At 73.4% G+C, this 55,762-nt stretch carries 54 protein-coding genes, 2 pseudogenes and 1 riboswitch (2 of these 57 running past the window's edge); of the genes and pseudogenes, 21 read left to right on the forward strand and 35 right to left on the reverse strand.

Annotated elements, in window-relative coordinates:
* Positions 1–971, reverse strand: the 5' portion of a protein-coding gene (locus ACTEI_RS30180; RefSeq protein ID WP_122980742.1) for an MBL fold metallo-hydrolase. The gene continues 130 nt to the left of window position 1, outside the view; only the first 971 of its 1,101 coding nucleotides appear in the window; its start codon is at positions 969–971; its stop codon lies off the left edge, out of view.
* Between the two features lie 148 nt (positions 972–1,119).
* Between ACTEI_RS30180 and ACTEI_RS30185 the strand changes: the two genes are divergently transcribed.
* Both ACTEI_RS30185 and ACTEI_RS30190 read left to right on the forward strand, forming a co-directional pair.
* Positions 1,120–1,638, forward strand: coding sequence for an LURP-one-related family protein (locus ACTEI_RS30185; protein ID WP_372443179.1), 519 nt, complete (start codon positions 1,120–1,122; stop codon positions 1,636–1,638).
* Positions 1,639–1,647: 9 nt separating this feature from the next.
* The gene (locus tag ACTEI_RS30190) at positions 1,648–3,114 is read left to right on the forward strand and encodes a deoxyguanosinetriphosphate triphosphohydrolase family protein (RefSeq protein WP_122980744.1); all 1,467 of its coding nucleotides are present in this window, start codon (positions 1,648–1,650) and stop codon (positions 3,112–3,114) included.
* 16 nt (positions 3,115–3,130) lie between these two features.
* Here the strand turns inward: ACTEI_RS30190 and ACTEI_RS30195 are convergent, their stop codons facing one another.
* From ACTEI_RS30195 to ACTEI_RS30205, 3 genes and pseudogenes are all read right to left on the reverse strand, one after another.
* The gene (locus tag ACTEI_RS30195; protein ID WP_307837867.1) at positions 3,131–3,739 is read right to left on the reverse strand and encodes a TetR family transcriptional regulator; all 609 of its coding nucleotides are present in this window, start codon (positions 3,737–3,739) and stop codon (positions 3,131–3,133) included.
* A pseudogene (locus ACTEI_RS30200) lies at positions 3,697–5,184 on the reverse strand (methyltransferase family protein). Before ACTEI_RS30200 ends, ACTEI_RS30195 begins: the two are co-directional and overlap by 43 nt.
* 76 nt (positions 5,185–5,260) lie before the next feature.
* Positions 5,261–6,143: pseudogene (locus ACTEI_RS30205) on the reverse strand (hypothetical protein).
* A gap of 622 nt (positions 6,144–6,765) precedes the next feature.
* On the opposite strand from ACTEI_RS30205, the gene ACTEI_RS30215 reads away from it, so the two are divergent.
* The gene (locus ACTEI_RS30215; RefSeq protein ID WP_122980748.1) at positions 6,766–7,488 is read left to right on the forward strand and encodes a HipA family kinase; all 723 of its coding nucleotides are present in this window, start codon (positions 6,766–6,768) and stop codon (positions 7,486–7,488) included.
* A complete protein-coding gene (locus tag ACTEI_RS30220; protein ID WP_122980749.1) occupies positions 7,485–7,853 on the forward strand; it encodes a DUF3037 domain-containing protein in 369 nt (122 codons plus the stop codon). Before ACTEI_RS30215 ends, ACTEI_RS30220 begins: the two co-directional genes overlap by 4 nt.
* Before the next feature lie 59 nt (positions 7,854–7,912).
* Here ACTEI_RS30220 and ACTEI_RS30225 read toward each other — a convergent pair whose 3' ends face one another.
* Together ACTEI_RS30225 and ACTEI_RS30230 are read right to left on the reverse strand one after the other, a co-directional pair.
* Positions 7,913–8,806, reverse strand: a complete 894-nt coding sequence (locus ACTEI_RS30225) for a transglutaminase domain-containing protein (protein ID WP_122980750.1) — start codon at positions 8,804–8,806, stop codon at positions 7,913–7,915.
* 4 nt (positions 8,807–8,810) lie between these two features.
* The gene (locus ACTEI_RS30230; RefSeq protein ID WP_170206144.1) at positions 8,811–9,659 is read right to left on the reverse strand and encodes a MerR family transcriptional regulator; all 849 of its coding nucleotides are present in this window, start codon (positions 9,657–9,659) and stop codon (positions 8,811–8,813) included.
* Between the two features lie 76 nt (positions 9,660–9,735).
* On the opposite strand from ACTEI_RS30230, the gene ACTEI_RS30235 reads away from it, so the two are divergent.
* Both ACTEI_RS30235 and ACTEI_RS30240 read left to right on the forward strand, forming a co-directional pair.
* On the forward strand, positions 9,736–10,803 hold the full coding sequence (locus ACTEI_RS30235; protein WP_122980751.1) for an ATP-dependent DNA ligase: 1,068 nt from the start codon (positions 9,736–9,738) through the stop codon (positions 10,801–10,803).
* Positions 10,804–10,911: 108 nt separating this feature from the next.
* The gene (locus tag ACTEI_RS30240) at positions 10,912–12,441 is read left to right on the forward strand and encodes an alpha/beta hydrolase (RefSeq protein ID WP_239082101.1); all 1,530 of its coding nucleotides are present in this window, start codon (positions 10,912–10,914) and stop codon (positions 12,439–12,441) included.
* On the opposite strand, the gene ACTEI_RS30245 is transcribed toward ACTEI_RS30240, so the two are convergent.
* Positions 12,401–13,000 (reverse strand): potassium channel family protein, encoded by a 600-nt coding sequence (locus ACTEI_RS30245; RefSeq protein ID WP_122980753.1) that lies wholly within the window; start codon positions 12,998–13,000, stop codon positions 12,401–12,403. The two genes, ACTEI_RS30240 and ACTEI_RS30245, sit on opposite strands and share 41 nt — an antisense overlap.
* 79 nt (positions 13,001–13,079) lie before the next feature.
* Between ACTEI_RS30245 and ACTEI_RS30250 the strand changes: the two genes are divergently transcribed.
* Positions 13,080–13,535, forward strand: a complete 456-nt coding sequence (locus ACTEI_RS30250) for a GNAT family N-acetyltransferase (RefSeq protein WP_187645844.1) — start codon at positions 13,080–13,082, stop codon at positions 13,533–13,535.
* A 157-nt stretch (positions 13,536–13,692) separates the two neighbouring features.
* On the opposite strand, the gene ligD is transcribed toward ACTEI_RS30250, so the two are convergent.
* The 3 genes from ligD to ACTEI_RS30265 form a co-directional block, all read right to left on the reverse strand.
* The gene (gene ligD / locus ACTEI_RS30255; protein ID WP_122980754.1) at positions 13,693–14,718 is read right to left on the reverse strand and encodes a non-homologous end-joining DNA ligase; all 1,026 of its coding nucleotides are present in this window, start codon (positions 14,716–14,718) and stop codon (positions 13,693–13,695) included.
* A 96-nt stretch (positions 14,719–14,814) separates the two neighbouring features.
* Positions 14,815–15,333: an LPXTG cell wall anchor domain-containing protein gene (locus ACTEI_RS30260; protein WP_122980755.1), complete on the reverse strand. Its 519-nt coding sequence runs from the start codon at positions 15,331–15,333 to the stop codon at positions 14,815–14,817.
* Between the two features lie 100 nt (positions 15,334–15,433).
* Positions 15,434–15,919, reverse strand: a complete 486-nt coding sequence (locus tag ACTEI_RS30265; RefSeq protein ID WP_122980756.1) for a hypothetical protein — start codon at positions 15,917–15,919, stop codon at positions 15,434–15,436.
* Between the two features lie 73 nt (positions 15,920–15,992).
* On the opposite strand from ACTEI_RS30265, the gene msrB reads away from it, so the two are divergent.
* Positions 15,993–16,397 (forward strand): peptide-methionine (R)-S-oxide reductase MsrB, encoded by a 405-nt coding sequence (gene msrB, locus ACTEI_RS30270; protein WP_122980757.1) that lies wholly within the window; start codon positions 15,993–15,995, stop codon positions 16,395–16,397.
* A gap of 145 nt (positions 16,398–16,542) precedes the next feature.
* On the opposite strand, the gene ACTEI_RS30275 is transcribed toward msrB, so the two are convergent.
* From ACTEI_RS30275 to ACTEI_RS30290, 4 genes are all read right to left on the reverse strand, one after another.
* Positions 16,543–17,034 (reverse strand): dihydrofolate reductase, encoded by a 492-nt coding sequence (locus tag ACTEI_RS30275; protein WP_122980758.1) that lies wholly within the window; start codon positions 17,032–17,034, stop codon positions 16,543–16,545.
* Positions 17,031–17,831, reverse strand: coding sequence for a thymidylate synthase (locus ACTEI_RS30280; protein WP_122980759.1), 801 nt, complete (start codon positions 17,829–17,831; stop codon positions 17,031–17,033). Before ACTEI_RS30280 ends, ACTEI_RS30275 begins: the two co-directional genes overlap by 4 nt.
* 149 nt (positions 17,832–17,980) lie before the next feature.
* The gene (gene wrbA, locus ACTEI_RS30285) at positions 17,981–18,589 is read right to left on the reverse strand and encodes an NAD(P)H:quinone oxidoreductase (RefSeq protein WP_372443182.1); all 609 of its coding nucleotides are present in this window, start codon (positions 18,587–18,589) and stop codon (positions 17,981–17,983) included.
* Between the two features lie 63 nt (positions 18,590–18,652).
* Entirely contained in the window at positions 18,653–18,907 is a 255-nt protein-coding gene (locus ACTEI_RS30290) for an isoamylase early set domain-containing protein (RefSeq protein WP_122982503.1), read from the reverse strand.
* 83 nt (positions 18,908–18,990) lie between these two features.
* Between ACTEI_RS30290 and ACTEI_RS30295 the strand changes: the two genes are divergently transcribed.
* Positions 18,991–19,431 carry a GNAT family N-acetyltransferase gene (locus tag ACTEI_RS30295; RefSeq protein WP_122982504.1) on the forward strand — a complete coding sequence of 147 codons (441 nt, stop codon included), beginning with the start codon at positions 18,991–18,993 and terminating at the stop codon, positions 19,429–19,431.
* Between the two features lie 30 nt (positions 19,432–19,461).
* On the opposite strand, the gene hemQ is transcribed toward ACTEI_RS30295, so the two are convergent.
* From hemQ to hemE, 3 genes are all read right to left on the reverse strand, one after another.
* Positions 19,462–20,163, reverse strand: a complete 702-nt coding sequence (gene hemQ / locus ACTEI_RS30300) for a hydrogen peroxide-dependent heme synthase (protein ID WP_122980761.1) — start codon at positions 20,161–20,163, stop codon at positions 19,462–19,464.
* Positions 20,160–21,551: a protoporphyrinogen oxidase gene (gene hemG / locus ACTEI_RS30305; RefSeq protein WP_122982505.1), complete on the reverse strand. Its 1,392-nt coding sequence runs from the start codon at positions 21,549–21,551 to the stop codon at positions 20,160–20,162. Before hemG ends, hemQ begins: the two co-directional genes overlap by 4 nt.
* 213 nt (positions 21,552–21,764) lie before the next feature.
* Positions 21,765–22,799: a uroporphyrinogen decarboxylase gene (hemE, locus tag ACTEI_RS30310; protein WP_239082096.1), complete on the reverse strand. Its 1,035-nt coding sequence runs from the start codon at positions 22,797–22,799 to the stop codon at positions 21,765–21,767.
* Positions 22,800–22,881: 82 nt separating this feature from the next.
* Here hemE and ACTEI_RS30315 point away from each other — a divergent pair, with 82 nt between their 5' ends.
* Entirely contained in the window at positions 22,882–23,454 is a 573-nt protein-coding gene (locus ACTEI_RS30315) for a DUF3000 domain-containing protein (RefSeq protein WP_122980763.1), read from the forward strand.
* Positions 23,455–23,557: 103 nt separating this feature from the next.
* Here the strand turns inward: ACTEI_RS30315 and ACTEI_RS30320 are convergent, their stop codons facing one another.
* Positions 23,558–24,697 (reverse strand): S1C family serine protease, encoded by a 1,140-nt coding sequence (locus ACTEI_RS30320; RefSeq protein WP_122980764.1) that lies wholly within the window; start codon positions 24,695–24,697, stop codon positions 23,558–23,560.
* Between the two features lie 146 nt (positions 24,698–24,843).
* On the opposite strand from ACTEI_RS30320, the gene ACTEI_RS30325 reads away from it, so the two are divergent.
* From ACTEI_RS30325 to ACTEI_RS30335, 3 genes are all read left to right on the forward strand, one after another.
* Complete coding sequence (locus ACTEI_RS30325) at positions 24,844–26,151, forward strand: ribonuclease D (RefSeq protein ID WP_372443180.1); 1,308 nt, start codon at positions 24,844–24,846, stop codon at positions 26,149–26,151.
* A gap of 108 nt (positions 26,152–26,259) precedes the next feature.
* Positions 26,260–27,468: a thiolase family protein gene (locus ACTEI_RS30330; protein ID WP_122980766.1), complete on the forward strand. Its 1,209-nt coding sequence runs from the start codon at positions 26,260–26,262 to the stop codon at positions 27,466–27,468.
* A complete protein-coding gene (locus ACTEI_RS30335; RefSeq protein ID WP_122980767.1) occupies positions 27,465–29,525 on the forward strand; it encodes a 3-hydroxyacyl-CoA dehydrogenase NAD-binding domain-containing protein in 2,061 nt (686 codons plus the stop codon). Before ACTEI_RS30330 ends, ACTEI_RS30335 begins: the two co-directional genes overlap by 4 nt.
* A gap of 54 nt (positions 29,526–29,579) precedes the next feature.
* Here ACTEI_RS30335 and ACTEI_RS30340 read toward each other — a convergent pair whose 3' ends face one another.
* From ACTEI_RS30340 to dxs, 5 genes are all read right to left on the reverse strand, one after another.
* A complete protein-coding gene (locus tag ACTEI_RS30340) occupies positions 29,580–30,803 on the reverse strand; it encodes a sensor histidine kinase (RefSeq protein ID WP_372443181.1) in 1,224 nt (407 codons plus the stop codon).
* Positions 30,800–31,474, reverse strand: coding sequence for a response regulator transcription factor (locus ACTEI_RS30345; RefSeq protein WP_122980768.1), 675 nt, complete (start codon positions 31,472–31,474; stop codon positions 30,800–30,802). Before ACTEI_RS30345 ends, ACTEI_RS30340 begins: the two co-directional genes overlap by 4 nt.
* 79 nt (positions 31,475–31,553) lie before the next feature.
* A complete protein-coding gene (locus tag ACTEI_RS30350; RefSeq protein WP_164466187.1) occupies positions 31,554–32,900 on the reverse strand; it encodes an outer membrane protein assembly factor BamB family protein in 1,347 nt (448 codons plus the stop codon).
* 22 nt (positions 32,901–32,922) lie between these two features.
* Positions 32,923–34,248, reverse strand: a complete 1,326-nt coding sequence (locus ACTEI_RS30355; protein WP_122980770.1) for an outer membrane protein assembly factor BamB family protein — start codon at positions 34,246–34,248, stop codon at positions 32,923–32,925.
* 48 nt (positions 34,249–34,296) lie between these two features.
* Positions 34,297–36,243: a 1-deoxy-D-xylulose-5-phosphate synthase gene (gene dxs, locus ACTEI_RS30360; protein WP_122980771.1), complete on the reverse strand. Its 1,947-nt coding sequence runs from the start codon at positions 36,241–36,243 to the stop codon at positions 34,297–34,299.
* Positions 36,244–36,469: 226 nt separating this feature from the next.
* Positions 36,470–36,552, forward strand: a riboswitch (ZMP/ZTP riboswitch).
* 16 nt (positions 36,553–36,568) lie between these two features.
* On the opposite strand from dxs, the gene ACTEI_RS30365 reads away from it, so the two are divergent.
* Complete coding sequence (locus ACTEI_RS30365; protein ID WP_122980772.1) at positions 36,569–37,441, forward strand: bifunctional 5,10-methylenetetrahydrofolate dehydrogenase/5,10-methenyltetrahydrofolate cyclohydrolase; 873 nt, start codon at positions 36,569–36,571, stop codon at positions 37,439–37,441.
* A 49-nt stretch (positions 37,442–37,490) separates the two neighbouring features.
* On the opposite strand, the gene ACTEI_RS30370 is transcribed toward ACTEI_RS30365, so the two are convergent.
* On the reverse strand, positions 37,491–38,564 hold the full coding sequence (locus ACTEI_RS30370) for an alkene reductase (RefSeq protein ID WP_122980773.1): 1,074 nt from the start codon (positions 38,562–38,564) through the stop codon (positions 37,491–37,493).
* 99 nt (positions 38,565–38,663) lie between these two features.
* On the opposite strand from ACTEI_RS30370, the gene ACTEI_RS30375 reads away from it, so the two are divergent.
* Positions 38,664–39,122 (forward strand): MerR family transcriptional regulator, encoded by a 459-nt coding sequence (locus ACTEI_RS30375; RefSeq protein WP_122980774.1) that lies wholly within the window; start codon positions 38,664–38,666, stop codon positions 39,120–39,122.
* Here ACTEI_RS30375 and ACTEI_RS30380 read toward each other — a convergent pair.
* Together ACTEI_RS30380 and ACTEI_RS30385 are read right to left on the reverse strand one after the other, a co-directional pair.
* A complete protein-coding gene (locus ACTEI_RS30380; RefSeq protein ID WP_122980775.1) occupies positions 39,030–40,334 on the reverse strand; it encodes a class I SAM-dependent RNA methyltransferase in 1,305 nt (434 codons plus the stop codon). The two genes, ACTEI_RS30375 and ACTEI_RS30380, sit on opposite strands and share 93 nt — an antisense overlap.
* The gene (locus ACTEI_RS30385) at positions 40,331–42,376 is read right to left on the reverse strand and encodes an APC family permease (protein WP_122980776.1); all 2,046 of its coding nucleotides are present in this window, start codon (positions 42,374–42,376) and stop codon (positions 40,331–40,333) included. The genes ACTEI_RS30380 and ACTEI_RS30385 overlap by 4 nt, the downstream gene beginning before the upstream one ends.
* A 113-nt stretch (positions 42,377–42,489) precedes the next feature.
* Between ACTEI_RS30385 and ACTEI_RS30390 the strand changes: the two genes are divergently transcribed.
* Positions 42,490–43,155, forward strand: a complete 666-nt coding sequence (locus ACTEI_RS30390; protein WP_122982507.1) for a potassium channel family protein — start codon at positions 42,490–42,492, stop codon at positions 43,153–43,155.
* 1 nt (position 43,156) lies between these two features.
* Positions 43,157–43,822: a potassium channel family protein gene (locus ACTEI_RS30395; RefSeq protein WP_122980777.1), complete on the forward strand. Its 666-nt coding sequence runs from the start codon at positions 43,157–43,159 to the stop codon at positions 43,820–43,822.
* On the opposite strand, the gene ACTEI_RS30400 is transcribed toward ACTEI_RS30395, so the two are convergent.
* Genes ACTEI_RS30400 through dut form a run of 4 tightly spaced genes read right to left on the reverse strand, consistent with a single transcriptional unit; the run spans position 43,819 to position 46,164 of the window.
* Positions 43,819–44,610 carry a DUF3159 domain-containing protein gene (locus ACTEI_RS30400; RefSeq protein WP_122980778.1) on the reverse strand — a complete coding sequence of 264 codons (792 nt, stop codon included), beginning with the start codon at positions 44,608–44,610 and terminating at the stop codon, positions 43,819–43,821. The two genes, ACTEI_RS30395 and ACTEI_RS30400, sit on opposite strands and share 4 nt — an antisense overlap.
* Positions 44,607–44,984, reverse strand: a complete 378-nt coding sequence (locus ACTEI_RS30405; protein WP_187645875.1) for an OB-fold nucleic acid binding domain-containing protein — start codon at positions 44,982–44,984, stop codon at positions 44,607–44,609. Before ACTEI_RS30405 ends, ACTEI_RS30400 begins: the two co-directional genes overlap by 4 nt.
* 59 nt (positions 44,985–45,043) lie before the next feature.
* Complete coding sequence (locus tag ACTEI_RS30410; protein WP_122980780.1) at positions 45,044–45,691, reverse strand: DUF3710 domain-containing protein; 648 nt, start codon at positions 45,689–45,691, stop codon at positions 45,044–45,046.
* Between the two features lie 20 nt (positions 45,692–45,711).
* Positions 45,712–46,164, reverse strand: a complete 453-nt coding sequence (dut, locus tag ACTEI_RS30415; RefSeq protein ID WP_122980781.1) for a dUTP diphosphatase — start codon at positions 46,162–46,164, stop codon at positions 45,712–45,714.
* 93 nt (positions 46,165–46,257) lie between these two features.
* Between dut and ACTEI_RS30420 the strand changes: the two genes are divergently transcribed.
* Entirely contained in the window at positions 46,258–46,770 is a 513-nt protein-coding gene (locus ACTEI_RS30420) for a DUF3093 domain-containing protein (RefSeq protein ID WP_122980782.1), read from the forward strand.
* On the opposite strand, the gene ACTEI_RS30425 is transcribed toward ACTEI_RS30420, so the two are convergent.
* Both ACTEI_RS30425 and ACTEI_RS30430 read right to left on the reverse strand, forming a co-directional pair.
* The gene (locus tag ACTEI_RS30425) at positions 46,736–47,587 is read right to left on the reverse strand and encodes a hypothetical protein (RefSeq protein ID WP_239082098.1); all 852 of its coding nucleotides are present in this window, start codon (positions 47,585–47,587) and stop codon (positions 46,736–46,738) included. The two genes, ACTEI_RS30420 and ACTEI_RS30425, sit on opposite strands and share 35 nt — an antisense overlap.
* A gap of 126 nt (positions 47,588–47,713) precedes the next feature.
* Positions 47,714–48,010, reverse strand: coding sequence for a DUF4193 domain-containing protein (locus ACTEI_RS30430; protein WP_014694055.1), 297 nt, complete (start codon positions 48,008–48,010; stop codon positions 47,714–47,716).
* Positions 48,011–48,357: 347 nt separating this feature from the next.
* On the opposite strand from ACTEI_RS30430, the gene ACTEI_RS30435 reads away from it, so the two are divergent.
* Entirely contained in the window at positions 48,358–48,906 is a 549-nt protein-coding gene (locus ACTEI_RS30435; RefSeq protein WP_122980783.1) for a LytR C-terminal domain-containing protein, read from the forward strand.
* A gap of 22 nt (positions 48,907–48,928) precedes the next feature.
* Here ACTEI_RS30435 and ACTEI_RS30440 read toward each other — a convergent pair whose 3' ends face one another.
* The gene (locus ACTEI_RS30440; RefSeq protein ID WP_122980784.1) at positions 48,929–49,750 is read right to left on the reverse strand and encodes an inositol monophosphatase family protein; all 822 of its coding nucleotides are present in this window, start codon (positions 49,748–49,750) and stop codon (positions 48,929–48,931) included.
* A gap of 273 nt (positions 49,751–50,023) precedes the next feature.
* Between ACTEI_RS30440 and ACTEI_RS30445 the strand changes: the two genes are divergently transcribed.
* The gene (locus ACTEI_RS30445) at positions 50,024–51,595 is read left to right on the forward strand and encodes an RNA polymerase sigma factor (RefSeq protein ID WP_122982509.1); all 1,572 of its coding nucleotides are present in this window, start codon (positions 50,024–50,026) and stop codon (positions 51,593–51,595) included.
* Between the two features lie 244 nt (positions 51,596–51,839).
* Positions 51,840–52,082 (forward strand): DUF7455 domain-containing protein, encoded by a 243-nt coding sequence (locus tag ACTEI_RS30450; protein ID WP_122980785.1) that lies wholly within the window; start codon positions 51,840–51,842, stop codon positions 52,080–52,082.
* Positions 52,083–52,376: 294 nt separating this feature from the next.
* On the opposite strand, the gene ACTEI_RS30455 is transcribed toward ACTEI_RS30450, so the two are convergent.
* Positions 52,377–53,972 carry a GGDEF domain-containing protein gene (locus tag ACTEI_RS30455; RefSeq protein WP_122980786.1) on the reverse strand — a complete coding sequence of 532 codons (1,596 nt, stop codon included), beginning with the start codon at positions 53,970–53,972 and terminating at the stop codon, positions 52,377–52,379.
* A 232-nt stretch (positions 53,973–54,204) separates the two neighbouring features.
* Positions 54,205–55,762, reverse strand: the 3' portion of a protein-coding gene (locus ACTEI_RS30460) for a DEAD/DEAH box helicase (protein ID WP_425321059.1). It continues 113 nt past the right edge of the window; the window shows 1,558 of its 1,671 coding nt (coding positions 114–1,671); the start codon falls outside the window, past its right edge — the gene reads right to left on this strand; the stop codon is at positions 54,205–54,207.

Genomic DNA, 55,762 nt, shown 5'->3' on the forward strand with positions numbered 1-55,762 from the left:
GACCACTCGTGCAGGGCCAGATTGAACGTCGCCCAGTGCACCGGGATCATCAGGCCGCCACGGACGTCGACGTGGACCGAGACGCCGTCCTCCGGGACCATGTGGATGTCCGGCCAGGCGTCGCCGTACGCCCCGACCTGCACCAGCGTGACGTCGAACGGGCCGTGCTGCTCGCCGATCGCGGCGAAGCCCGGGAAGTACCCCGTGTCGCCGGAGTAGAACGCGCGCCGGGTCGGCCCCTTGATCACCCAGCTGGCCCAGAGGGTCTCGTCGCGGTCGAGGCCGCGGCCGGAGAAGTGCCGCGCCGGGGTGGCGACCAGCTCCAGGGCGCCGATCCGGTGCGACTCGTGCCAGTCCAGCTCGATGATCCGGGTCTCCGGCACACCCCAGCGCTCCAGGTGCGCGCCCACCCCGAGCGGCACCACGAACGGCGCGGCCTGCAGGTCGACCAGGGTCTGGACGCTGGCCATGTCGAGGTGGTCGTAGTGGTCGTGGGAGATCAGGATCGCGTCCAGCGGGGGCAGCTCGCGCAGCGGCGCCGGCGGCTCGTGCAGGCGGCGCGGGCCGGTCAGGCGGGACGGGGAGCAGCGCTCGCTCCAGACCGGGTCCAGCAGCACCCGGCGGCCCTCGATCTCGACCAGGGCGGAGGAGTGGCCGTACCACGTGACGTGCAGGCCGTCGGCGGGCGCCGGGCCGGGGTCGACCACCGGGACCGGCAGGTGCGGCCGGCGCGCCTCGCGGCCGGTGGCCGCGGCGACGAGCAGCCGGGGCATCGACGCGGCGGGCACCTCGGTGGCCGGCACGGTGTTGCGGAACTTTCCACCGGAGAACTGCGGGGATGCCTCGATCCGGGCCCGCCGCGCTCCGCGCGCCTTCGCACCGAGCTGCGCGGGCAGGTCGCGAACGGCCCAGACCGCCGCGGCGCCGAGCGCCAGAGCCATCACCGTACGGGTACGCACACGCTTCGCCATGCGCTTAGTCTGACCCGATGGGGCCCGTCACGCCCACCGCCGCCCTGAGACTGCGCTCAGCAAGTGACGCGTATGACACACTGCCGCCGTGACGATCGATATTCTCCAGGCACAACACCAGCTCATCGTGCGTCAGCGCGTCCGTTTGATGGTCAATCAGTACGAGGTGCACGGGGTCACCCCGGACGGCCAGGAGGCCGGTGTCCTCGCCTTCGCCCAGCAGAAGCGGCTGGCGTTCAAGGAACAGGTCACCCTCTACACCGATGACACCAAGCAGGTGCCGGTGCTGGGCTTCAAGGCCCGCCAGGTGATCGACCTGGGCGCCACCTACGACGTGTTCGACGCGGCCGGCAACCCGATCGGCCTGTTCCGCAAGAAGTTCGGCGCCTCGCTGCTGCGGTCCACCTGGGTGCTCGAACAGCCCGGCTACTACGAGGCCGTCGGCCAGGAGCGCAACCTGTTCGTGGCCCTGCTGCGGCGGTTCGTGGACTACCTGTCGTGGCTGCCGTACCACTTCGACTTCGAGGTCAACGGCCACGTGGTCTTCTCGGTGGAACGCAAGTGGGGGCTGCGCGACCGCTACACCGTCACCATCCAGGACCCCAACCTGGACCGCCGGCTGGTCGTGGCGATGGCCGTGGCGCTGGACGCTCTGCAGGCCCGGTAGCCTCCGGGGATGGACGATCCCCGCGCCCAGCGACTCTTCGGCGACAGCACGGTCGCCCCCGGTGACCTAGCTTTCAGCCCGTTCCGGGTGGACCGGGACCGGATCGTCGCCTCCCCCTTCTTCGCCCGCCTCGCCGGGGTCACCCAGGTGATCAGCCCCGGCGGGGCCGGACTGCTGGTGCACAACCGGCTCACCCACAGCCTCAAGGTCGCCCAGGTGGCCCGGGCCATCGCCGAGCGGATCCAGACCGGTGAGCCCGACCTGGCGGAGAAGCTGGGCGGCTGCGACCCGGACGTGGTGGAGGCCGCGGCGCTCGCCCACGACCTGGGGCACCCGCCGTTCGGCCACCTCGGCGAGCGGGTGCTGGACCGGCTGGCCCGGCACCGGCTCGGGCTGCGCGACGGGTTCGAGGGCAACGCCCAGTCGTACCGGATCGTGACCAGCACCGAGATCCGCGGGCAGGCCACCATCGGGCTCAACCTGACCAACGCCACCCGCGCCGCGATCCTGAAGTACCCGTGGACCCGGCACGGGCATCCGCAGCCGCACCCGCGGTTCATGGACCCGCCGCCGCGCGGGGCGGCCGCCCACCCGGAGGATCCGGACGGCGGCTCGGCGAAGTTCGGGGCGTACTCCACCGAGGTCCCCGACATGCGGGCGGCGCGCGCGCCGTTCGCCGGGCGGGTCGCGGACTGGCAGCAGACCGTCGAGGCCTCGGTGATGGACGCGGCCGACGACATCGCGTACGCCATCCACGACCTGGAGGACGTGCACCGGGTCGGGGTGTTGCAGCAGGGCGCGGTGGCCACCGAGCTGATGGCCTGGCAGCGCTGGGGCACCGCGACCGATCTGAAGCGGGCCGGCGGCGCGATCGAGTCGCTGCGCCGCAGCCTGCACCGCAAGGACGGCTGGATCGCCGACGACGACGCGTTCGCCGACGCGGTCGAGCTGGTGCGTGCCGAGCTGGTGGACGGGCTGCTGGCCCAGCCGTTCGACGGCTCGGTGGCGGCCGAGGCGCGGGTGGCGGCGTTCGCGGCGACCTGGACCCGGCGGCTGGTCGACTCGGTGCGGCTGACCGAGCAGGCGGCGATCCGCAGCGGGCACGCCCAGCTGGCCGTGGCGCAGTGGCACGAGGTCCAGGTGCTCAAGTTCGTACAGAATCGGTTCGTGCTGGCCCGGCCGGACCTCGCGCTGCATCAGCGCGGTCAGGGCCGCCTGCTGGCCGGCCTGGTGGAGGCGCTGCTGGCCTGGCTGACCGACCCGGACGAGGAGGACCGGCTGCCGCGACGGCTGCGGGACCTGGTCGAGCTCGCCGACGCGGAGCTCCCGCAGGGCACCCCGGAGCGGCACAGCCGGGCGCGCGGGCGCGCGGTGATCGACTTCGTGGCCGGGCTGACCGACGGGCAGGCGGTCGGGCTGATGGAGGCGCTGTCCGGGCGCTCCCGGCAGCTGTGGACCGACGCGTTCGTGCTCTGACCGGCCGGGGGCCGCGTCAGCCCCGGCCGCTCCTGCGGATCCGGGAGCGCAGCAGGCGGGTGGCCAGCGGCCCCATCTCGTCGACCACCTCGACCAGCACCGCGAGCTGGTCGAGGGCGTCCAGGGCGCGGCGCCCGCCCGCCGCGTCGATGCCCTCGTAGAGTTCCAGGCCGACGAAGGCCGAGGAGATCGCCCGGGCCAGCCCGGGCAGGTCGGCGACCTCCGCGATCGGCGAACCGGCGAGCAGCCGCCGCAGCACCGTCTCGATCTCGTCGGTCCACACCTGGAACGCCGCCCGGATCGGCTCGGCCAGCCGCTCGTTGTTCTGCGCCGCGGCGAGCATCTGGGCCAGCACCGAGACGTTGCCCTCGGCCAGCTCGATGACGTGCAGGTCGCGGCCCACCTGCAGCAGCTCGCGCAGCGAGGTGACCGCGGCGAAGCGGCCGGCGTAGAACGCCACCCGCCGGTCGGTGGCCTGCCGGCAGGCGGCGCCGAGCAGCTCGTCGACCGACCCGAAGTGGTAGAAGACCAGCGCCTGGTTGACCCCGGCCGCGGCGGCGACGGTGCGGGCCGACGCGCCGGTCACGCCGTGCTCGCGCAGGGCCACGAGCGCGCCGTCGAGCAGGCGCTGCTTGGTGTCGCTCTTCTTCGGGTCGTTCACCTGGGTCCTTCCGCCGGGTGCGGGGGTGCAATCTGGGCGTCGGTGATCAGTTGCGCCAGCTGGTTCACCACCGGCAGGCGCAGGAACCATCCGGCGTACGCCCATCCGAGCCCGAGGTGATCGAACGCGGACGCGACGGCGGCCACCCCGGACGCGGTGTACCCGTCGGCGGCCTCGTACCGGGCGCGCCGGAGGGTGGCCGGGTGGGTCGCGGCGGGCACGATCCTCAACCGTACGGGCGAGCGCCGCGCGAGCATGTCCCGGGTGCCCGCGCACGGACCGCAGTCGTCGTCGAGCCACAGCCGGGCCGGCTCGGCGGGGTACGGCCGGGCCCGGGGCCGCCAGTCGTGGACCTGCCGCCGGTACGCCAGCCATGCCGCCCCGTGCCGCTCGCGCAGGTCGGCCTGCTCGTGCGGGGCGGCGATCCCGGCCGCGAAGGCGACCGTGCCGAGCACCACGGCGGCCAGCGTGAGGCTGTGCGTGGCAGCGGCCAGCAGGCCCACCAGCAGCACCGTGCTGAGCTGCATCGGGTTGGCGACGTAGGCGTACGGGCCGGTGGTGACCAGGCGCTCCGGCGGGTCCCACGGGAACGGCGTGCCGCCGCCCCGGACCGCGAACTCGCGGACGGCCGCCAGCGCCGGAACCGCCGCCGCCATCCCGGCCTGGGCCGCCACCACCCGCGCCGAACCGGACAGGTCGAGCAGGTGCTCCCAGCCACCGTCACCGAGCGTGAACGCCACGGACGGGATCAGCCAGAGCACCAGGCCGGTGAAGACGGCCATCTGCAACAGCACCCGGGCGGCCAGGTGGCGGCCGGTGGCGGTCCAGCGGCCGAGAAGCTGCGCCGGGAGCGCGACGGCGGCCAGCCCGAGCAGCTCGCCGTGCAGCCAGTGCGGGCCCAACCGGACCAACGGGTCCAGCGACGGCATCGCCACCATGTCGATCCAGAGCAGCAGACCCAGCGCGACCGGGACCGGCACGAGGCGGCGCAGCAGGACCGGGACCGCGCCCCACAGCGCGGCCCAGCCGAGCCACAGGTCCACCGGCATGCCGTGGTAGGCCCCGTCCACTCCGGCGAACGAGTGCCAACCAGCCCGGATGGCGACCTCGTGCAGGGCCGCGACGCCGACGGCGGCGGCGAGGAACGCCAGGAAGGCGCCGGCCCGGTCGCGATCCCGGCCGGCCACCGGAGCGGCGGTGACCCGGTCGCGGTCCCGACCGGCGCTGCATCCGGCCCTCCGGTCGCGATCCCGGCCGGCGCCGCATCCGGCCCTCCGGTCGCGATCCCGGCCGGCGCCGCATCCGGCCCTCCGGTTGCGATCCCGGCCGGCGCCGCGCTCGCGGAGGCGGTCGGCGGCCAGGACGGCGGCGACCGGCAGGAGCAGGGCCAGGTAACGAGCCACGATCATGGCCGGCTCCGCGCGTACCTCGGAAAGCCGTCCGGTGCGGCGGCCGTGGCGCGCCGCGCGGACCTCGCGGGCCGGTTCATCGCAGCGACAGCATGTCCAGGAGGTGGCCGGCTCCGGCGTGCATGAAACCGTCCTGGAGCGGCCCGAAATACCAGGACGGATCGAGGCCGCGCCGGTAGTCGACCCGCAGCGTGACCGCGGTCCCGCCCCCGGTGGCACGCCAGCTCAGCGTGGCGTCGCGCATGCCCACCCAGCGATGCGTGATCGAGGTGTCCGCCACGACCGCGAAGGTGATCGCGGCCGGCCCGGCGTTGCGGACCTCGGTGACGATCTCCCCGCCCGGGCCGTGCGAGCTGCCGTGATAGGCGAACGTCCAGCGGTCCCCCGGGGCGAGGCCGGCGCCGTGCACATGCTGCGGCACCGGCACGCGGAGCAGCCGCAGCGGCGCCGACCGGACGGCCACCGGATGCGGGCCGGCCGCCAGCCGGGCGCGCACCTCGGCCGGGGCCAGCGCCACCACGCGGGTCACCTCGACCGACTGGTCCGGGTGCACCCGGAAGTCCGGGCCGGCCCCCTCCGCGCTGCCCACCAGCAGCAACGGCAGCGGCAGCACGGCCAGACCGTACCGGCCGCCACGCTGCGCCAGCCGCACCAGCCCGGTGACCGCGTGGGCCACCGCGTAGACCAGCGGCGCGGCGAGCAGCACGCAGATCGCCCCCTCGTGCAGCGCCACCGCCGCCAGCAGCAGGGCGATGGTGGTCAGCTGGAACACCCGGCCGTGCGTGGGTGCGCCCCGGGGCCAGGGCCAGCCCGATCGCCAGCGCGATCGGGAACGCCACGAACAACATCGCGCTGTCCGCCCGCCCGGACCGCACCGTGATCACGAAGCAGATCACGCCGAAGACCCCGATCAGCCCGGCCAACCAGCGGTTCGCCGGCCGGATGCCTCTGCCGTTCATCACTGCTCCCCCCGTCGGGAGCGGCCACCCCCCGTCTTGAGCGACCGCTCAAGAGCAGCGTAGGTTGATTTGAGCATTCGCTCAAGTGGGCCTCGGAGTGTGGCCACGGCGGCCACACCCGCAGCCGGCGCCGGACTCACGGACCGATCAGGGTGGACGCACTTCGGCGCCGGGGCCCGCCCACCCCCTGATCCCCCCCGGCCGGCCCGCACCACGGCCCGGCCGGCCCACCTCGCGCCGCCCCGCCCCCGCACCGCGCCGCCCCCGCACCGCACCGCACCGCCCCGCACCGCACCGCGCCGCCCCCGCACCGCGCCGCACCGCGCCGCACCGCACCGCGCCGCGCCGCACCGCGCCGCACCGCACCGCGCCGCCCCCGCACCGCACCGCACCGCACCGCGCCGCACCGCACCGCGCCGCCCCCGCACCGCACCGCACCGCGCCGCACCGCCCCCGCACCGCGCCGCGCCGCACCGCACCGCACCGCACCGCACCGCACCGCACCGCACCGCACCGCACCGCACCGCACCGCACCGCACCGCACCGGCCAGGCTCTCCGGCGGCCGTACGGGGGCGCGGGTCCGGGCAACCGGCGCGGCCCGGGCCCGACTAGGGTGGTCGGGTGCTGCGCGAAGTCACCGCCATCCGGTATGTCACCCCGCTGCGGGAGGGCGGCTCGCTGCCGGGTGTCGTCGAGGCCGACGATCTCGGTACGTACGTGGTCAAGTTCCGCGGCGCCGGACAGGGGTCCAAGGCCCTGGTCGCCGAGGTGATCGCCGGTGAGCTGGCGCGCCGCCTCGGTCTGCCGGTGCCGGAGCTGGCCCGGGTCGAGCTGGACCCGGTCGTGGCCCGGGCCGAGCCGGACGAGGAGGTCCAGGAGCTGATCAAGGCGAGCGCCGGCGGCAACCTGGGGATGGACTTCCTGCCGGGCGCGCTGGGCTACGACCCGAACGCGCATCCGGTCGAGGCCGCGCTGGCCAGCCGGGTGCTGGCCTTCGACGCGTTCGTGGAGAACGTGGACCGCAGCTGGCGCAACCCGAACCTGCTGGTCTGGCACGGCGACCTGTGGCTGATCGACCACGGCGCCACGCTCTACTTCCACCACAACTGGGCGCGGGCGCAGAGCGTGCGGCACCGCGCGTACCGCTGGGACGATCACGTGCTGAAGCCGTACGCCACCCAGCTCTCGACCGAGGGCCCGGCCCTGGCCGCCCGGATCACGCCCGACCTGCTCGCCGAGGTGGTCGCGCTGGTCCCGGAGGACTGGCTGGACGACGGCGACCGCAACGCCTATCTCGACCATCTCGCCGGCCGGGCCGCGCAGCCGGAGGCGTGGCTGCCATGAGGGTGCCCTACGAGTACGCCGTCATCCAGGCCGTGCCCCGCATCGAACGCGGCGAGCTGATCAACGTCGGCGTGCTGTTGTACTGCCAGCGTCACGACTTCCTGGCCGCCCGCACCCACCTGGACGAATCCCGCCTGCTCGCGCTGGATCCGTCCGCGGATGTGCCGGCGGTCCGGGCCGCGCTGGACTCCTGGGAGGCCACGTGCACCGGCGGTGGCGCGTCGGCCGGGATGAAGCTGGGTGAGCGCTTCCGGTGGCTCGTTGCCCCGCGCAGCACCGTCCTGCGGGCCGGCCCGGTCCACATGGGCCTGGCCACGGACCCGGCGGCCGAGCTGGAAAGGCTTGTCGGCCTGCTGGTCCGCTGAGCCCGCACCCCGACCGCATCGCGGCGCCGTTTCCCACGGCTGACGTCGGGAAGCCCGGGTCAGCACAGGCGCACCTGGTAGTGAGCGCCCCGCGGGGAGACGCACCGGACGGACGGTCCGGGACGCAGGCGGGCGTCGCCGGCATATCGCGCGCCCAGTTCGCGCTCGGCCGCGTGGTCGCCGGCGTCCGCCGCGACCAGGAGGCCGGCGGTCTCGTCCAGGTGGGACAGGTCGCCGGGCATCTCGGCGGGAAGGTCGGCCCAGTCACGATCGGCGTACTCGGCGGCCTCGCCGAAGAGGTCCCAGAGCAGCAACTCGTCGCCCAGACGGTGAGCCAGTTCCACGGCGAGGTAGTACCGGATCATCCACGGTCCGCCGATCGGCTCGCCGGGGCCGGTGCCGTACGCCCACGGGTCGAGCTCACCGCGGCGCAGCGCCTGCCAGGCCTGCGCGGCGGTGTGCAGGCCGACCGGGCCGAGCGGCACGTCGGTCACGTCGACCGGCCAGTCCGCGGCCGGATCCACCCCGGTGTCCGTGGCGATCCACCGGACGCCGTCGTGGTATTCCACGATCACGTGGTCCACGTGGTAGCCGGGCGTCAGGTAGCCGGCGAAGCCGACCCGGCTGCGGGCGGCGATCCCGCCGGACCGTAGCGCCGCCACGGTGAGCAGCGCCGAGTCGCGGCAGCAGCCGACCACCCGCTGCTCGGCCGGGCGTGGCACGTCGAACGGCACGTCACCGAATCGCTCCCGGTCGAGGTCGAGCATCCGGTGCGCCCAGCGGGCGTCGATGTCGGCCAGCCGGTCCGGCGGGAAGTCGATGCCGGAAGCGCGATAGTGCACCGTCAGGTTGCGGACCACCGCGCCGACGGCGGCCGGGTCGGCGGGCAGCGCGGCGAGCCGGTCGTGGTGCCGGCCCGGGTCGGAGAATCGGGTCTGTCGGGTGTAGTCCATCTCGTCACTCCTCGACGGGTTGGGCGACGTGGGCGAACGGCGCATCGCCGGCGAGCCGGTCCCAGTGGTCCAGGTAGGTCTCCCGGGGCAGGCCGGCGGCGACCAGCCCGGCAGCGGTCAGGTGCCGGTGCACCGCCTGGTAGGCGGCGGTGATCCGGGGATAGAAGCAGTCGTCGCGCAGGACCGTCGCACACGCCAGCGACTGCGCCGGCTCGATCCGCAGCGCGATGTCGCGACCCGGTTCGGCGGAGCCGGAATACGGCACGCAGACCTCGATCGCCGCCTCGGTGTCCGGGGTGACCAGACCGTGGTAGATCACCCAGTGCTCCGGGGTGTGCCGGGCGCCGTGCCGGTCGAGATGGGCCCGGATCGACCACTGCGCCGCGCCGATCGCCGGAACCAGGCCCTGCTGATCCACCTCCGTACGGATGGTGGCGACCTTGCGCTGCGGTCGCTGGACCGCGCGCACCGGGTAGTCCCGCTCCGGCTCGTCACCGTGCGCCAGCGAGGTCCGCAGCCACAGGTGGCCGGAGCGGCGGGCGGCCGTGGCCGCCTCCTCCCCGGCCCACCAACGGTCCAGCCGGCCGACCGCCTCGGCGTCGGACAGCACGAGCATCTCGCCGATCACCGGGAGCGGCATGCCGATCCGGCGCAGCACGCCGATCCGGCGGGCCCGCTTCAGCTGGGCGGCGGCGTAGCGCCGATAGCCGGTGATCGGGTCGACCTCGGCGGCCGGCAGCAGACCGGAGACGTCGTAGAGCCGGAGCGCCTTGATCGAGAGCCCGGACAGCCGGGCGAACTCCCCGATGGACATCGGGCCGGTCGTGAGCGGTCCCGCGGACTGCGATCTCATGCGACCGATCCTGGAGTCTGCCCCAGGGGCAGAGTAAAGGGCTTCCCCGTGCCGGTTTTAGCGGCACACTGAGCGGATGCAGCTGCCGATCATGCCACCGGTCAAGCCGATGCTCGCCAAGCCCGTCGCCGACATCCCGCCGGGACAGATCTACGAGCCCAAGTGGGACGGCTTCCGGTCGATCATCTTCCGGGACGGCGACGAGGTGGAGATCGGCAGCCGCAACGAGAGGCCGATGACGCGCTACTTCCCCGAGGTGGTGGCCGCGGTGCTGGCCAACTTCCCGGACCGGTCGGTGATCGACGGCGAGGTGATCGTCGCCGACACCGGGCGCAACACCCTCGACTTCGAGGCGCTGCAGCAGCGGATCCACCCCGCGGCGAGCCGGGTCAAGCTGCTCTCCGAGCAGACCCCGGCCGGCTTCGTCGCCTTCGACCTGCTGGCGATCGGCGACGAGGACCTCACCGAACTGCCCTTCGGGCAGCGCCGGGAACGCCTGCTGCGGGCGCTGGCCGAGGCCCGGCCTCCGGTGTACGTCACTCCGGCCACCGACGACCTCGCCACCGCCCGGCGCTGGTTCGACGAGTTCGAGGGCGCCGGGCTGGACGGGCTGATCGCCAAGGGGCGTGATCTGACCTACCAGCCGGACAAGCGGGTGATGTCCAAGATCAAACACAAGCGCACCGCGGACTGCGTGGTGGCCGGCTACCGGGTGCACAAGTCGGCCGAGAACCGGATCGGGTCGCTGCTGCTCGGCCTCTACGACGAGCGGGACGTGCTGGTCTCGGTCGGGGTGATCGGCTCGTTCCCGATGGCGGTCCGCGAGGAGCTGTTCGAGCAGTTGCAGCCGCTGGTCACCGGCTTCGAGGGGCATCCGTGGAACTGGGCCGCGCACGAGCAGGGCGAGCGTACCCCGCGCAAGAATGAGGTGAGCCGGTGGAACGCCGGCAAGGATCTGTCGTTCACCCCGCTGCGCCCCGAGCGGGTGGTCGAGGTCCGTTACGACTACATGGAGGGGCCCCGGTTCCGGCACACCGCCCAGTTCGAGCGCTGGCGGCCCGACCGCGAGCCCCGCACCTGCACGTACGAACAGCTGGAACGCCCGGTGCGCTTCGACCTGGCCGAGGTGCTGACCAGCCGCTGACGGCGGATGTCGTACCGACCGGCTAGCCTCGTGGCGCAAGGTCCCCGAAGTCGAAAGGGTCGCGTCGTGCCGCGTCGCTCGCGTTCGGTCATCGCTCTTGTCGCCGCGATGGTCATGGCCACCGGCGGCTGCACCCTGCCGGCGTTCGCGCCCGCGGGCGCCGACCAGCCCGCCACCCCCGGCGACGGCACACCCGCATCCGGCTCGGCGCCCGGCACGGCGGCGCAGTGGTCGCCCTGTCCGGACGTGCCGGAGAAGCTCATCGGTCGCGGCGCCCCGGGGATGAGCTACGACTGCGCCACGGTGGCGGTGCCACGGGACTGGGCCGAGCCCGACAGCGGCCAGACCTACGACATCGCGCTGATCCGGGTCCGCTCCGCCGGTCAGAAGAACCGGATCGGCTCGCTGCTGCTCAACCCGGGCGGTCCCGGCGGGTCCGGCGTCGACCTCGCGGTCTACCTGTCGTTCGGGCCGGGCCTGGGCGGTCTGCCCAAGGAGATCACCGACCGCTTCGACGTCGTCGGCTTCGACCCGCGCGGGGTGAGCCGGTCCAGCCCGGTCAAGTGCATCAGCGACACCGATCAGGACGCCACCTTCGCCGCCGATCCGGACCCGGTCAGCCAGGCCGAGTTCGACGAGGTCGTCGCGCTGAACAGGAAGGTCGCCGACACCTGCGGCCAGAAGTACGGCGAGCAGCTGCCGCACTTCTCCACCGAGCAGGCCGCGCGCGACATGGACGCGCTGCGCGCCGCGGTCGGCGACAGCAAGCTGACCTACCTGGGCTTCTCCTACGGCACCCTGCTCGGGGCGACGTACGCTCAGCTGTTCCCGCGCAACGTCCGGGCCCTGGTGCTCGACGGCGCGGTGGACCCGACCGAGAGCTACGTGCAGGGCTCGGAGAGCCAGGCCAAGGGCTTCGAGCGGGCGTTCAGCAACTTCACCAGGTGGTGCAAGGCGAACGCCGCCAAGTGTCCGATCTCGGCGGATCCGCGCGGCGCGGTGACCGGCGCGATGGCCAAGGCCGAGTCCTCCCCGGTGCGCTACCGCGACGGCCGGCAGGCCACGGCGGGCTGGATCTTCGTCGGGTTGATCTCGTCGCTCTACACCGAGACCGGCTGGACCAGCCTGGCGGAGGCCATCGACGACCTGCAGGGCGGCGACGCGAAGGGGATCATGGATCTCGCCGACCAGTACGCCGAGCGCGAGCAGGACGGCAGCTACTCCAACCTGTTCGACGCCAACCTCGCGGTGAACTGCGCGGACACCGACGACGCGCCGAGCGTCGAGGAGGTGCGCCGGTTGCAGTCCGAGTGGCGGAAGAAGTACCCGATCTTCGGGGCGCCGCTGGCGATGGGCATGCTGCCGTGCACGTTCTGGCCGGGCGAGCGGGACCCGTACCCGGCGGGCAAGGCGGACGGCGCGCCGCCGATCGTCGTGGTGGGCACCACCGGTGACCCGGCCACGCCGTATGAGAACACCGCCGACCTGGCGAACATGCTCGGCACCGGACGCGTGCTGACCTGGGAGGGCGAGGGCCACACGGCATACCCGTCGACGAGCTGCGTCGTGCGAGCCGTCGACGGCTACCTCATCGACCTCAAGGTGCCGCGGGAGGGCCTGCGCTGCCCAGCGAAGTGACGCCGTCCGACGCGGCAGGGGCGGCAGCGGAGGGCGCGGCAGCAGGGGCAGGAGCCGGGGTCGGCGCGGCAGGGACAGCGGCCGGCGCGGCAGAGGCGGCGGCCGGCGCGGCAGAGGCGGCGGCCCGCGCTGTGGCGCCGCCGGGTACGGTGACACCCTCGCGCTCGGCCAGCTCCTCCAGCAGCAGGCGGACCCGGCGCAGGTTCTCCTTGAGCTCCTCCTGTTCCTCGTGCCGGAACGCGTCCTGGTCGACGATCAGCTTGCTCGCGAACTGCGCCGTGATCAGCGGGATCACCATGAGCACCATCACCGAGATGAGCAGGGCGGCCAGCATCCGGGCCGGCCAGCTCTCCGGCGAGATGTCGCCGTAACCGACCGTGGACGCGGTGACGACCGCCCACCAGAGCGAGTCGCCGAGCGACTGCCCCTCGAAGTGGGAGTAGAGCACGCCGCAGAGGGCGATCAGGATCAGGTACGCCACAAGCAGCGTCCTCGGTGAGTTGGCCAGCCAGATCACTCCGCGGTACGCCGCCCGCGGCACCCTGAGCAGCACATTCATGTCGCCATCGTGCCGGAGCGCCCGCGCCGCGTCAGCCCCCCGACCGGCCGGACCGCAGAGTACTGCCAGACTGGCGATCATGGATTTCCGGATCGCCACCCGCGCCGACGTCCCCGCCGTGCTGGAACTGCTCGCCGACGACGCGATCAGCCGGGAGCGCGGATACGGAACGGTTCCGGCGAAGATCGACGACGCGATCTGGGCGGCGTTCGAGGCGATCGACGCCGACCCGCGCAACGAGCTGATCGTCGCGGTCGAGGACGGCGTGGTGGCCGGGACCTGCCAGCTCACCTACATCCCGGGTCTGAGCCGGGGCGGCGCGCTGCGGATGCTCGTCGAGGCGGTCCGGATCCGCTCCGACCGGCGCGGCCGGGGACTGGGCGCGGCGATGATGCGCTGGACGATCGAGCGGGCCCGCGAGCGCGGCTGCCGGATGGTTCAGCTGACCACGGACAAGCGCCGCACCGACGCGCACCGCTTCTACGAGCGGCTCGGCTTCACCGCCTCGCACGAGGGCATGAAGCTGCCCCTGTGACAGCGAGGGCCGCAAGCCGCCCCGGCCCACGATGGCGTCAAGCCGCCCCAGCGAGAACAGGAGCGTCAAACCGCCGCAGCCCACGATGACGTCAAGCCGCACCAGCGAGAACGAGAGCGTCAAACCGCCACCAGAGCGTCAAGCCGCAATGGTGAGATCAGGGTGCCGTCCTGCGGTCACGGTCCTTGGACGGCTGGACCCGCTTGGGCTCCCCCGGCATCTTGGGGTGGTCCGGCGGGTACGGCATGTCCCCCAGCCCGGCCCGCTCGTCCCGCTCCACCCACTCCAGCAACGGCGTGAGGTCGTGCCCGGTGTCGTCGATCCCGGCGTGTGGGTCGCCGACCGTGGCGATCCGTTTCGGCACGGTCCGCAGGTCGAAGTCGTCCGGTTCGACCCGGGTCAGCTCGTCCCAGGTGACCGGGGTGGAGACGGTGGCCCGGGCGTTGGCCCGCAGGGAGTACGCGCAGGCGATGGTGCGGTCCCGCGCCATCTGGTTGTAGTCCAGGAACACCTTCCGGCCGCGCTCCTCCTTCCACCACGCCGTGGTGATCGCGTCGGGCCGGCGCCGCTCCACCTCCCGGGCCAGTGCGATCGCGGCCCGGCGCACCTGGACGAAGTCCCACCGCGCCGCGATCCGGACGTAGACGTGCACGCCCCGCCCGCCGGACGTCTTCGGGTAGCCGGTCCAGCCCAGCTCGTCGAGCACCTCGCGGACCACCCCGGCAGCCGCCACCACGTCGCCGAAGCCGAGCCCGGGTTGCGGGTCCAGGTCGATGCGCAGCTCGTCCGGGTGGTCCGGCGCGGCCCCACGCACCGGCCACGGGTGGAACACCACGGTGCCCATCTGCGCGGCCCAGGCGACGTGCGCCAGGTCGGCGGGGCAGAGCTCCTGGGCCGTACGCATGCTGGGGAACCGGATGGTGGCGGTCCGGACCCAGTCGGGCACGCCGCGGGCCGGGATCCGTTTCTGGAAGAACGCCTCGCCGCCGAGGCCGTCGGGGAAGCGTTGCAGCGTGGTGGGCCGGTCCCGCAGGGCGCGCAGGATGCCGTCACCGACCGCCAGGTAGTACTCGAAGACGTCTCGCTTGGTGTATCCCGGCCCGGCGAAGACCACCTTGTCCGGGCTGGTCAGGCGGACGGTGTGGCCGGCGATCTGATGCTCTTCCGCGGCGGCTTTCGGCATGTCCCGACGATATGCCGGATCCGGGCGGTCCGGAACATGAAGTGAGGGTCACCCGATAAAAGCGGGTGACCCTCGCAAATTGGACACGGGTGCCGGTCAAGCGTTCTTCCGCCGCCGGGTGTACCAGAGCGCGCCCGCGCCACCCGCGACGAGGGCCAGGCCGACCGCGATGGTCGCGCCCACCGGCCCGCCGGTCAACGGCAGCGACCCGGAGCTGACACCGGCGCCCTTGGTGCTGACCGTCCCGGTCGGCGTCGGCGCGGTGGCCGAGCTGACCCCGCCAGTGGGCGCCGACTGCACCGACCCGGTCGGCTGCTCCGTGGTCGGGCTCACGCCACCGTACCCGCGCTGGCCGCGGGTTCCGCCGGTGGTGTCCGGGCTCGCCGTGGCCGGAGCCGGCGCGGTGGTGGTGGGCACGGCGGTCGCGGTGGGCGCCGTGGTGGCCGGCAGCTCGCCTTGATAACCGGCGTTGCCACGGTCCGGGCTGGCCATCACGACCGGATGCCCGGCCCGTGTGGTGTCGGTCGCGAGGACCGGCGACGAGATGGCGAGCGCCGCGAGGGCGGTGACGCCGGCCGCGGGCAGTCCCACGGCCAGCCGACGTACGAAGCTCATGAGGAGTATCCGTTCTGTCGCTGAAAGGTATGATTGCATGGTCGCACGGGAGCTTAGCGGGGATTGCCCGTTTTACACGAAAAGCCTCCTCGGCGCGTCCTCAACTCGGAAGACCACCGAAACGGTGGCTACGCCACAAATGAGACAAGGCGAACACTTTGAGCTCAAATTGCGGGTCAGCCGCGAAGAATCCCCCGTCGTACGGCGCGTGAAGTTGCACGCTGGCGCCGGAGTCCAGATAGACCGAGACCACCTTGCGCCGCCCGCGCCGCTCGGCGCGCAGGTCCACCACCCGGTTCCACGGCGCCTCGCCCTCGCCGAGCAGCGACGACGTCCGGATGCCTCGGGCACCCACCTGCACCCCGGTCCGCCGCCCGGACATGAGCCCGAGCACCACCCCGAGCAGCAGCGGCCCGAGCACCAGCACCGCCCACGACCACCCGGGCGGGCTGATCGGACCGGGCCAGGCCAGCGTGGCGATCACCCCCGTCGTGACACTCGCCACCGCGCTCAGCGCGCCGAGATACAGGCCGTGGCCGAGCGCTTGCCGGAAGGTCGGCCGGAACGTCGGGGATGCAGCTTCCATGGACGGCTCAACGGCGCGGCCCGGCGCGTCGCCGCACCGTCGGTGCGACGGCGTACGACGTACGGTTGACGGCATGGCAACCGAAGAGACCACGCTGCCGACCACCGAGGACGAGTGGCGGATCCGGCTCGATCCGGAGGAGTTCCGGGTGCTCCGCGAGGCCGGCACCGAGGCGCCCTGGACCGGTGAGTACGTCGACACCAAGACCGAGGGGATGTACCGCTGCCGCGGCTGCGGCGCGGAGCTCTACCCGAGCGACACCAAGTTCGACAGCCACTGCGGCTGGCCGTCGTTCGACGACGCGATTCCCGGCGCGGTCAAGGAGATCGAGGACCGCAGCCACGGCATGGTGCGCGTCGAGATCCGCTGCGCACGCTGCGACGGGCACCTCGGGCACGTGTTCCGGGGCGAGGGCTTCACCCCGAAGAACACTCGGCACTGCGTGAACAGCCTGTCGATCAGGCTCGACCCGAAGTGATCAACGGGGCCGGGTCCGCGCGGCGACGCGGCCCCCGAATCACTCAGCGACGCGGGGCCGAACCGCGTAGCGGCACGGGGCCGGGTTCGCGCGGCGATGCGGCCCCGGCGCCGCCCACCGGCCGGTGATCACCCCGGGGTGCCGATCACGCGCCGCCGTGCGGTGTCCCGGCGCGACGGACCAGATCCTCGACGACGAACCGGACCCCGTTCGGCGCGGTCCGCCAGCCGGTCGAGGCGGTCACCGCCCACTCCGGGCCGAGCCCGGGCGCGAAGGTGTCGCCGGGGACGTGCAGGTCGATCGTCGTACGCACGATGTGGCCGGCCCGCGGCAGGAAGGCGGCATAGACCGCCGCGCCACCCATCACCCAGAAATCGTCCTCGCCGATGTCAGCCGGGTCGTGGGCCACGTCGGCGCCCTCCGCCCGCCAGGACCGGTCCCGGGTGAGCACCACGTTGCGCCGGCCCGGCAGCGGCCGGCGCGGCAGCGAGTCCCAGGTGGCCCGACCCATCACCACCGTGGCGCCCATCGTGCGCTCCTTGAAGATCCGTTGCTCGCCGGGCACGTGCCACGGGATGCCGCCGCCGGCGCCGATCACCCGGTCCGCGGCCTCGGCCCAGATCAGGTGGACGGTCACACCGCCACCGGCGCCTTGATCGCGGGGTGGTGCCGGTAGTCGACCAGGGTGAAATCGGTGTACCGGTAGTCGAACAGGCTGGGCGCCGCGGCGATCCGGAGTTCCGGGAACGGCAGCGCCGGCCGGGACAGCTGCTCGCGCACCTGCTCGACGTGGTTGTCGTAGATGTGGCAGTCGCCGCCCACCCAGATGAAGTCGCCCGGCGCCAGCCCGACCTGGTCGGCGATCATCCGGGTCAGCAGGGCGTACGAGGCGATGTTGAACGGCACGCCCAGGAACAGGTCGGCGCTGCGCTGGTAGAGCTGGCAGGAGAGCCGGCCGTCGGCCACGTAGAACTGGAACATCGCGTGGCAGGGCATGAGGGCCATCTGGTCCAGCTGCCCCACGTTCCACGCCGAGACGATCATGCGACGGGAATCCGGGTCCCTGCGCAGCGTGTCGAGCAGCGCGGCGATCTGGTCGATGCTGCCACCGTCCGGCGTGGGCCAGGAGCGCCACTGGTAGCCGTAGACCGGGCCCAGCTCGCCGGTCTCCGAGGCCCACTCGTCCCAGATGGTCACGCCCTGCTCGTGCAGCCACCGGACGTTCGTGTCGCCGCGCAGGAACCAGAGCAGCTCGACGGCGATCGACTTGAAGTGCACCCGCTTGGTGGTGATCAGCGGGAAGCCCCGGGACAGGTCGTAACGCAGGCGCTCGCCGAAGAGGCTGCGGGTGCCGGTCTGTGTCCGGTCGCTCTTCGGGGTGCCGGTCTCCAGCACCCGCCGGAGCAGTTCTTCGTATTGGGTGTCGACGGCCATGGCCAGAACCGTAGCGCCCGGCACGGGCGCCCCGGCCGCAAGGCGCATCACAAAGCAACGTGCCTCACGAAAACCCGCCCGACGACGGACCCCGGCCCGGTACGACCGGCGGGAGAGCGCCCGCACGGCCGCACCGGACCGGCCCCGAGCTAGGCGCGCAGCCTCCCGGCGACGGTGACGATGCGTCGGGCCAGGTGGTCCAGCGCGGCCAGCTGCACCTCGGTCAGCGGGGCGTCGTTGCTGCCGCCGGTGACGTGCGAGACGCCGTACGGGTTGCCGTCGGCGAACTTGAGCGGGTCGGTGTATCCGGGCGCGACCACGACCCCGCCGAAGTGATAGATCGTGTGGTAGAGCGCCAGCAGCGTCGACTCCTGGCCGCCGTGCGCGGTCTGGCTCGCGGTGAACCCGGCGTACGCCTTGTCCGCCAGCTGTCCCCGCGCCCACTGCGGGCCGAGCGTGTCGAGGAACTGCTTGAGCTGGCTGGCCACGTTGCCGTAGCGGGTCGGTGTGCCGAACAGCACCGCGTCGGCCCAGACGACGTCGTCCGCGGTGGCCCGGGGCTCGTCCTTGGTGCTGTCGAAGTGCTGGCTCCAGGCCGCGTTCGAGGCGATCGCCTCCGGCGGGGCCAGCTCGGCGACCTGACGCAGGCGTACCTCGGCGCCCGCCTTCTCCGCCGCCTCCCGCAAGCGCCGCGCCATGGCGTGCACGGTGCCGGTCGCCGAGTAGTAGACGATCGCCAGTTTGACGTCTGCCACGATGCCCCTCCTCCAGAGAATGTTTGCCGACTCAAGCAAATCCCCCGGAGCGTCCCGGCGAAACGTCTACAGGTGCAGTTCGCCGCCCTCCGGGTCGTCGAACCAGACGCCGCCGGTCGCCAGATAGCGGAACGTGTAGTCCCCCGGCTCCAGCGGCACGCTGACCGTGCGGGTGCCGTTGCGGCGCACCTGCATCTCGTGCTTGCCGGGCTGCCAGTCGTTGAAGGTGCCGACCACGCTGACCACGCCGGACGGCTCGTCCGCCGGAAGGCAGAAGGTCACCCGGGTCTTGTTGCCGAACAACTTGCTGCGCTTGATCATGGCGTCCTCCACAGGCCGTAGCCTCTTGACTACAACGGCGGGACCGGCTACTGAGTGACGACGCGCCGCAATACGCTGTGGCGATGCACCCCGAACCGCACGACGAGCTGCGCGTCGCCTCGTTCCGTGATCTCACCACCGCCACGCTGTACGACATCCTCCGCCTGCGCAGCGACGTGTTCGTGGTCGAGCAGGACTGCGCCTACCCCGACCTGGACGGCCGCGACACCGAACCCGGTACCCGACACCTATGGTTCTCCCGTGATCACGAGGTGCGGGCGTATCTGCGGATTCTCGATGACCATGGAGTGGAACGCATCGGCCGGGTGGTGACCGCGAAGACCGCACGCGGCGCCGGGCTGGCCGGCCGGCTGATGGAGCACGCGCTGGAGATCATCGGCAGCCGGCCCAGCGTGCTCGACGCCCAGTCCTACCTGGTCGGGTTCTACGCGCGCTACGGCTTCGCCCCGACCGGGCCGGAGTACGTCGAGGACGGCATCCCCCACGTACCCATGGCCCGGTGAGCGCGGAACCGCCCTGCGCCGGCCGGCGGCTCAGGGCAGCGCGTTGACCAGCTCGCTGATCGACCGCCGCCGGCCGGTGTAGAACGGCACCTCCTCGCGGACGTGCCGGCGCGCCCGGGAGGCCCGCAGGTCCCGCATCAGGTCGACGATCCGGTACAGCTCGTCCGCCTCGAACGCGAGCATCCACTCGTAGTCGCCGAGCGCGAACGACGCCACCGTGTTCGCCCGCACGTCCGGGTACCCGCGGGCCATCCGGCCGTGCTCGGCGAGCAGCTCCCGGCGCTCGGCGTCGGGCAGCAGGTACCACTCGTAGGAGCGGACGAACGGGTAGACGCAGATGTACGGCCGGGCCTCCTCGCCGGCCAGGAACGCCGGCAGGTGGCTCTTGTTGAACTCGGCCGGCCGGTGCAGCGCCATCTGCGACCAGACCGGGGTCAGGTGCCGGCCCAGCGCGGTGCGCCGGAACAGCGAGTACGCCTCCTGCAGCTGGTCCGGGTCGCTGCAGTGCCACCAGATCATCAGGTCCGCGTCGGCCCGCAGTCCGGACACGTCGTACGTGCCGCGGATCGTCACGTCCTTCGCCGCCAGCTGCTCGAACAGCCCGTCGACCTCGCCGGCCAGCTCGTCGCGCAGCGCCGGCAGCGGGCTGGTCGCCCGGAAGACCGACCACATCGTGTAGCGGATGGTGGCGTTCAGCTCGTTGATCCGAGCCGCGTTGGTCTGCTCGCTCACACTGCCTCCAAATAACTGTTCACATCGTCCGCCGCCCGCTCGCCGCCGGCCACACAGACCGGGATACCCACGCCGTCCACCGCGGCGCCGGCCAGCGCCAGTCCGGCCGGCAACGCGGCCCGGACCGCGGCCACCCGGTCCGGGTGGCCGGGGGCGTACTGCGGCAGAGCGCCGCCCCAGCGCTGGATCCACGAGGCGCCCGCCGCCGGCAGCGACCCGCCGACCAGCTCACCCAGCTCCCGGTGGGCGATCGCGAGCAGCGCCTGGTCGCTGAGCTGCAACCGGTCCTCCTCGCCGGCCCGGCCCAGCGAGGCCCGCACGATCACCGGCCCGTCCGGCCCGGCCAGGTGCGGCCACTTGCGGGTGAAGAACGTCGCCGCCTTGACCAGCGTGCCCTCCCCCGGCGGGACCAGGAAACCGGACAGCTCGGGCAGCGGGGTGCCCGGCGGCAGCGCCATCGCGGCCAGCGCGACGCTGGCGTACTCCAGGTCCCCGAGCGTCTCGGCGGCCTCCGGCGCGACGTCGGCGAGCAGCCGGGCCGCCGGCTTCGCCGGCACCGCTAGGATCACCGCGTCCACGTCGTCGGTCTGCGGTTCGGGTGCGGGCCCCAGCGTGAGCTGCCACCGATGCCCGGTACGGCGGATGCCCCGCACCGGCAGCCCGAGACTGATCCGGGCCCGGGCGGCGCCGGCGGCCGCTCCGATCAGGCGGCTCATCCCGCCGTCGACGGCCGCGAACACCGGCCGGCCCGGGGTGCGCTTGCTCAGCGCCTGGGCCGCCCGGACCGCGCCGCGCAGCGTGTGCTCGGTCTCCGCGGTGCGGGCCAGCTGCGGCATCGTGGCGCGCAGCGAGAGCTGGTCGGCGCGGCCCGCGTAGACGCCGCCGAGCATCGGGTCGACCAGCCGGTCCACCACCTGGGCGCCGTACCGCGAGCGGACCAGCTCGCCGACCGCGATGTCCTCGCCGGGCGCCAGCAGCGGGCGGCCGGTGTCGCGGTCCGCGTCCGGCTCCGGCACGGCCACCCCGTCCAGCGTCGACAGGTCACCGGGCACGCCGACCAGGGTGCCGGCCGGGACCCGGGTCAGCCGCCCGCCGATCACCAGCGCGGCCGGCTGGGGCGCCGGGTGCACCAGGGCGTCGCCCAGGCCCAGCCGGCGGGCGAAGGCCACCGCCGGCGAGTCGCCGCCGTCGCCCGCGGCGTTCAGGAACGACTCGGCGCCGCGCTCGACCGGCAGGCCGGCCAGCTCGCCGGTACGCAGTTTGCCGCCCAGGGCGCCGCTCTGCTCGTACACGATGATCTCGGTGTCCGGCGGGCTGACATCCCGCAGACGCACGGCGGCCGCCAGGCCGGCGATGCCGCCGCCGATGACCGCGATCCGCTTCCGCACGCTTCCACCCTCCCAGGCCGCTTCCGCGCCCACCCGGCGGGGTCCGCCGCTGTGAGCTTCGGCTGGTTCTCCCGGGTTGTCCGGGCCGGTTCAGCCCCGCCGGGAGGCGCCAGCCGCCGGGCCGCCGCGGGTGTCCGGCGCCTCCGGGACGCCCGGACGGCCCGCCGGAAGAGTGCCCGACCAGCGGCCCCGGGCCCCAGGGCCATTGGTCCTCTAGCCGGCCGAGGCCTCGTGCACCAGGGCGACCAGGCGGGTGAGGATGTCCGGGTCGGTCTCCGGCATGACGCCGTGACCGAGGTTGAACACGTGGCCCGGGGCGGCGCGGCCCTGCTCCAGCACCCGCCGGGCCTCCCGCTCGACCACCTCCCAGCCGGCGAACAGGACCGCCGGGTCGAGGTTGCCCTGCACCGCCCGGTCCGGACCGATCCGCCGGGTGGCCACGTCCAGCGGAGTACGCCAGTCCACCCCGACCACGTCGGCGCCGGCCTCGCCCATCGCCTCCAGCAGCACCGCGGTGCCCACCCCGAAATGGATCCGCGGCACCCCGGCGTCGGCCAGCCCGCCCAGCACCCGGGCCGAGTGCGGCATGACGAACTCGCGGTAGTCCGCCTCGGAGAGCGCGCCGGCCCACGAGTCGAACAGCTGCACCGCGCTCACCCCGGCGTCCACCTGCGTGCGCAGGAACGCCAGCGTGATGTCGGCGAGCCGGGTGAGCAGCGCGTGCCACAGCCGCGGCGCGCCGTACATCATCGCCTTGGTCTTCAGGTACGTCCGCGACGGGCCGCCCTCGATCAGGTAGCTGGCCAGCGTGAACGGCGCCCCGGCGAACCCGATCAGCGGGGTGGCGCCGAGCTCGGCGACCAGCAGCCGCACCGACTCGGCGACGAAGTCCACGTCGTCCGCGGTGATCGGGCGCAGCCGGGCCAGGTCGGCCTCGGTGCGCACCGGATCGGCGACCACCGGGCCGGTGCCGGCCACGATGTCCAGGTCGATGCCGGCCGCGGCGATCGGCACCACGATGTCGCTGAACAGGATGGCCGCGTCCACGCCGTGCCGGCGCACCGGTTGCAGGGTGATCTCGGTGACCAGGTCCGGCCGGCGGCACGACTCGAGCATCCCGATCCCCTCGCGGATCTTGCGGTACTCGGGCAGCGAACGCCCGGCCTGCCGCATGAACCAGACCGGCGTGTGCGGGCCGGGCAGGCCACGGCACGCGCGAACGAACGGGGAATCGCTGAGAACCGTCACCGCGTCATCGTGCCACGTGAGTACGGACGCCCGGCGGCGCGGCGGACGGCTACCGGGGCGTAGATCGGCATACTCTTCCCCCATGGCGTCCCCCTCCGCTGTTCCCGAGGCGTTCACCCGCGCGGTGGCCGGGCTGCGCGCGGACTCGCCACGGCCGGAGATCCTGCTCGAGGAGATCGCCGCGCCGCAGCGGCTCGCGCCCTACGCTTTCGCGCTCAGCGCCACCGTCCTGCGGTCCGGCGAGGAGGTCGCGAGCGGCCGGCTGATCCTGCTGCACGAGCCGGCCGGGCACGACGCCTGGCGCGGCGACCTGCGCCTGGTCACCCTGGTCACCGCGGAGCTGGAGACGGACCTGGCCACCGATCCGCTGCTGCCCGCGGTGGCCTGGACCTGGCTGACCGACGGCCTGGACCAGCACGCCGCCGCCTACACCGCGATCGGCGGCACGGTGACGCAGACCGCGTCGACCCGCTTCGGCGAGCTGGCCGGCCCACCGCCGACCGCCGACCTGGAGGTCCGCGCCTCGTGGACCCCGACCTCCGGCGACCTCACCGCGCACCTGCGCGGCTGGTGCGTCATGCTGTCGTCGACCGCGGGACTGCCCCCGCCCGGCGTCTCGTCGCTCGCCGACCGTCACCGCACCCCGGCCACCTGACCGTCCGGTCAGCCGGCGGGTGGCGCGGGGACGGACGCCGGCTCGGCCGCACGGCCTGCGGGCGGGGCTTACCGGTCGTACCGGGAAATCGGCAGCGGACCGGTCAGCAGACGTCGAACGTCTGGCAGGCGGTGGCGATCGGGATGGCCAGACCGATGCCCTCGGCATCGCGGGCCTTGGCGGTGGCCAGGCCGACCACCTGGCGGCTGGTGTTGACCACCGGCCCGCCGGAGTTGCCCGGGTTGATCGGGGCGTCGAACTGGATCGTCGGGCCGTCCGCGTCGTCCTCGCGGAAGGCGCTGATCACGCCGGTGGTGACGGTGTCGTCGAGGCCCAGCGGAGCGCCGACCACGACGACCTGCTGGCCCGGCCGGACCTGCCCGGCGGCCACCCCGATCGGCTTGATCCGCTGCTTGGCGCGGAGCAGGGCGAGGTCCTTGGCCTCGTTCACCTCGACGATCGTCGCCGAGATGCGGGTGGCGCCGCGTTCCAGGGAGACCGTGCGGCCGCCGGCGTTCCAGGCCTGTTCGACCACATGGAAGTTGGTGAACAGGGTGGTGCTGCCGCCGGTGGCTCCGGCGCCGACCGCGAACGCGGTGCCGGTGAAGTCCCCGGCCCGGACCCGGAACACGCTGGGCAGGACCGCGGTGGAGATGCCCTCCGGGTTGAAGACGCCGGCCAGGGCCTTCTCCAGCTGGGCGCTGCGGCCCTGCTCGCCGGCCACCGCGGAGGCCAGGTCGTTGCTGCTGCGGATCATGGATTCGATCCGGTACGCCTGCCAGCCGGTCACCACGAGCAGCAGCAGGACCAGTCCGAGGATCACCGGCCGGCCCCGGCCGGCGCCGGCCGGGGCGGACGCCCGGGAGCCGGTCGCCGGAGCGTCGAAGGCCGGCACGCGCAGGTCCGGATAGTCCGGCCCGGTGTGGCCGGGATCCGGGTAGCCGGACCCGGTGTGCCCGGGATCCGGGTGGCCGGGCCCGGTGTAGCCGGGGTCCGGGTGGCCCGCGGCGACCGGCTGGGCCGGCGGCGCGGGCGGCTGGTGGTACCGCCGGCCGGTCCGGTGCGGCTCGGCCACGCCGGGCTCGTCCCAGACCGGGCCCGGCTCCCAGGAGCTCTCCGGCTGACCGGCCCACGGATCCTCCGGGCGGCGGTAGCCGTCGTCGTACCGGTCCGCGTAGCGGTCCCGACCCCGGCGGGGCTGCGGCGAACCGGCTGGGGTGAAGGGCTCGTAAGTGGCGGTCATCCGGCACGGCCTCCCAAGGGCGTCGGCGTGGCACCCGGGTATACGCAGCCGGCCGCGCAATGGTTGAACCGGGAAGTCGATCGAGAAATCGGCGCGCCGGGACCCGGCTGCGCGCGCCTCGGGTGCGGCCCCCGTACGGTTACGGAGTGACCGACGAAGCACCCCTGCGCCGTCGGGACGCGCCGGAGTCAGCAGGGGACGGACCGCACGCAGTGCCGCCCGGCCCGAGTTCTGGCGGTTCCGAGGCTGTTCCCCTGACGGCGCCCCGCGATGGCACCCCCGCTCCCGTGGAGAGCGCCGACGACCTGGCCGAGGTCGTCGCCCGGATGGCCGCGGGCACCGGGCCCGTGGCCGTGGACGCCGAACGCGCGTCCGGCTACCGATACACCCAGCGGGCGTACCTGGTGCAGCTGCGCCGGGCCGGCGCCGGCACCGTGCTGATCGACCCCTTGCCGCTGGACGACCTGCGCACCCTGGACGCGGCCCTGGCCGACACCGAGTGGGTGCTGCACGCCGCCAGCCAGGATCTGCCGTGCCTGGCCGAGCTCGGGATGAAGCCGCGCCGGCTGTTCGACACCGAGCTGGCCGCCCGGCTCGCCGGGTTCGAGCGGGTCGGCCTGGCCGCGCTCACCGAGCAGCTGCTCGGCTTCTCGCTGGAGAAACACCACTCGGCGGCGGACTGGTCGACGCGGCCGCTGCCGGAGTCCTGGCTGACGTACGCCGCGCTCGACGTCGAGCTGCTCACCGACCTGCGCGACCTGCTCGCCGCGGAGCTGGACCGGCAGGGCAAGGCGGCCTGGGCGGCGGAGGAGTTCGCCGCGCTGGTGGCCGGCGCGGACCGGCCGCCGCGGGTGCGCGCCGATCCGTGGCGGCGCACCTCGGGCATCCACCGGGTGCGCGGCGCGCGGGCCCAGGCCCGGGTCCGGGCGCTGTGGTACGCCCGGGACGGCATCGCCGCCCGCCGGGACACCGCGCCGGGCCGGGTGCTGCCCGACTCGGCGATCGTGGCCGCGGCCGAGGCCGATCCGAAGGACGAGCGCACCCTGCTCGCCATCTCCGGGTTCGGCGGCCGTTCGGTGCGCCGGCTCGCCAAGATCTGGCTGGACGCGCTGGATCAGGCGCGGGCCCTGCCGGACGAGGCGCTGCCGGTGAACCAGCCGGTGGAGGGACCGCCCCCGCCGCACCGCTGGGCCGAGCGCGACCCGGTGGCCGCCGCCCGGCTGGCCCGGTGCCGGCAGGTGGTGGTGGGCACCGCGGAGACCTACCGGCTGCCCCCGGAGAACCTGATCAGCCCGGACTTCATCCGCCGGCTGGCCTGGTCGCCGCCGGACGACATCTCCGCGCGGACGGTCAGCGACACGCTGCGCGGCTTCGGGGCCCGCAACTGGCAGGTCGGCCTGATCGCCGAGCAGCTCGCCGCGGTCCTGCCGGCCCCGGCCACGGAGGCCGGATAGCCCCCGCGGACGGCGACTTGTGAACTACACGGAGGGTCTGGCAGCCTCTAGTTACCGGCGAGTAGCATTGCCGGCACATTAGGGTTCACGCCCGCAAGGAGGCTTGCTGTGCCCCGTGAAGTACGCGAGGTCGTCTTCGTCGACGGCGTCCGCACCCCGTTCGGCAAGGCGGGCGGCATGTACGCCGAGACCCGCGCCGACGACCTGGTGATCCGCTGCATCCGAGAGCTGATGAAGCGGAATCCCCAGCTCCCGCCGGAGCGTGTGGACGAGGTCGCGATCGCGGCCACCACCCAGACCGGCGACCAGGGCCTGACCATCGGCCGGACCGCGGCCCTGCTGGCCGGCCTGCCCAAGACGGTGCCCGGCTACGCCGTGGACCGGATGTGCGCCGGCGCGATGACCGCGGTGACCAACGTCGCCGGCGGCATCGCGATGGGGGCGTACGACGTCGCCGTCGCCGGCGGTGTCGAGCACATGGGCCGGCACCCGATGGGCGAGGGCGTCGACCCGAACCCGCGGATCCTGACCGAGAAGCTGGTCGACCCGTCCGCCCTGGTGATGGGCGCGACCGCGGAGAACCTGCACGACCGGCTGCCGCACATCACCAAGGAGCGCACCGACCGCTTCGGGCTCAACTCGCAGCTGAAGACCGCCAAGGCGTACGCCGACGGCAAGCTGCAGCCGGACCTGGTCCCGGTGGCGATCCGCAGCGCCGAGCTGGGCTGGGGCCTGGCTACGGTGGACGAGGCACCGCGTGAGACCTCGATGGAGAAGCTCGCCACGCTCAAGACCCCGTTCCGCCCGCACGGCCGGGTCACCGCGGGCAACGCGGCCGGCCTCAACGACGGCGCCACCGCGGCCCTGCTCGCCGACGAGGCGACCGCCCGTGAGCTGGGCCTGCCGGTCGCCATGCGGCTGGTGTCGTACGCCTACGCCGGCGTCGAGCCGGAGATCATGGGGTACGGCCCGATCCCGTCGACCGAGAAGGCGCTGAAGAAGGCCGGCCTGACCATCGACGACATCGGCCTGTTCGAGCTGAACGAGGCCTTCGCGGTGCAGGTGCTCGCGCTGCTGGACCACTACGGCATCGCCGACGACGACCCCCGGGTCAACCCGTGGGGCGGCGCGATCGCCATCGGCCACCCGCTGGCCTCCTCCGGCGTGCGCCTGATGACGCAGCTCGCGCGGCACTTCGCCGAGCACCCCGAAGTCCGTTACGGCCTCACCGCCATGTGCATCGGCATCGGCATGGGCGGCACCGTGATCTGGGAGAACCCGAACTGGGCAGGCGCGAAGGAAGGCTCCGACAAGTGATCGAGAACCCGAACGAGGTAGTGACCAAGGCGCTCCTGCGCTCCGTCCGGGTACCCGGTCTGGACAAGCCGGTCGCCCTGATCACCCTGGACAACGGCTTCGATCACAAGAAGCCGAACAGCTTCGGCCCGGCCGGCCTGAAGTCGCTGGACGAGGCGATCACCGCGGCCACCGAGGCGGACCCGGCGTTCATCGCGATCACCGGCAAGCCGTACATCTTCTGTGTGGGCGCGGACATCACCGGCATGCCGCTGATCGCCTCCCGCGAGCAGGCCGTCGAGCTGGGCGTGCTGGGCCACCGGGTGTTCGCCCGGCTGAGGGACAGTGAGATCCCGACGTTCGCGTTCGTCAACGGCGCGGCGCTCGGCGGCGGCCTGGAGGTCGCGCTGCACTGCCACTACCGCACGGTCTCCACCGGCGCGGCCGCGCTCGGCCTGCCCGAGGTCGCGATCGGCCTGATCCCCGGCTGGGGCGGCAGCCAGCTGCTGCCGAACCTGATCGGGATCGCCGGCGCGGCGCAGGTGATCCTGCAGAACCCGCTGACCCAGAAGACCCTGCGCCCGAAGCAGGCCCGCGAGCTGGGCGTCGCCGACGCGCTGTTCGAGGCCGCCGACTTCCTGGAGCACTCGCTGGCCTGGGCGGCCGGTGTGGTCAAGGGCGAGATCACGGTCGAGCGTCCCGAGGTCGACCGGGACATGTGGGACGCGGTGCTGTTCTTCGCCAAGCAGCAGCTGGACGAGAAGCTGCACGGCGCGGTCCCCTCCGCGAACAAGGCCCTGGAGCTGCTCGCGCTGGCCAAGGAGGCGTCCTTCGCCGACGGTACGGCGGCCGAGACCGAGGCGCTCGCCGACCTGATCATGGGTGACGAGGCGCGCGCCAGCCTGTACGCGTTCGACCTGGTGCAGCGGCGCGCCAAGCGCCCGGTCGGCGTGCCGGACGCCTCGCTGGCCCGCAAGGTCACCAAGGTCGGCATCGTCGGCGCCGGTCTGATGGCGTCCCAGCTGGCCCTGCTCTTCCTGCGCCGCCTGCAGGTGCCGGTGGTGCTCACCGACCTGGACCAGGCCCGGGTCGACAAGGGCGTGGCGTACGTCCAGGCGGAGATCGACAAGCTGGTCGGCAAGCGCCGGATGGACGAGGGCACCGCGGCCAAGCTGCGCGGCCTGATCAGCGGCTCGGTGGACCGCTCGGTCTTCGCCGACGCCGACTTCGTGATCGAGGCGGTGTTCGAGAACCTGGAGCTGAAGAAGCAGATCTGGGCCGAGTTCGAGAAGATCGTCAAGCCGGAGGCGATCCTCGCCACCAACACCAGCTCGCTGTCGATCACCGAGATGGCGGCGGATCTTACGCACCCGGAGCGGGTCGTCGGCTTCCACTTCTTCAACCCGGTCGCGGTCCTGCCGCTGCTGGAGATCATCAAGGGCGAGCGGACCGACGACGCGACGCTGGCCACCGCGTTCGCCGTCGGCAAGGAGCTGAAGAAGTCCTCGGTGCTGGTCAAGGACGCCCCCGCGTTCGTGGTCAACCGGGTGCTGACCCGCTTCACCAGCGAGGTGTTCAAGGCCATCGACGCCGGCACCCCGCTGGAGGTGGTCAACGAGGCGTTCGACCCGATGGGCCTGCCGATGCGCCCGATCGCGCTGCTGCAGCTGGTCGGTCCGGCGGTCGCGTACCACGTGGGCGAGACGCTGCACACCGCGTTCCCGGACCGTTTCGCGGACAGCCCGAACCTCAAGCGGATCGTGGACGCCGGCCTGCCGCTGCTGGTCGACGACGAGATCAACACCGAGGTCGTCAAGCTGCTCGAGGTCGGCGACACGGTGCTCACCGGCGACGAGGTGCGGGCCCGGGCCCTGGCCGCGCTGGCCGAGGAGATCCGGATCATGCTCGACGAGGGTGTGGTCGCCGAGGCGCAGGACATCGACCTGTGCATGATCCTCGGCGCCGGGTACCCGTTCCACCTCGGCGGGATCACGCCGTACCTGGACCGCAGCGGCATCGCGGAGCAGGTCACCGGCAAGCGCTTCCTGCCGGCCGGCCTGGCGGACGTCCGCCGCTGACCGTCGCCGGCCCGCCCGGGTCCACCCGGGCGGGCCGGCCGGTCCGGGTCGCCGTCAGGAGACCCGGGGAACCGTCGCGCTCGCGGACACCACCGGTGTGGTGTCCGCGGCCGGCAGTGAGACGGTGACCTCCAGCCCACCCCCGGTCAGGGCGATCGCGGACACCGTGCCGCCGTGCGCGTCGCACACCGCGCGGACGATGGACAGGCCCAGCCCGGATCCGCGCGACCCGGTCCGCTCCCAGCCACCGCGCCGGAACGGCTCGAACAACCCGGGCACCTCGCCCGGCTCAACCTCGTGCCCCGTGTTGCCGACCACCAGCCGGGCCTGCCCGCCGGCCGACTCGGTGCGCAGCCAGAGCCGTCCGAGCAGGTGGTTGTACCGGATCGCGTTCTCGATCAGGTTGCCGGCCAGCCGGTCCAGCAGGCTCGGGTCGCCGACCACCGGCGCGGCCTCCAGCTCGGTGCTGACCTCCAGCTTCATCCGTTCGGCCTCGCGTTTGACCGCGGACAGCGCGTTGTAGACGCTGGTGGCCAGGTCGGCCGGCACCTTGCGGACCAGCCGCCGGCCGGACTGCGCCTCCGAGCGGGCCAGCACCAGCAGCGCGTCGACCAGCCCGTTCGCCCGAGTCGAGGCGTCGCGCACCACCCGGGCCATCCGCCGGTACTCGGCCACGTCGGCGTCCGGGTCGCTGAGCGTCACGTCGATCTCGGTCCGCATCACCGCGAGCGGGGTCCGCAGCTCGTGCGACGCGTTCGCGACGAACCGTTTCTGCGACTCGAACGCGGCCGCCAGCCGGTCCAGCATCGCGTCGAACGTGCGGGCCAGCTCGGCCACCTCGTCGTCCGCCCCGGCGTACCGGATCCGCTGGTCCAGGGTCTCCTCGCCGAGCCGCTGGGCGGTCTGGGTGACGGTGTGCAGCGGGCGCAACGCGCGGCGGGTCACCAGGTAACCGCCGGCGGTGCCGATGATGCCGATCGCGACCAGCGCGCTCAGTCCCTTGATCAGCAGCTGGTCGGAGGCCTGGTCGATCATCTCGGCCTGCCAGGACCGGGCCTCCCGGGTGCTGCCGTCGTTCAACGTCACCGTGGAGCCGGCGCGCAGCTCGTCGGCCGGGTGCAGGGACTCGTCGACCAGCAGCCAGGCCAGCACCACCAGCACCGCGCCGGCCGCGACCAGCAGGATCCCGTTCAGCAGGGTGAGCCGCAGCCGCAGGGTGGGCCGCAGCAGCCGGCGCAGCAGGCCCTCCGCCCGGTCGGGCCGGTGGTAGACGGTCACGTGGTCACGACCGGTTCCGGGACCCGGTAGCCGGCGCCGACCACGGTCTCGATCAGCGGCGGATCGCCGAGCTTCTTGCGCAGCGTCATCACCGTCACCCGCACCGTGGTGGTGAACGGATCGGTGTTCGCGTCCCAGACCCGCTCCAGCAGCTCCTCGCTGGAGACCACCGCGCCGCGGGCCTTGAGCAGCGCCTCCAGCACCCCGAACTCCTTGTTGGTGAGGTCCACCGGGAGGCCGCCCCGGGTCACCGCGCGCCGGGCCGGGTCGAGCACCAGGTTCCCCACGCTGAACACCGGCGGGGCGGGCGGGGTGGCCCGCCGGCCCAGCGCCTGCACCCGGGCCACCAGCTCGTCGAAGGCGAACGGCTTGGGCAGGTAGTCGTCGGCGCCCAGCTGCAGGCCCTCCACCCGCTCGGCGACCGAGCCGCTGGCGGTCAGCATCAGCACCCGGGTCAGCGCGCCGGACTCGACCAGGGCGGCGCAGATCTCGTCGCCGTGCATACCGGGCAGGTCCCGGTCCAGGACCACCACGTCGTAGCGGGTCACGTAGGCCATCTCGTGCCCCTGCAGGCCGTCGTACGCCACGTCGACGGCCATCCCGTGCCGCCGCAGCCCGCGGGCGATCGCGTCGGCCATCGTCCGCTCGTCCTCCACCACCAGCACGCGCACCGCAGACCTCCGTAACCACCCTGACCCGGCCGTAGCTGCAGGCTACCGAACCGGCACACCCCGGCTCCCGGGCCGAGAGTCAGATCCGGTACGCCCAGATCCGCAGCTCGCCGGAGGCCCGGCAGGCCAGGTAACGCGCGTCCGCCTGGCAGTCGCCCAGCCCGGTGCCGGCCACCCCGAGCCGGTGGATCTCGGCGTGCCCGGGCACCACCGCGGCGAACGCCTGCGCGCCACGGCCCTCGTCGCGCCGCAGCACCAGCGGCTGGTCGGGCGCCCCGGCCACCTCCTCGGTCCAACCGGCCAGGTCCACCCGCGTCGCGCCGGTGCTCGGGTCGGTCAGCCGGACCGGCTCACCGGAGGCGGCATCGGTCTCCAGCACGTAGCCGGCGCGGACCGCGAGGTCGACGTCCTCCTGCACCCGCCACCGGGCCCGGCCGGTGGCCGGGTCGAGCACCCGCAGGTCGCCGTGCGCGCCGTCGCACAGCACGTCCTGGCAGTCGGCCGGGTCGGCGACCAGGTCCGGGACCTGCCGCTGCCACAGCCGCCGCAGCGTGCGGGCCTGGAAGGCCACCTGCCGGCCGGACTCCCGATAGCTGACCAGCGCGACGTCGCCGAGCAGCGATCCGCCGGTCGGACCGTGCCCGGCCAACCGCGGCAGCGCGGTCTCGCGCAGCGTCCGCCCGCTGCGCCCGGCCACCAGGGTGAGCCGCCCCGACGAGGTGATCAGCACGGCCGGGTCGTCGCCGGGGACCACGTCGACGGTCACCGAGCCGCCCGGCGCGGCGGTCCACAGCGTCCGCCCGTCGCTCAGGTCCACTCCGCGGACCTCGGTGCGCAGCGGCGGCTCGGTGTGCGGCTCGCCGGTGGCCGAGAAGTAGAGCGGTCCCGGATCGCCAGACTCCTGGTCGTAGCCGGTGCCGGGCCGGAACACCCGGTCCACGGTGACGCCCGCGCCGCTGCCGGCCAGCACCTGCACCGCGATCGGCGAGGACCAGCGGACCCGGCCGGTGGCGGCGTCCACCGCGGTGGTGGCCACCCCGGCGGTGAGCAGCACCACCTCACCGGCCGGCCGGACGGTCACCGAGGCGACCGGGACGGCGGCCGGGCCGCCGCGCGCCGGCAGCCGGGTGGTCCAGCGCCGCGCCGGCGGACGGCCCGGGCTCCAGGCGGTCACCGCCGGTTCGGTCCCGGTGGTGTCGATCGTGTAGAGCTGCCCGCCGGCCAGCTGGATCGGCCCGGGGGCGGCCGCGGAGGCGATGGCGCCGAGGTAGCGCCAGCAGATCCCGGCGGCGGGCGCCGCGCCACCCAGGACGGCGAGCAGGACCAGCGTGATCAGCAGGCCGGTGCGGCGGTGGGCGGCGAGCGGGGGGCGCGCGGTGGGCGGCGGGTCGGGCGGGGCTTCGCGGTCCAGCTCGATCAGCGCCACGCCACACCCTTTCCCGTACGGCCTACGCCGCGCCGGCCGCCTCGTCGTACGCCCAGACGACCAGTTCACCGGCGACCGACCGGCAGACCAGCCGCCCCGGCGCCGCCGTGCACTCCCCGGTGCCGTCCGGCAGGCCGGCGATCGGGCGCACCCGGGCGTGCCCCGGGTCGACGACCGCGACCATGGTACGCGCGCCGGGCGGGACGTCCCGGACCACCAGCAGCGCGCCGGACCGGTTCGCCCCGGCCACCGGCCGCCACCCGGTCAGGTCGGCCAGCACCCGGCCGGTGGCGCTGTCCACCAGCGCGACCGGCCGGCCGGTGTCGTCGCTGTCCGGGTAGGCCAGCAGGGCGGCGCCACGTTCGGCCACGCTCTGCCAGCCGGCGTGGCGCCACCGCTCGTCGCCGGTGGCCGGGTCCAGCGCGCGGATGCCGGCCCCGCCGAGGAGGCAGGCGAGCAGGCCGCAGGCGCGGACCTCGACGGTGCCGTCGGCCGGTTCGGTCCACAGCGGGCGGAGGGTGACCGGGTCGTAGGCGGAGACCTCCATCCCGGACGGCCCGGGGTGCCGCAGCACCAGGGTCGCGCCGGCCACCACCGGATTGTCCGGCCCGTAGTTCGCCGCCGGCAGCTCCCGGGTGGCCAGCGCCCGGCCGCCGGTCAGGTCGTACAGCACGGCGGTCCGGTCGTCGCGGACCATCAGCATCCGCGAGCCGGTGTCCGCCGACCCGGGCACGCCCAGCACCACCGCGGTGGACGGCACCCGTACCTGCCAGCGGGTCGTGCCGGTGACCGGGTCGAGCACCTCGACGGCGCCCTGTACCCGCCGGCCGGCGCCGGAGAGACTGCGCACCCCGCTGACCGCGAGCAGCGCGTCCCCGCCGGGGACGGCGATCACGGAGCGCGGGTGCCGCCACTGCCGGGCCCCGGTGGCCACCGAGACCGCGGTGGTGCCCGGCTCGGCGGCGCCGGTGGTCCACGGCCGCATCAGCACCAGCCCGTTGCCGGTGCGCAGCCGGTAGACCGGGACCGGCTGGCGGGTCTGCCAGCGCAGCGCTCCGCTGTCCAGGTCGTACGCGGTGAGCATCCCGTAGGCCTGGGCGAGCAGCTGCCCGCCCGCGGTGACCAGGTACGGATCGGCCGCTCCCAGCTGGATCCGCAGCAGCTCGCTCAGCGGCGGCCGGGGCGGGGCCGCCGACGCGCCGGAGCTGACCAGCAGCAGCACCGCCAGCAGGACCGGGGCGAACCAGGGCGGCGCGGTGGACCGCCGGGGCCGCTCGTAGGACTCCGGAACCCCGCGGTCGAGCCCGAGGTCGATGATGACCGGCTCGGCGAACGTCTCCGCACCCATCCACCTACGGTAACGGTTGGATAACGGAGACGCTCGTCGATCTCTGCCTCAGAGCGCGCTCTGCGGCGCCTCCACCGGCTCGCCCGCGTCCAGGCGGGACATCCAGCCGGTCACGTCCCGGGCGATGTCCTGCGCGGTCAGCCCGAGCGACGCCAGGATCTCGGCCCGGGTGCCGTGCGGGTGGAAACCGGCCGGCACGCCGAAGTCGCGCAGCGGCACGGTCACCCCGGCGTCGCGCAGCGCGGCGGCCACCGCGTCCCCCACGCCACCGGTGCGGATGCCGTCCTCGCACGTCACCACCAGGCGATGCTGGGCGGCCAGGCCGGTCAGCTCCACCGGCACCGGGCGGACCCAGCGCGGGTCCACCACGGTCACGCCGTACCCCTGCTCGGCGAGCCGCTCCGCGACGTCCAAGCCGAGCCCGGCGAACGAGCCGACCGTGACCAGCAGCACGTCCTTGCGGCCGGTGCCATCCGGCTCCGGCTCGCGCAGCACGTCGACCTGGCCCACCCGGCGCAGCGCCGGGGTGTCCGCGGCCACCGCCCCGCTCGGGAACCGCAGGACGGTCGGGCCGTCGTCGACCGCGATCGCCTCGCGCAGCTCCTCGCGCAGGGTGGCGGCGTCGCGAGGCGCGGCGATCCGCAGGCCCGGCACGACGCCGAAGACGCTCATGTCCCAGATGCCGTAGTGGCTCGGGCCGTCCGGGCCGGTGATGCCGGCCCGGTCCAGCACGAACGTCACCGGCAGCCGGTGCATCGCCACGTCCAGCAGGACCTGGTCGAAGGCCCGGTTCAGGAAGGTCGCGTAGACCGCGACCACCGGGTGCAGGCCGCCCATCGCCAGGCCGGCCGCGCTGGTGGCGGCGTGCTGCTCGGCGATGCCGACGTCGTACGTCCGCTCCGGATACTTCTTGGCGAGGGCGGCGATGCCGGTCGGCTCGGCCATGGCGGCGGTGATGCCCACCACGTCCGGCCGCTCGTCGGCGATGCGCACCAGCTCCTCGGCGAAGACCTTCGTCCACTTCAGCGACGGCGCGGCCAGCAGTTTGCCGGTCTCCACGTCGAAGGCGCTGCTCGGGCCGTGCAGGCAGTCCGCCTCGTCCTGCTCGGCGGGGCGGTAGCCGTAGCCCTTGCGGGTGACCGCGTGCACGATGACCGGGGCGTTGAAACCCTTGGCCCGGCGCAGCGCGGACTCCATCGCCTGCTGGTCGTGGCCGTCGACCGGGCCGATGTACTTCAGGCCGAGGTCCTCGAACATCGGCTGCGGGCTGACCGCGTCCTTGATGCCGCGCTTGACCGCGTGCAGCACCTCGAAGACCGGTTTGCCGACCACCGGGGTGGAGCCGAGCGCGTCCTTGACCAGGTCGAGCACCTTCTCGTAGCCCGGGTTGAGGCGCAGCGTGGAGAGGTGGTCGGCGAGACCGCCGATGGTCGGGGCGTACGACCGGCCGTTGTCGTTGACCACGATGACCAGTTTGTTCTTCGTGGCCGCGATGTTGTTGAGCGCCTCCCAGCACATGCCGCCGGTCAGCGCGCCGTCGCCGACCACGGCCACCACGTGCCGGTCCTCGCCGCGCAGCGCGAACGCCTTGGCGAGCCCGTCGGCGTAGGACAGCGCGGTGGAGGCGTGCGAGTTCTCGACCAGGTCGTGCTCGCTCTCCGCCTGGCTCGGGTAGCCGGTCAGGCCGCCGCGCCGGCGGAGCAGGTCGAAGCCCTCCTGACGACCAGTGACGATCTTGTGTACGTACGCCTGGTGGCCGGTGTCGAAGAGGATCTTGTCGCGGGGGGAGTCGAAGACGCGGTGCAGGGCGAGGGTCATCTCGACCACACCGAGGTTCGGACCGAGGTGGCCCCCGGTCCGGGACACCTTGGCCACCAGGAAGTCACGGATCTCGGCCGCGAGCAGGGTCAACTGCTCCGCGGACAGTCGCTTGAGAGCACCGGGATCGGTGACGCTCGCCAGCAGGCCTGCCGGGGTCGAGGGGGAGTCGCTCATGGGCGTGAAGTCTATCGGGGCGCCGCCCACTCGCGACCTGGAGCGAACGGCCGAGTCGGATTCCTCCACACAACGTGCACATTTCCCGGCACAGGGCGGCGAACCGCGATCACACGTGATTGAGTTCACAGGTTTGGCCACCGCACCGCCGATGTCCAGCTTCGACCACCCGGACGACACGCCGGCCACCCCGCCGACCCGGCGCGCGCCCGCATCCGGCATCCTGGAGACAAGCAGCGACTGGCGGCACGAGGATGGTCGAACCATCGGGGAGCTCGTTCACGGGAGTCGACCGCCTGGGCTCCCCGGCCGAGGAGCGAAAGACATGACCACCGCAAGCACCGGCGCCCGCCTCCTGCCCGGCGCGCCCGTCGCCGAGGCCGTCCTGGCCGACGTCCGCGACCGGGTCGCCCGGCTCAAGGAGCGCGGCGTGCAGCCGAGCCTGGCCACCATCCTGGTCGGCGACGACGACGCCAGCGCCGGGTACATCCGGATCAAGCAGAAGCAGGCCGGCGAGCTCGGTTTCGCGTCCCCGCACCGGCACCTGAGCGGCGACGTCACCCAGGCCGACCTGCTCCGGGTGATCGCCGAGTTCAACGACGACAAGGACGTGCACGGCGTCCTGATCCAGTACCCGATCCCGGCCCACCTGGACTACGACGCCGCGCTGCAGACCCTCGACCCGGACAAGGACGTCGACGGGATGCACCCGCTCAACATGGGCCGGCTCGCGGTCGGCCTGCCCGGCCCGCTGCCCTGCACCCCGGCCGGCATCGAGGCGCTGCTGGCCCACCACGGCATCGAGGTGTCCGGCCGCGAGGTGGTCATCCTGGGCCGCGGGGCCACCCTCGGGCGCCCGCTGGCGATGCTGCTCGCGCAGAAGCGCCCGACCGCGAACGCGGCGGTCACCGTCGTGCACACCGGGGTCGAGGACTGGCCGCGCTACACCCGGCGCGCGGAGATCCTGATCGCCGCCGCCGGGGTGCCCGGGATCATCCAGCCGGAGCACGTCAGGCCGGGCGCGGTCGTGATCGGCGCCGGCGTCCGCTACGAGGGCCGCCGCCTGCTGCCGGACGTCGACGAGTCGTGCGCCGAGGTGGCCGGGGCGATCACCCCGCGCGTCGGCGGGGTCGGCCCCACCACGGTCGCCATGCTGTTCCGCAACGCCGTGGCCGCCGCCGAGCGCGCCAACCCGTGACCGGGCCCGGCTCGTCCGGCGCCCGCGCGGGCGCCGGACGAGCCGGCCGTCAGGCGGCGTACCGGTACGCCGGGTAGGTCAGGTACCCGGCGTCCCCGCCCTGGTAATACGTCGCCTCGTCGACCGGGGCCAGCGGGACCCCGGTCCGCAGCCGCTCCACCAGGTCGGGGTTGGCGATGAAGGCGCGCCCGAAACTGATCAGCTCGGCGCCCAGCCTCAGCCACTCCTCGGCCTCCGCCCGGCCGGTCTGCCTCGGCCCCATCGGCAGCACCGGATTCATGATCAACACTCCGGGCCAGAGGCGGCGCAGCGCGGTCAGCAGCTCCCGCTCCGCGGTCGCCTCCAGGTGTACGTACGCGATCCCCAACCCGGCCAGCTCGCCCAGCAGCGCGGTGTAGAGCTCCAGGATGTCGCGCTCCTCGACGCCCCAGAACCGGCCCCCGGGCGACAGCCGGATCCCGGTCCGGCCGGCGCCCACCGCGTCCACCGTGGCCGCCACCGCCTCCACCGCGAACCGGATCCGCCCGGTCACCGTCCCGCCGTAGCGGTCGGTGCGCAGGTTCGCGTTCGACGAGAGGAACTGCGAGATCAGGTAGCCGTTCGCCCCGTGCAGCTCGACACCGTCGAACCCGGCCTCGATCGCCCGGCGGGCCGCGCCGGCGTACGCCGCCACGTGCTCGGCCACCTCCCCGGTCGCCAGCTCCCGGGGCACCGGGGCCGGCTGCGGCCCGGACGGGGTGAAGACGGCGCCGGTGGCGGCCACCGCCGAGGGCCCGACCGGCACGTGGCCGGTGGTGTCCGGGTGCGACACCCGCCCGCCGTGCATCACCTGCGCGAAGATCCGCCCACCGTTGGCGTGCACGGCCGCGGTCACCGGCCGCCACGAGGCGACCTGGGCGTCGGTGTGCAGTCCCGGGGTGCCCGGGTTGGACTGGCCGATCAGGCTGGGCTGCACGCCCTCGCTGACGATCAGCCCGGCCGTGGCCCGCTGCGCGTAGTAGGTGGCCATCGAGGCGGTGGCCAGCCCGCCCGCGGCCGCGCGCACCCGGCTCATCGGCGCCATCACCACCCGGTTGGGCAGGCTGAGGTCGCCGAGCTGGAAACCGCTGAACAGGTCGGTCATGTCAGGTCCTCCGTGATCCGTCCGACTGGCGGCTACGCTAAAACCTGACATTGACGTCAGAGGCAAGCAGTGCGCGACAGGTCACACACGGGAGGCGACGTGCGTATCGGCGATCTCGCGGCCCGGGCGGGAGTCAGCGTCCGCTCGGTCCGGTACTACGAGGAGCAGGGCCTGCTCACCAGCGTGCGCAGCCCCAGCGGGCAGCGCCACTACACCGACCACGAGGTCGACCGGGTGGCGTTCATCCAGCGGCTGTACACCGCCGGCCTGTCCAGCCGCACCATCGCCGAGCTGCTGCCCTGCGTCGACGCCCCCAGCCTGGAGAACGCCGACGCGGCGATGCAGCGGATGGCCCAGGAACGCGACCGGCTCTCCGCGCACATCGACGAGCTGATCCGCACCCGGGACTCGCTGGACCGCCTGATGGCCGTCTCGGCCGAGCACCGCACCCGGCTGCGGCCCGGCTCAGGCGGGCTGGAGCAGGGCGACGCACTCGACATGCTGTGTCATCGGGAAGCAGTCGAAGGCGCGCAGCCGGACCAGGTCCCAGCCCAGTGACCGGAACGTCCGCACGTCCCGCGCCAGCGCCGCCGGATCGCAGGCGACGTAGGCCACCGCCCGTGGCCGCGCGGCCACGATGTCCCGGACCACCCGCGCGCCCGCCCCGGCCCGCGGCGGGTCCAGCACGACCAGGTCCACCGGGCCGGTCACCCGGCGCCGCCCGAGAGCCGTCTCCACCCGGGCCGCGACCACCTCCACACCGGGCAGGTCGGCCAGGTTGGCACGGGCCGCCGCCACCCCCAGCGGCGACGACTCGACCAGCGTGGTGCGGGCGCCGGTGCGCTCGGCCACCGCGGCGGCGAACAGGCCGGCCCCGCCGTACAGGTCCCAGGAGACCTCGCCGTCGGCCGGCCGCAGCATGTCCAGCACCGCCTCGGTCAGGGTCGCGGCGGCCGCCGGGTGCACCTGCCAGAAGCCCTCCGGCGCGAGCTCCCACGAGCGCTCCCCGGCGACCTCGGTGATCCGTTCCGGGCCGGAGCGCCGGACCAGGCCGGCGCCGCCCAGCTCCTCGGTGGGGTCGTCGCCGGCCGCGCCGGACGTGCCGGCCGGGCGTTCCAGGACCACGACCTCGCCGGCGCCGGAGGTCACCGCCTGCACGGCCGAGGTGGCCGGCCACTCCCGGTGGAGCAGGTCCAGCCGCTGGATCGCCGGGTGCGCGATCAGGCAGCGGTCGATCGGGACCACCTGGTGCGAGCGGTGCTGCAGCAGGCCGGGGCGGCCGGCGGCGTCGACCGCGTAACGCACCCGGGTGCGCCAGCCCAGCAGGGCCGACCCGGCCGGGTCGGCCGGCGGCAGCGGCTCCACCCGTACGAAGACCCGGTCCTGTTCCTCGGGCGTCAGCCCGGCCAGCCGGCTCAGCTGTTCCCGGACCACCTGCGCCTTCCACCGCAGCTGCGCGTCGCCCGCCACGTGCTGCAGGTCGCAGCCGCCGCAGCGGCCGGGCCGGGCGTACCGGCAGGGCGGCTCCACCCGGTCCGGCGACGCCTCGTGCACGACCACCGCGTCGGCCCGCAGATATCCGCGGTGCCGTTCGGTGATCTCGGCGGTGACCCGCTCGCCGGGCAGCGCGTGCCGGACGAAGACCACCCGGCCGTGCGGGCCGCCGATCCGGGCCACGCAGTGCCCGCCGTGCGCGGGCGCGCCCACGGTCAGCTCGATCCGGTCGCCCTCGACCAGGTCGTCCTCGGCGGCGGTCCCGAGTTCGGTCACGACCGCTCACCGCCACTGCGCTCGGCGTCGGCCGGGGGCTGCGGCGGGTGGAAGCGCGGGCCGCGCGCGGGCGCCCGGCTCAGCCCGCGGTCCAGCCGGTCCAGGTCCCGGTCCTGGCTGGAGCGCAGCTGCCAGGGCACGCTGGTGACCATCACGCCGGGCTCGAACAGCAGCCGGCCCTTGATCCGCAGCGCGCTCTGGTTGTGCAGCAGGTTCTCCCACCAGCGGCCGACGACGTACTCCGGGACGAAGACCGTCACCACGTCGCGCGGCGAGGCGCGGCGCACGCCCTTGACGAAGTCGATGATCGGCTTGGTGATCTCCCGGTACGGCGAGTCCACCACGGTCAGCGGCACCGGCAGCTCGCGGCGCTCCCACTCGGCCTGGATGTTGCGGGTGTCCTTGTCGTCCACGTTCACCGTGACCGCGGTGATCGTGTCCGGCCGGGTCGCCCGGGCGTACGCCAGCGCCCGCAGCGTCGGCATGTGCACCTTGCTGACCAGCACGACCGCGTGGTTGCGCGAGGGCAGCACCGGCCGTTCCTCGGTCGGCTGCAACTCCTCGGCGACCCGGGTGTAGTGCCGGTGGATGGCCAGCATCAGCCCGTAGAACACCACCATCGCGGCGATCGCGATCCACGCGCCCAGCAGGAACTTGGTGATCAGCACGACGACCAGCACCGCGCCGGTCAGGCCGGTGCCGAACGTGTTGATCGCCCGGGACCGTTTCATCTGCCGCCGGCGCTCCGGGTCGCGCTGGATCTGCAGCAGCCGGTTCCAGTGCCGGATCATGCCGGCCTGCGACAGCGTGAACGACACGAACACGCCCACGATGTACAGCTGGATCAGCCGGGTGGTCTCCGCCTGGAACGCCACGATCAGCACGATCGCGGCGGTGGCCAGGAAGACGATGCCGTTGCTGAACGCCAGCCGGTCGCCGCGGGTGTGGAACTGCCGGGGCAGGTACCGGTCCTGGGCCAGGATCGAGCCGAGCACCGGGAATCCGTTGAAGGCGGTGTTCGCGGCCAGGAACAGGATCAGCGCGGTCACCGCGCCGGTCAGCAGGAACAGGACCGAGCCGTGACCGAACACGGTCTCGGCCAGCTGCGCGGTGACGGTCTTCTGCTCGTAGAAGCCGGGGTTGGCGACGATCTGCGTGGCCGGGTCCTCGACGTACTGCAGGTGGGTCATCCGCGACAGCATGATGATGCCGGACAGCATCACGATGGCGAGACCGCCCAGCAGCATCAGCGTGGTGGCGGCGTTGCGGCTCTTCGGCGGCTTGAACGCGGGCACACCGTTGGAGATCGCCTCGACGCCGGTGAGCGCGGCACAGCCCGAGGAGAACGTCCGCAACAGCAGGAACACGAAGGCGAAGCTGGTGAGGTGGTGCTCCTCGGCGGCGATGGTCAGCGCGGCGCTGGGCGCGCGCAGATCCTCACCGAGCACGACGATCCGGAACAGCCCGGTCAGGATCATGCCGAGGATCATGATGATGAACAGGTACGTCGGGATGGCGAACGCGATGCCGGACTCGCGCAGCCCGCGTAGATTGAGCGCGGTCAGCAGCAGCACCGCGCCGACCGCGATACCGACCTTGTTCTCCGTCACCCACGGCCACGGCAGCACCGAGCTCAGGTTGTTGACACCGGAGGAGATCGACACCGCGACGGTGAGGATGTAATCCACCAGCAGCGCGCTGGCCACGCCGAGACCGGCGCGCGGCCCGTGGTTGACCGTGGCCACCTCGTAGTCGCCGCCGCCGGAGGGGTACGCGTGCACGTTCTGCCGGTAGCTGGCGACCACGGTGACCATCACCACGGCCACGGCGAGCGTCACCCACGGCGAGATGGCGAACGCGGCCGCCCCGGCGATCGAGAGGGTCAGCAGGATCTCGTCGGGCGCGTACGCCACGCTGGAGAGCGCGTCGCTGGCGAACACGGGCAGGGCGATCCGCTTGGGCAGCAGTGTGTGCTGCAGCTTGTCCGAGCGGAACGGCCGCCCGAGGAGCAGCCGCTTGGCTAGAGAGGTGGTACTTGCCACGAGTGCCAAGGGTACGGCTGTACCTGATCGGGCGTAGCCCGCCCCGGACACCGTGCGGCATTCAGGCATGGCAGGCTCATCAACGACGGCAGGCGATGGGGGAGGACACGACCGTGCACGTGGTGATCATGGGGTGTGGCCGGCTCGGCTCCACGCTGGCGCAGAGCCTCGACGCGCGCGGCCACCAGGTCGCCGTGATCGACCGGGACGCCGAGGCGTTCCGGCGGCTGGGCTCGGACTTCGGCGGCATCACGGTGAACGGGATCGGCTTCGACCGGGACGTGCTGCGCGCCGCCGGGATCGAGCGGGCGGACGCGTTCGCCGCGGTCTCCAGCGGCGACAACTCGAACATCATCTCGGCCCGGCTGGCCCGCGAGACGTTCGGCGTGCACCGGGTGGTGGCCCGCATCTACGACGCCAAGCGCGCCCAGGTGTACGAGCGGCTCGGCATCCCGACCGTGGCGACCATCCGCTGGGCCGCCGACCGGATGTTCCGGCACCTGGTGCCCGAGGACCGCAACGAGGTGTTCCGCGACCCGACCAGCGTGGTCAGCATCGTGGAGACGCCGCTGCACCGGGACTGGGTGGGCCGGACGCTGCAGACCCTGGAGGAGCAGACCGGCGCCCGGGTGGCGTACCTGACCCGGTTCGGGGTGGGCGCGCTGGCCCAGCCGTCCACCGTGCTGCAGGACGGCGACCAGGTGTTCATGCTGGTCACCGACGACACCGTGGGCAAGGTTCTGGACATCGCCGGCCGCGCCGGAAACGAGGGACACTGACATGCGCATCGCCATCGCGGGAGCCGGCAACGTGGGCCGCTCCATCGCTCAGGAGCTCATCGGCAACGGCCACGAGGTGATGCTGATCGAGCGGCAGCCGCGCCAGCTCTGCCCGGAGCGGGTGCCCGAGGCGCAGTGGGTGCTCGCCGACGCCTGCGAGTTGAGCAGCCTGGAGGAGGCCGACGTCGCGTCCTGCGACGTGGTGGTCGCGGCGACCGGCGACGACAAGGCGAACCTGGTGGTGTCGCTGCTGGCCAAGACCGAGTTCGCGGTCGGCCGGGTGGTGGCCCGGGTGAACCGGGCGGAGAACGAGTGGCTGTTCACCGAGCAGTGGGGGGTGGACGTGGCGGTCAGCAAGCCGCGTCTGATGGCCGCCCTGGTCGAGGAGGCGGTCACGGTCGGCGACCTGGTCCGGCTGATGACGTTCCGGCAGGGCGAGGCCAACCTGGTGGAGATCACCCTGCCCCGGAACGCGCCGTACGAGGGCAAGCCGCTGCGCTCGGTGCCGATCCCGCACGACGCCGCGTTGGTCGCCATCCTGCGTGGCAAGCGGGTCGTGGTGCCGACCCCGGACGACCCGCTGGAGGCCGGCGACGAGCTGATCTTCGTGTGCATCAGCGAGGTCGAGGACCAGATCCGCGCCGTGGTCCTGGGCACCGCGCCCTAGGGGGCGACCGCCTCGCCGGCGCGCTGGGCGGAGGTCACCCGGTGGATGGCCCAGGCGGTGAAGGCGAACGTCGCGGCGTAGATCGGCCAGCTCACCAGGATCCGGACGATGCCGAGGGCGTTCGCCTCGCCGATCGCCCACAGGTAGTACTGGATCCCGGCGCGCAGGCTGAGCGAGGCGACCCAGAGCAGGGTCAGCCACTGGAACGTCCGGAACAGGCGGGCGTTGCCGAACCAGTCCTGCCGGCCCTTGTTGGCCATGATGCCCCAGGCGTACCCGATCAGCGGCTTGCGGAACGCCACCGACAGCAGCAGCACCCCGGCCTGGCCGAAGGTGAGCAGGATGCCGGGCAGGTAGAAGTCCTTCGCCTCCCCGGTCCGCCAGGCCAGGTACGCCCCGACGGCGATGCCGAACAGGCCGTTCACCGCGTGCCGGACCGGCTGCTTGCGGGCCAGCCGGACGAGCCCGATGGCCACCGCCGAGCCGACCGAGCCGACGATCGCCCAGAGCAGCGCGGAACGCTTCTCCAGGCCCAGCACGGACTCGCCGAACAGCACGTTCAGCACCACGAACGCGAGCACCGGAACGCTCGACTCGATCAGCCCGCGGACCCCGCCGAGCTGCTCGGCGATCTGCTCGCTCATCGACGGGAGGGGTTCCTCCTCGTCGGTGGCCGCGGCGCCGGGCTCCGGCACCGGGTGCAGGTCCAGCTCCTCGACGATGTCCTCGGCGAGCCGCTCCTCGACGCTTTCGTGCGCCACGTGGCGCGGCTCGTGGCCGGGTGTCACCGCGGCGCCTCCAGCTCGTAGTACGGGTTGTAGATGACCTTGCGGTCGTCCCGGATCGCGACCCGGCCGCGCGCGGTGAGCTGGCGCCCGGGCTCGATGCCGGCGATCGACCGGCGGCCCAGGAAGACCAGCGTCACCACGTCGCTGCCGTCCCAGAGATCAGCCTCCAGGGTGGGCAGGTTGGTGCGAGGAGTGTACGCCACGGTCCGCAGCCGTCCGGACACCGAAACGACCTGACCGCGCCGGCACTGGCCGGCCGGCATCGCGCCGCACTTGGCCACGTCCCGCTGCAGCTGCTGGGCGTCCAGCTCGGAGTCGGTCGCCGTCAACCGGTCGAGGAACCGGCGCAGGCCGGTGCGCTGTTCGGTGGTCATGACCCCGGTGTCACCCTTCTCGACAGCCGCCATCCACCCCACGGTACGCCGATCGGCCGTCAAACCTGCTGTGCGGGGCCCTGCTCGGCCATCTCCCGGGGCAGCCGCAGCGGCAGCGGCTCGCGGACCGGCCGGGGCTCGTTGTCCCGGACCACGACCAGGCCCTCCAGCGCCACCCCGAGCACGCCCTCGCGGGACGGGTCGCCCGCCGCCGCGCCCTGGAACAGCGCCCGGACCATCCAGCGCGGACCGTCCACGCCGACGAAGCGCACGTCGGCCGGGCCGTCCGGGGTGTTCACCCGGGCCACCAGCTCGGTGCCGTACCGGCCGGACACCTCACGGGCCTGGACCCCGTCGGCGGCCATCGCGGTGGCGATCTCCTCGCGCACCTCGTCCCAGATGCCCTCGGTCCGCGGCGCCGCGAACACCCCCAGCTGCAGGGCGCTCTCGCCGTCCACCAGGACGATCTGCTCCACCCCGCCGTCCGGGTTGGCCTGCACCCGCACCTCGACACCCTCGATCGCCGGGATCTGCAGGCTGCCCAGGTCGAGCCGCTGCACGTCGGCCGGGGCGTGCTTGACGTCCCAGGGGCCGAACTCGGGCGCGGGGGGCTCCCCGTCGGCCGCCAGGCTCTGGGCGAGCGCCTTGGAGGGCGGCGCGTCGGCCGCGCGGACGTGCTTGGCGCCACCACGCTTACGGGAGAACATCACTGCCAGCCTTTCCTTGCTCAGAGGGCCTGGTGGCCACCGGTCGAACCGTGCCCGCCCGCGCCCCGCGAGGTGTCGTCGAGGGTGTCCACCGCGTGGAACACCGCCCGCTCCACCCGCTGGACGACGAGCTGCGCGATCCGGTCACCGCGGGCGATCTTCACGGTCTGCGCCCGGTCGTGATTGATCAGGTTGACGAGGATCTCGCCGCGGTACCCGGCGTCGACCGTACCGGGCGCGTTGAGCACCGTCACCCCGAGGCGAGCGGCCAGTCCGGAACGCGGGTGGACCAGCCCGACGAAGCCGTCCGGGATGGCGACCGCGATGCCGGTCCGGACCTTGACCCGGGCACCCGGCGTGAGCTCCGCGTCCTCCGCCGCCACCAGGTCCGCGCCGGCGTCCCCCGGGTGCGCGTACGCCGGCAGGGGCAGCTCCGGGTCGATCCTTCGGACCTGGATGACTACGTCGGTCACGGTGGGCTTTCCTCACGTGGGTACGGCTTCGGGCGGTGCCTACCCTGCCATCCTGCCGCGCCCCGCCCCGGAGGCGCGCCGTACCCTTCGAGGGTGACACCCCAGTCCCCGGCCCGCGGCTTCCCGGACCGCAGCGACGAGTTCCACCGGGAGCGTCTGCGCCTGCCGTGGTGGGCGTGGCCGGCCGGTCTCCTGGTCGGCGCGATCCTGGCCACCGAGCTGACCCTGGGCTTCCCCGGGCTGCCCGCCTGGCTGCCCTACGCGGTGCTGCTGCCGCTCTCCGCCCTGCTGCTGCTCCCGCTGGGACGGCTGCGGGTCGAGGTACGCGACAGCGAGTTCCTGGTCGACGACGCGCGGCTGCCGGTCGCGGTGATCGCCGACGTGGTGGCCCTGGACGCGGCCGGCAAGCGGGAGGCACTCGGGGTCGGCGCGCACCCGCTCGCGTTCGTGGTGCAGCGCCCGTGGATCGGCGGCGCCGTGCAAGTGCTGCTGGACGATCCGGCCGATCCGACGCCGTACTGGGTGGTCAGCACCCGGCGGCCGGTCGAGCTGGCCACCGCGCTGCTCGCGGTCAGTCGCCGAGCACGCGCCGGTCAGGCCTCTTGAGGGCACGTTCGCGCAGCTCGTCGCGCACCTTCTCGCCGACCGCGCGGGTGGAGCGCCGGTTCAGGTAGCCGGCGACGGCGGCGCCGCTGAGCATCGGACCCATCGTGGTGAGGTTGCGCCCGAACCGGCGCAGCAGTGACATCTGCAGTTCCCGGCGGGCCGCGGTGCTCAGCACACCGGCCACCCCGGCGCCGGGCACGAGCGGATTGACTCCGCGCCGGCCGGCCCAACTCTGGACCAGGGTGAGGGCCCGTTCGGTGCCGTTGCCGGGGATCGGCTCGCCGTACACCTCGTGCAGCTCGCCGATCAGTTTCAGCTCGACCGCGACCACGGCGACGGTCTCGGCGGCCAGCAGCACCGGAGCGGTCAGCAACGTCGGCGCGGCGATCCATTCGATGGACGCGACCCCACCGCCGGCCGCGCCCACGCCGGCTGTCGCGCGGGCGGCATTGCGGATCAGCCGGTCCGCGAGAGCGTCGTCGTCCAGGCCCGGGAAATGCCGGCGCAGCGTCTCCCGGTTCCGCACCGGGACGTGCGGGGCCACGTCGGCGACCACGTCGGCCATCCAGCGCAGCGCCGCCCGGGGCCGGAACAGCCGGCCCACGCCACGGCGGCGCACGTCCCCGGCCAGGCGGCCGAGCAGGCGCCGGCGGCCGGACGACTCCAGGTCGTCGGCGGTGAGGGCCGCGACGGTGCGGCCCAGTTCCACGTCGGCAGGAGCCTCGGCCGGTGTCCGGGGCGGATCGGCGCCGAGCGCGGACGGTTCCGCGCCGGGGCCGGTGGCCTCGCCGCCGGGCACGCGGTCCGGTTCACCCATCGTCGTCCTCCCCGTCGTCGTCACCGGCACAGTGCCCGGTTCCGCACCCGGGTCAAACCCCGTGTGGCTCCCCCTGTCCTTTCCGGCGGGCGCCGGGCCGGGGCGCTTCGCGCGCGAGCACGCCGGTCAGGCGCACTCGCGGCAGATCAGCTCCCCGTTGCGCTCGGTCGCCAGCTGGCTCCGGTGGTGCACGAGGAAACAACGGGAGCAGCGGAACTCGTCGGTCTGCATCGGCAGCACCTTGACGGTCAGCTCCTCGTCGGCGAGGTCGGCGCCCGGCAGCTCGAAGCTCTCCGCCACCTCGACCTCGTCGACGTCCACCGCGCCGGACTGGGAGTCAGCACGACGGGACTTCAGCTCCTCGAGGCTGTCCTCGCCGAGGTCGACCTCATCGCGACGCGGAGCGTCGTAGTCGGTGGCCATCGGTCTTCACTCTCCTGTATCGATGTGTCACTTGGCGTTAGTAACGCCGGCGACATGGTTTCGGTTCCCGGTTCCGCCGGACGATTTCCGACACTCGTTCGGACACCGGGTACGGGTCCGGCGAGCGCGGAACCTTACCGCTGTTGCGGCACAGTTGTACGCCCACTGGCGGCACATTGTTCCCGATGTGACTGAGGCGACATCAAAGTAGGGGTATCAGCCTCTGGATCATCGTCGGCACGCCGGAAGCATTCCCTGTTTCCGCGCGCCTGGCGGACAGACGCTAACCTCTCGTCAGGCCCGGCGACCTCACCGGGGCCCGCCGTGTCGATCCTGGAGCCATCCCCATGAGCTTTGCGCGCGTCCGAGCGCTCGTCGTCGTCGGCGTGCTCGTCGTGGCCGCGATCGTGTTCGTCGTCGTGGCGCTGGTCCGCGACAAGCAGGCGGACATCGCGACCGGAGCCAACTGCCCCGACGGCGCCCCGCTCGCCGACGTGCGACTGCCGGACGACCCCGCCGAGGTGACCCTCAAGGTCCTCAACGGCACCAACCGGTCCGGCCTGGCGGAGAGCGTCACCACCGAGTTCAAGAACCGCCGGTTCACCGTTCAGCCCTCGGGCAAGAGCAAGACGAAGTACAAGGGCGTCGCGGAGATCCGGTTCGGCCCCGACGCCGTCGGCAAGGCCCAGCTCGTGCAGGCGTACTTCCTGGCCCAGTCGGACATGGTCTACAACGCCAAGCGTAAGGGCGAGGTCGTCGAAATCGTCATCGGCGGCCAATTCCAGCAGCTGGCGACCACCACCGAGGTGAACCAGTCGCTGGTCGAGATCGGTGAGCCGACCCTCCCGCCGGGCGCCTGCCTCAAACCCGTCACCAAGAAGCCCGAGGACGACTGAGCCGGCACGGCGGCTCCCGGCCTCACGGCCCGCCCGCGGCGTCCACCTCGACCAGCAGGTCGTGCAGGGCCGGGAAGAGCCCGGGCGGCGCCAGCACCACCATGTCCGGGCCGGCCGGCGCGCCGCCGAGCCCGGCGACGACCATCCCGGCCTCGGCCGCGATCAGCCCACCGGCGGCGTGGTCCCACGGGTTGAGGCCCTTCTCGAAGAACGCGTCCAGCCGGCCCTCGGCGGCCAGGCAGAGGTCCAGGGCCGCCGCGCCCATCCGCCGGATGTCCCGCACCCGGGTGATCATCTTGGCGAGGACCTGGCCCTGGTGCGCCCGCCGGCGCGGATCGTAGCCGAAGCCGGTGCCGACCAGCGCCTGTCCCAGCACGGTCTCCCCGGAGCAGGTCAGCCGGCGGCCGTCCCGCCACGCTCCGCCACCGCGCGTCGCGGTCCACTCGTCGCCGGTGGCCGGGTTGCGCACCACCCCGGCCACCACCTCGCCGTCCACCTCGGCGGCCAGCGAGACCGCGTACTGCGGCAGGCCGTACAGGTAGTTCACGGTCCCGTCGATCGGGTCCAGGATCCAGCGGACCGCGCCGGGCGCGGCGGTCGTGTCGCCGCCGTACTCCTCGCCGAGCACCGCGTCGCCCGGCCGCCGCGCCCGTAGCGCCTCCACCACCTGCCGCTCGACCGCCCTGTCCGCCGCGGTGACGACGTCGGTGTCGGTGCTCTTGGTCTGCACGTCGCCGATCGCCTCGTCGCGCATGCGGCGGGCGGTGGCCGCCGCCTCCCGCGCCACCCGGACGGCGATCTCCAGCAACTCTTCGGGCGCCGGGCCCGGTCGAATCTCGCTCACGTATCGGTCCTTTCCGCCGATACGATTCTCGCCCGAAGCGTCTCTGACGAGGTCGTCGGCCCCCGGCGGCGTGCTGCGGGGGGAGGATCTCGTTGGACGGCGCTACAATTCACCCCTGCCCACGCTTCACGGACACTCGCTGAGCTTCATCGACAGGCACAGCGGGACGCTCCGCGGACCGGGGGCTCCCACATCGACTCCGGCGAGACTCGCCCCCGCGTGCTGCGCTGGATCCTGGCCGTGCCCAACCTCATCGCCTCCGGAAGGTCATTCGTGACAGAAGCCCACCAGAACGGTGCCGACGTTCGCTCTCTCACCGAGGCCTTGATCACCCATGCTCAGGGTGCGGGCGGGCAGCTCACTTCGGCCCAGGTCGCGCATACGCTCGAGTCCGCCGCGGTCAACCCGGCGCAGGCCAAGAAGATCCTGCGCGGCCTGGTGGACGCCGGAATCACCGTCGTCGTCGACGGCTCGGCGAGCACCCGCCGCAAGGTGGCCGCCGCCCGCTCCGCCACCCCGGCGTCGAAGGCGACCACCGCCAAGACCGCCGCGGTGAAGAAGGCGGCGCCCGCGCCCAAGCAGTCCGCCCCGACCGGCGGTGACCCGGCGGCCCCGGCCAAGAAGGCCGCGCCCGTCCGCAAGACCACCGCCGCGGCCAAGGCCGCCCCGGCCCGCAAGGCCGCCACCGCGGCCGCCAAGGCCGCGCCCGCCAAGGCCGCCAAGCCCGGCGAGGACGGCCCGGGCGAGGACATCGATCCCGAAGAGCTGGCCGCCGAGATCGAGGACGTGGTCGTCGAGGAGCCGGCCGCGATGGTCGAGGCCGCCGCCTCGGACGCCGCCAGCTCCGCCACCGACGGCGACTTCGAGTGGGACGACGAGGAGTCCGAGGCCCTCAAGCAGGCCCGTCGCGACGCGGAACTGACCGCGTCGGCCGACTCGGTCCGCGCCTACCTCAAGCAGATCGGCAAGGTCCCGCTGCTCAACGCGGAGCAGGAGGTCGAGCTCGCCAAGCGGATCGAGGCCGGCCTCTACGCCGCCGAGCGGCTGCGGGCCGCCGAGGAGGGCGAGGAGGTGCTCGAACGCAACTTCGAGCGCGACCTCAAGTGGATCAACCGGGACGGCGAGCGGGCCAAGAACCACCTGCTCGAGGCGAACCTGCGACTCGTGGTCTCGCTGGCCAAGCGGTACACCGGTCGCGGCATGGCCTTCCTCGACCTGATCCAGGAGGGCAACCTCGGCCTGATCCGCGCGGTCGAGAAGTTCGACTACACCAAGGGCTACAAGTTCTCCACGTACGCCACCTGGTGGATCCGCCAGGCGATCACCCGCGCCATGGCCGACCAGGCCCGCACCATCCGCATCCCGGTGCACATGGTCGAGGTCATCAACAAGCTCGGCCGCATCCAGCGCGAGCTGCTCCAGGACCTGGGCCGCGAGCCCACCCCGGAGGAGCTGGCCAAGGAAATGGACATCACGCCGGAGAAGGTGCTGGAGATCCAGCAGTACGCGCGTGAGCCCATCTCCCTGGACCAGACGATCGGCGACGAGGGCGACAGCCAGCTCGGGGACTTCATCGAGGACTCCGAGGCGGTCGTCGCGGTCGACGCGGTCTCCTTCTCGCTGCTGCAGGACCAGCTCCAGCAGGTGCTGCAGACGCTCTCCGAGCGGGAGGCGGGCGTGGTCCGGCTGCGGTTCGGCCTGACCGACGGGCAGCCGCGCACCCTGGACGAGATCGGCCAGGTGTACGGCGTCACCCGCGAGCGGATCCGGCAGATCGAGTCCAAGACGATGTCGAAGTTGCGGCACCCGTCCCGGTCGCAGGTCCTGCGCGACTACCTCGACTAGGACATTCAGTCAACATTACGTGTCTGTTTGGTCACCATCCGTACATCAACGGGTGGTGATCGGACCGTTGTGTAGAAGTGATCGTTGACGTGGCACCCTGGGATCACGGCACACTAGTCCGAACCGGTGTGACGTCGGTCCCCCCGGGGCACTCTGGGAAGGCTGCAACGGCGCAGGGTGTTGCACGATGTGTGAGCAGTAGCCGAGGAACATGTTCATCGGTGACGAACAGAGGAGGAAGGCGATGACCCCGACCCTCACGCCGCCGGCGGGAAGCCTGGCCGGCCCAGCAGCCGATGAACGGTGCGACCGCTGCAATGCAGCAGGGAAGCTCCGTTTGACCCTGGCGGGCGGTGGCGAGCTGGTGTTCTGCGGCCACCACGCCAACCGCTACGCCGAGGACCTGGTGAAGATCGCGGTGCAGTTCTCCGCCGATCCGGAGTTCACCTGGCGCGGCGCAGACATGATGTCGAACTCCAGCAACTAACAGCCGATAAAGACCGACAACGGTCCCCCAAAACTGAAGACGTGACACCGAAGGGGCGCCTCCTGCGGGGCGCCCCTTCGGTGTGTCCAGCGAGCGGCGCGGCGCGAGCCGTCCGGGGCGCGCGGTCACCCCGCCACGCGGGCCGTCCGGGCGCGCGGTCACCCCGCCACGCGGGCCGTCCGGGCGCGCGGTCACCCCGCCACGCGGGCCGTCCGGGCGCGCGGTCACGCCGCCACGCGGGCCGTCCGGGCGCGCGGTCACGCCGCCGCCAGGCCGGCACAGCGCGGGCCGTGGTCACGCCGCCAGGCCGGTGCGGCCGGCGTCGTCCCACTCCACCCCGTCGCCGCCGCGCCGCTTCACCCGGTACATCGCGTCGTCGGCCCGGTGCAGGGTCCGCTCCACGGCGGCGGCCGTCCCGACCGCGATCCCGACGCTGACCGTGGCGATGCAGTCCGGGATCTGCCGTACGGCCAGGACCATCCGGGCGGCGGCCGCGGCCGCCGCGGCCTCGTCGGTGCCGGGCAGCAGCACGGCGAACTCGTCGCCGCCCACCCGGGCCACCAGGTCGTGGGCGCCGGTCTGCGTGACCAGCGCCCGCGCGATCGCCCGCAGCGCGGCGTCCCCGGCGGCGTGCCCCCGGGTGTCGTTGATCGTCTTGAACTTGTCGGTGTCCACCACGAGAACGGCGGTCCGCTGCCGGTCCGCGCCCGGCCGGCTGCCGGCCAGCTCGATCGCCCGGTCGAAGGCGCGCCGGTTCGCGATGCCGGTCAGCGGGTCCAGCTCGGCGGCTCGCGCCACCTGCTCGTGCTGCAGCCGCAGCAGCTCCAGGTCGTGCAGGGTGCGGGCGGCGTGCAGGGTGTTCAGCCGCTGGCGCCACAGCGCGGCGGCCAGGGTGTCCCCGTAGGCCAGGGTGGTGCCGGCGTCCCGGGAGCCCAGGCGGGCCATCAGGACCGCCTGCGTGCGGTACGTGCTGGCGACCACCAGCCAGTCCGCGTCCGGCCGCAGCGCGGTGACCGCCTCCGCCATCACCGCCAGGGCCTGCTCGGTGCGCCCCGAACGGCTCAGCGCCACCGCGTGGAACAGCCGGCTGGTGGCCAGCGCGTCCAGGTTGAAGCCGCGCTCCCGCAGCCGCCCGGTGTAGTGCTCGATGTCCGCCGCGGCGCCGGCCGGGTCGTCCCGGTCGGCCCGTGAGCAGGCGGCGTAGAGCAGCGCGTTGTCCCGCCAGACGTCCGCGTCGTCGCCGCAGACCTCGCCGGCCGCCCGGACCGCGTAGCACTCCGCCTCGGCGGTGTGGCTCTCCGCCTCGGCGACCCGGTTGATCTGGTAGAGCTCGAGCGCCCAGCGCAGGTGCATCTCGGCGAGGTTGAGCAGCCACATCGCGCGGTTGCCGTTCTGCTCGCCGTCCGCGCGGCTCATCTCGTACGCGCTGCGGAACTGCGGCTCGACCAGCTCGTACAGGCGCAGCTCGTAGTAGCCGATCGCGATGGCGACCCGGGAGTTGACCGCGGCCACCGGCTCCTGCTCGCCGGTGGCCAGCATCTCGGCGGCGACCAGGTCGCGCAGCACGCCGTCGGCGTCGTGCTCGGCGGCGTCCGCCTCCCCCAGCCGCAGCCGCTGCCAGGCCCGGCTGGCCAGCGCGCAGGCCTGCCAGCCGCCGCTGCCCTCACGCTCGGCGGCCCGCAGCATGGGCTCCACCGCGGCGATCGCCCCGCGCGGGTCGGCCTGGGCGATGTGTGCCACCACGCGGACGAAGTGCATGCAGGCCGGCCCGTCGGCGAGGTCGCCGGTGGGTGCCCGGAGGACGGCCTCGGCCTCGGCCAGCGCGGCGGCCGCCTCACCGGTCTGCGCCCGCTCCAGCAGGCGCGCCGCGTGCTGTGTGGTCTCGCGCATCGGGCATCTCCTCCGGCGGGTCTGATCGGCCGTCAGCGGGCCGACGCGAGGGAAATGCGGGTGGCGCCTGCCCCCCGGGGCCACGGGGGCGCCGGGACGGTCTCAGAGGACCTGGAGGCCGCCGGAGCGCCGGGACGGTCCCAGAGGGCCTGGATGCCGCCGGTGACGGCCTCGGAGGGCCTGGAGGGCGCCGGTGACGGCCTCGGAGGGCCTGGAGGGCGCCGGGACGGCCTCAGAAGGTCTGGATGGTCGCGATCCGCTCCTCGAGCTGCTCGATGGTCGCCTGCGCGCTCGGCGGCCCGCCGCACAGTCGCCGCAGCTCGGCATGGATCTTCCCGTGCGGCAGGTTGGTCCGGTGGTGGTGCGCCGCGACCAGGGTGTTGAGCTGACGGCGCAGGCTGGCCCGCCGCTCCCCCGCGCTCATCGGCACGACCGGCTCGCGGGGCGGCGGCTCCGGGGCGTTGCGGGCCTGCTCCTGCTCCTGCCGTTTCTGCGCGGCCAGCTGCTCGGCCTGCCGCTTGTTCAGCAGCATGGAGACCTCGTCCGGGGTGAGCAGACCGGGCAGTCCCAGGTAGTCCGCCTCCTCGGCGGTGCCGGTCCGGGCGCCGGTACCGAACGAGGCGCCGTCGTAGATCACCTGGTCCAGCTCGGCGGTCGCGGACAGCGCCTCGAACTGCTTCTCCAGCTCCCCGATGGCGTCCTCGGTCTTCTGCGCCCGCTCCAGCGCCGAGTCGTCCAGCCCGTCGGACTCCTTGGGCGCGCCGAGGACGTGGTTGCGCTGCTCCTCCATCTCGCTGGCCAGCCCGAGCAGGTGCGGCACGCTGGGCAGGAACACCGTCGCGGTCTCGCCCTCGCGGCGGGACCGGACGAACCGGCCGATCGCCTGGGCGAAGTAGAGGGGGGTGGAGGCGCTGGTGGCGTAGACGCCGACGGCCAGCCGCGGGATGTCGACGCCCTCGGACACCATCCGGACGGCCACCATCCAGCGCTGGTCGGAGGCGGCGAAGCTGGCGATCCGGCCGGAGGCGCCGTCGTCGTCGGAGAGGACCACCGCCGGCGACTCGCCGGTGAGGTCGTGCAGCAGTTTCGCGTACGCCCGGGCGGCCGTCTGGTCGCTCGCGATGACCAGTCCACCGGCGTCCGGCATCCCGTTGTCCCGGACGTGGTTGAGCCGGGCGTGCGCGGCCCGCATCACCTGGGGCATCCACTCGCCGCGATGGTCCAGGGCGGTCCGCCAGGCCTGTGCGACCAGGTCCTTGGTCATCGGCTCGCCCAGCCGGGCGGCCAGCTCGTCGCCGGCGTTGGTGCGCCACCGGGTCTCCCCGGAGTACGCCATGAACATCACCGGCCGCACGACCCGGTCCCGCAGGGCGTCGGCGTAGCCGTACACCGAGTCGGCCTTGGACCGTTGCAGGCCGTCCGGGCCGCGCTCGTACTGCACGAACGGGATGGGGTTCTCGTCCGAGCGGAACGGGGTTCCGGTGAGCAGCAGGCGCCGGACCGCCGGCTCGAAGGCGTCCTTGACCCCGTCGCCCCAGGTCCGGGAGTCGCCGGCATGGTGGATCTCGTCCAGGATCACGAAGGTGCGCCGGGTGATGGTGCGCCGCTTGTGCACCGCGGGCGCCATGCCGACCTGCGCGTAGGTGACCACCGCCCCGTGGAAGTCCCGGGACGAGTGGATCTCGGAGTTGCGGAACTTCGGGTCCAGCTGGATGCCCACCCGGGCCGCCGCCTGCGCCCACTGGGTCTTCAGGTGCTCGGTGGGGCAGACCACGGTGACCGCGTCCACC

The organism is Actinoplanes teichomyceticus ATCC 31121, from assembly GCF_003711105.1.
Lineage (GTDB): Bacteria > Actinomycetota > Actinomycetes > Mycobacteriales > Micromonosporaceae > Actinoplanes > Actinoplanes teichomyceticus.

Excerpts from the sequence above, each read along its gene's own strand:
- ACTEI_RS30395 (WP_122980777.1), top strand. The coding sequence starts at position 43,157 with ATGCGCATCGCCATCGCGGGAGCCGGCAACGTGGGCCGCTCCATCGCT.
- ACTEI_RS30220 (WP_122980749.1), top strand. The coding sequence starts at position 7,485 with ATGAGGGTGCCCTACGAGTACGCCGTCATCCAGGCCGTGCCCCGCATC.
- ACTEI_RS30235 (WP_122980751.1), top strand. The coding sequence starts at position 9,736 with ATGCAGCTGCCGATCATGCCACCGGTCAAGCCGATGCTCGCCAAGCCC.
- ACTEI_RS30280 (WP_122980759.1), bottom strand. The coding sequence starts at position 17,831 with ATGGCCGTCGACACCCAATACGAAGAACTGCTCCGGCGGGTGCTGGAG.
- ACTEI_RS30365 (WP_122980772.1), top strand. The coding sequence starts at position 36,569 with ATGACCACCGCAAGCACCGGCGCCCGCCTCCTGCCCGGCGCGCCCGTC.
- ACTEI_RS30405 (WP_187645875.1), bottom strand. The coding sequence starts at position 44,984 with ATGACCACCGAACAGCGCACCGGCCTGCGCCGGTTCCTCGACCGGTTG.
- ACTEI_RS30425 (WP_239082098.1), bottom strand. The coding sequence starts at position 47,587 with ATGGGTGAACCGGACCGCGTGCCCGGCGGCGAGGCCACCGGCCCCGGC.
- ACTEI_RS30185 (WP_372443179.1), top strand. The coding sequence starts at position 1,120 with ATGGTCAATCAGTACGAGGTGCACGGGGTCACCCCGGACGGCCAGGAG.
- ACTEI_RS30225 (WP_122980750.1), bottom strand. The coding sequence starts at position 8,806 with ATGGACTACACCCGACAGACCCGATTCTCCGACCCGGGCCGGCACCAC.
- msrB (WP_122980757.1), top strand. The coding sequence starts at position 15,993 with ATGGCAACCGAAGAGACCACGCTGCCGACCACCGAGGACGAGTGGCGG.
- ACTEI_RS30450 (WP_122980785.1), top strand. The coding sequence starts at position 51,840 with ATGACCCCGACCCTCACGCCGCCGGCGGGAAGCCTGGCCGGCCCAGCA.
- dxs (WP_122980771.1), bottom strand. The coding sequence starts at position 36,243 with ATGAGCGACTCCCCCTCGACCCCGGCAGGCCTGCTGGCGAGCGTCACC.
- ACTEI_RS30410 (WP_122980780.1), bottom strand. The coding sequence starts at position 45,691 with ATGTTCTCCCGTAAGCGTGGTGGCGCCAAGCACGTCCGCGCGGCCGAC.
- ACTEI_RS30265 (WP_122980756.1), bottom strand. The coding sequence starts at position 15,919 with ATGGAAGCTGCATCCCCGACGTTCCGGCCGACCTTCCGGCAAGCGCTC.
- ACTEI_RS30290 (WP_122982503.1), bottom strand. The coding sequence starts at position 18,907 with ATGATCAAGCGCAGCAAGTTGTTCGGCAACAAGACCCGGGTGACCTTC.
- ACTEI_RS30230 (WP_170206144.1), bottom strand. The coding sequence starts at position 9,659 with ATGAGATCGCAGTCCGCGGGACCGCTCACGACCGGCCCGATGTCCATC.
- ACTEI_RS30435 (WP_122980783.1), top strand. The coding sequence starts at position 48,358 with ATGAGCTTTGCGCGCGTCCGAGCGCTCGTCGTCGTCGGCGTGCTCGTC.
- ligD (WP_122980754.1), bottom strand. The coding sequence starts at position 14,718 with ATGCCGAAAGCCGCCGCGGAAGAGCATCAGATCGCCGGCCACACCGTC.
- ACTEI_RS30240 (WP_239082101.1), top strand. The coding sequence starts at position 10,912 with ATGGTCATGGCCACCGGCGGCTGCACCCTGCCGGCGTTCGCGCCCGCG.
- ACTEI_RS30315 (WP_122980763.1), top strand. The coding sequence starts at position 22,882 with ATGGCGTCCCCCTCCGCTGTTCCCGAGGCGTTCACCCGCGCGGTGGCC.
- ACTEI_RS30370 (WP_122980773.1), bottom strand. The coding sequence starts at position 38,564 with ATGACCGACCTGTTCAGCGGTTTCCAGCTCGGCGACCTCAGCCTGCCC.
- ACTEI_RS30245 (WP_122980753.1), bottom strand. The coding sequence starts at position 13,000 with ATGAATGTGCTGCTCAGGGTGCCGCGGGCGGCGTACCGCGGAGTGATC.
- ACTEI_RS30260 (WP_122980755.1), bottom strand. The coding sequence starts at position 15,333 with ATGAGCTTCGTACGTCGGCTGGCCGTGGGACTGCCCGCGGCCGGCGTC.
- ACTEI_RS30430 (WP_014694055.1), bottom strand. The coding sequence starts at position 48,010 with ATGGCCACCGACTACGACGCTCCGCGTCGCGATGAGGTCGACCTCGGC.
- ACTEI_RS30355 (WP_122980770.1), bottom strand. The coding sequence starts at position 34,248 with ATGGGTGCGGAGACGTTCGCCGAGCCGGTCATCATCGACCTCGGGCTC.
- ACTEI_RS30455 (WP_122980786.1), bottom strand. The coding sequence starts at position 53,972 with ATGCGCGAGACCACACAGCACGCGGCGCGCCTGCTGGAGCGGGCGCAG.
- ACTEI_RS30320 (WP_122980764.1), bottom strand. The coding sequence starts at position 24,697 with ATGACCGCCACTTACGAGCCCTTCACCCCAGCCGGTTCGCCGCAGCCC.
- ACTEI_RS30190 (WP_122980744.1), top strand. The coding sequence starts at position 1,648 with ATGGACGATCCCCGCGCCCAGCGACTCTTCGGCGACAGCACGGTCGCC.
- ACTEI_RS30295 (WP_122982504.1), top strand. The coding sequence starts at position 18,991 with ATGCACCCCGAACCGCACGACGAGCTGCGCGTCGCCTCGTTCCGTGAT.
- ACTEI_RS30250 (WP_187645844.1), top strand. The coding sequence starts at position 13,080 with ATGGATTTCCGGATCGCCACCCGCGCCGACGTCCCCGCCGTGCTGGAA.